General features: G+C 37.5%; 46 protein-coding genes and 1 pseudogene (1 of these 47 cut by a window edge). 30 read left to right on the forward strand and 17 right to left on the reverse strand.

Annotation, left to right across the window (positions count from 1 at the left end; translation table 11 throughout):
• A protein-coding gene (locus DET49_RS05150) for a sterol desaturase family protein (RefSeq protein WP_133547024.1) crosses the window boundary here: on the forward strand, nucleotides 1-449 show its 3' portion. The gene continues 217 nt to the left of window position 1, outside the view; 449 of the gene's 666 nt are visible here — the last part of the coding sequence; its start codon lies off the left edge, out of view; its stop codon occupies nucleotides 447-449.
• A gap of 7 nt (nucleotides 450-456) precedes the next feature.
• Here DET49_RS05150 and DET49_RS05155 read toward each other — a convergent pair whose 3' ends face one another.
• The 4 genes from DET49_RS05155 to DET49_RS05170 all read right to left on the reverse strand — a co-directional run bounded on the left by DET49_RS05155 (nucleotide 457) and on the right by DET49_RS05170 (nucleotide 5,045).
• The gene (locus DET49_RS05155; RefSeq protein ID WP_133547025.1) at nucleotides 457-1,491 is read right to left on the reverse strand and encodes an App1 family protein; all 1,035 of its coding nucleotides are present in this window, start codon (nucleotides 1,489-1,491) and stop codon (nucleotides 457-459) included.
• A gap of 64 nt (nucleotides 1,492-1,555) precedes the next feature.
• Entirely contained in the window at nucleotides 1,556-4,015 is a 2,460-nt protein-coding gene (gene ligD / locus DET49_RS05160; protein WP_133547026.1) for a DNA ligase D, read from the reverse strand.
• A 3-nt stretch (nucleotides 4,016-4,018) separates the two neighbouring features.
• Nucleotides 4,019-4,795, reverse strand: coding sequence for a Ku protein (locus DET49_RS05165; protein ID WP_133547027.1), 777 nt, complete (start codon nucleotides 4,793-4,795; stop codon nucleotides 4,019-4,021).
• 1 nt (nucleotide 4,796) lies between these two features.
• Nucleotides 4,797-5,045, reverse strand: coding sequence for a Rho termination factor N-terminal domain-containing protein (locus DET49_RS05170; protein ID WP_133547028.1), 249 nt, complete (start codon nucleotides 5,043-5,045; stop codon nucleotides 4,797-4,799).
• Between the two features lie 208 nt (nucleotides 5,046-5,253).
• Between DET49_RS05170 and DET49_RS05175 the strand changes: the two genes are divergently transcribed.
• The gene (locus tag DET49_RS05175; RefSeq protein WP_133547029.1) at nucleotides 5,254-5,736 is read left to right on the forward strand and encodes a ferritin-like domain-containing protein; all 483 of its coding nucleotides are present in this window, start codon (nucleotides 5,254-5,256) and stop codon (nucleotides 5,734-5,736) included.
• A 64-nt stretch (nucleotides 5,737-5,800) separates the two neighbouring features.
• Here the strand turns inward: DET49_RS05175 and DET49_RS05180 are convergent, their stop codons facing one another.
• The 4 genes from DET49_RS05180 to DET49_RS05195 form a co-directional block, all read right to left on the reverse strand.
• The gene (locus DET49_RS05180) at nucleotides 5,801-8,242 is read right to left on the reverse strand and encodes a sodium-translocating pyrophosphatase (protein ID WP_133547030.1); all 2,442 of its coding nucleotides are present in this window, start codon (nucleotides 8,240-8,242) and stop codon (nucleotides 5,801-5,803) included.
• A 114-nt stretch (nucleotides 8,243-8,356) separates the two neighbouring features.
• Nucleotides 8,357-8,875, reverse strand: a complete 519-nt coding sequence (locus DET49_RS05185) for an inorganic diphosphatase (RefSeq protein WP_133547031.1) — start codon at nucleotides 8,873-8,875, stop codon at nucleotides 8,357-8,359.
• 64 nt (nucleotides 8,876-8,939) lie between these two features.
• Nucleotides 8,940-11,438: a DUF5686 family protein gene (locus tag DET49_RS05190; RefSeq protein WP_133547032.1), complete on the reverse strand. Its 2,499-nt coding sequence runs from the start codon at nucleotides 11,436-11,438 to the stop codon at nucleotides 8,940-8,942.
• 64 nt (nucleotides 11,439-11,502) lie between these two features.
• Nucleotides 11,503-12,483: a pyruvate dehydrogenase complex E1 component subunit beta gene (locus DET49_RS05195; RefSeq protein ID WP_133547033.1), complete on the reverse strand. Its 981-nt coding sequence runs from the start codon at nucleotides 12,481-12,483 to the stop codon at nucleotides 11,503-11,505.
• A 309-nt stretch (nucleotides 12,484-12,792) separates the two neighbouring features.
• On the opposite strand from DET49_RS05195, the gene DET49_RS05200 reads away from it, so the two are divergent.
• From DET49_RS05200 to DET49_RS05240, 9 genes are all read left to right on the forward strand, one after another.
• Nucleotides 12,793-13,539: an electron transfer flavoprotein subunit beta/FixA family protein gene (locus DET49_RS05200; protein ID WP_133547034.1), complete on the forward strand. Its 747-nt coding sequence runs from the start codon at nucleotides 12,793-12,795 to the stop codon at nucleotides 13,537-13,539.
• Nucleotides 13,540-13,637: 98 nt separating this feature from the next.
• Entirely contained in the window at nucleotides 13,638-14,600 is a 963-nt protein-coding gene (locus DET49_RS05205; protein WP_133547035.1) for an electron transfer flavoprotein subunit alpha/FixB family protein, read from the forward strand.
• Nucleotides 14,601-14,684: 84 nt separating this feature from the next.
• Nucleotides 14,685-15,311, forward strand: coding sequence for a bifunctional nuclease family protein (locus DET49_RS05210; RefSeq protein WP_133547036.1), 627 nt, complete (start codon nucleotides 14,685-14,687; stop codon nucleotides 15,309-15,311).
• Between the two features lie 10 nt (nucleotides 15,312-15,321).
• Nucleotides 15,322-17,022: a NupC/NupG family nucleoside CNT transporter gene (locus tag DET49_RS05215; protein WP_133547076.1), complete on the forward strand. Its 1,701-nt coding sequence runs from the start codon at nucleotides 15,322-15,324 to the stop codon at nucleotides 17,020-17,022.
• A gap of 84 nt (nucleotides 17,023-17,106) precedes the next feature.
• Complete coding sequence (locus DET49_RS05220) at nucleotides 17,107-17,931, forward strand: thymidylate synthase (protein WP_133547037.1); 825 nt, start codon at nucleotides 17,107-17,109, stop codon at nucleotides 17,929-17,931.
• Nucleotides 17,932-17,963: 32 nt separating this feature from the next.
• Nucleotides 17,964-18,341, forward strand: a complete 378-nt coding sequence (locus tag DET49_RS05225; RefSeq protein WP_133547038.1) for a TonB family protein — start codon at nucleotides 17,964-17,966, stop codon at nucleotides 18,339-18,341.
• A 27-nt stretch (nucleotides 18,342-18,368) separates the two neighbouring features.
• A complete protein-coding gene (locus tag DET49_RS05230; RefSeq protein ID WP_133547039.1) occupies nucleotides 18,369-18,779 on the forward strand; it encodes an energy transducer TonB in 411 nt (136 codons plus the stop codon).
• Nucleotides 18,780-18,880: 101 nt separating this feature from the next.
• The gene (egtB, locus tag DET49_RS05235) at nucleotides 18,881-20,044 is read left to right on the forward strand and encodes an ergothioneine biosynthesis protein EgtB (RefSeq protein ID WP_133547077.1); all 1,164 of its coding nucleotides are present in this window, start codon (nucleotides 18,881-18,883) and stop codon (nucleotides 20,042-20,044) included.
• A gap of 13 nt (nucleotides 20,045-20,057) precedes the next feature.
• Nucleotides 20,058-21,026: an L-histidine N(alpha)-methyltransferase gene (locus DET49_RS05240; RefSeq protein WP_133547040.1), complete on the forward strand. Its 969-nt coding sequence runs from the start codon at nucleotides 20,058-20,060 to the stop codon at nucleotides 21,024-21,026.
• On the opposite strand, the gene DET49_RS05245 is transcribed toward DET49_RS05240, so the two are convergent.
• Nucleotides 21,023-22,108 carry an aminotransferase class V-fold PLP-dependent enzyme gene (locus DET49_RS05245; protein ID WP_133547041.1) on the reverse strand — a complete coding sequence of 362 codons (1,086 nt, stop codon included), beginning with the start codon at nucleotides 22,106-22,108 and terminating at the stop codon, nucleotides 21,023-21,025. The genes DET49_RS05240 and DET49_RS05245 overlap by 4 nt on opposite strands.
• Nucleotides 22,109-22,171: 63 nt before the next feature.
• Between DET49_RS05245 and DET49_RS05250 the strand changes: the two genes are divergently transcribed.
• From DET49_RS05250 to fabD, 5 genes are all read left to right on the forward strand, one after another.
• On the forward strand, nucleotides 22,172-22,669 hold the full coding sequence (locus DET49_RS05250) for a 2TM domain-containing protein (protein WP_133547042.1): 498 nt from the start codon (nucleotides 22,172-22,174) through the stop codon (nucleotides 22,667-22,669).
• A gap of 3 nt (nucleotides 22,670-22,672) precedes the next feature.
• Nucleotides 22,673-23,155, forward strand: a complete 483-nt coding sequence (locus DET49_RS05255; protein ID WP_133547043.1) for a dihydrofolate reductase — start codon at nucleotides 22,673-22,675, stop codon at nucleotides 23,153-23,155.
• Nucleotides 23,121-23,993, forward strand: coding sequence for a fructosamine kinase family protein (locus DET49_RS05260; protein ID WP_243729531.1), 873 nt, complete (start codon nucleotides 23,121-23,123; stop codon nucleotides 23,991-23,993). The genes DET49_RS05255 and DET49_RS05260 overlap by 35 nt, the downstream gene beginning before the upstream one ends.
• Before the next feature lie 103 nt (nucleotides 23,994-24,096).
• Entirely contained in the window at nucleotides 24,097-24,597 is a 501-nt protein-coding gene (locus DET49_RS05265) for a pyridoxamine 5'-phosphate oxidase family protein (protein ID WP_133547045.1), read from the forward strand.
• 93 nt (nucleotides 24,598-24,690) lie between these two features.
• Nucleotides 24,691-25,572 carry an ACP S-malonyltransferase gene (gene fabD, locus DET49_RS05270; RefSeq protein ID WP_133547046.1) on the forward strand — a complete coding sequence of 294 codons (882 nt, stop codon included), beginning with the start codon at nucleotides 24,691-24,693 and terminating at the stop codon, nucleotides 25,570-25,572.
• A 286-nt stretch (nucleotides 25,573-25,858) separates the two neighbouring features.
• On the opposite strand, the gene DET49_RS05275 is transcribed toward fabD, so the two are convergent.
• Nucleotides 25,859-26,992: a DegT/DnrJ/EryC1/StrS family aminotransferase gene (locus tag DET49_RS05275; protein WP_133547047.1), complete on the reverse strand. Its 1,134-nt coding sequence runs from the start codon at nucleotides 26,990-26,992 to the stop codon at nucleotides 25,859-25,861.
• A 95-nt stretch (nucleotides 26,993-27,087) separates the two neighbouring features.
• On the opposite strand from DET49_RS05275, the gene DET49_RS05280 reads away from it, so the two are divergent.
• From DET49_RS05280 to DET49_RS18400, 4 genes are all read left to right on the forward strand, one after another.
• On the forward strand, nucleotides 27,088-28,353 hold the full coding sequence (locus tag DET49_RS05280) for a 3-deoxy-D-manno-octulosonic acid transferase (RefSeq protein WP_133547048.1): 1,266 nt from the start codon (nucleotides 27,088-27,090) through the stop codon (nucleotides 28,351-28,353).
• Nucleotides 28,354-28,415: 62 nt separating this feature from the next.
• Entirely contained in the window at nucleotides 28,416-28,640 is a 225-nt protein-coding gene (locus tag DET49_RS05285; RefSeq protein ID WP_133547049.1) for a hypothetical protein, read from the forward strand.
• A gap of 129 nt (nucleotides 28,641-28,769) precedes the next feature.
• Nucleotides 28,770-28,952 (forward strand): hypothetical protein, encoded by a 183-nt coding sequence (locus DET49_RS05290; RefSeq protein ID WP_133547050.1) that lies wholly within the window; start codon nucleotides 28,770-28,772, stop codon nucleotides 28,950-28,952.
• A 17-nt stretch (nucleotides 28,953-28,969) separates the two neighbouring features.
• On the forward strand, nucleotides 28,970-29,125 hold the full coding sequence (locus DET49_RS18400) for a hypothetical protein (RefSeq protein WP_166636541.1): 156 nt from the start codon (nucleotides 28,970-28,972) through the stop codon (nucleotides 29,123-29,125).
• 67 nt (nucleotides 29,126-29,192) lie between these two features.
• Here DET49_RS18400 and DET49_RS05295 read toward each other — a convergent pair whose 3' ends face one another.
• From DET49_RS05295 to DET49_RS05310, 4 genes are all read right to left on the reverse strand, one after another.
• Entirely contained in the window at nucleotides 29,193-29,966 is a 774-nt protein-coding gene (locus DET49_RS05295; protein WP_133547051.1) for an XRE family transcriptional regulator, read from the reverse strand.
• 79 nt (nucleotides 29,967-30,045) lie between these two features.
• Nucleotides 30,046-30,423 (reverse strand): PleD family two-component system response regulator, encoded by a 378-nt coding sequence (locus DET49_RS05300; protein ID WP_133547052.1) that lies wholly within the window; start codon nucleotides 30,421-30,423, stop codon nucleotides 30,046-30,048.
• 5 nt (nucleotides 30,424-30,428) lie between these two features.
• Entirely contained in the window at nucleotides 30,429-33,086 is a 2,658-nt protein-coding gene (locus tag DET49_RS05305; RefSeq protein WP_133547053.1) for a PAS domain-containing sensor histidine kinase, read from the reverse strand.
• Between the two features lie 185 nt (nucleotides 33,087-33,271).
• Complete coding sequence (locus tag DET49_RS05310; protein WP_133547054.1) at nucleotides 33,272-34,018, reverse strand: SDR family NAD(P)-dependent oxidoreductase; 747 nt, start codon at nucleotides 34,016-34,018, stop codon at nucleotides 33,272-33,274.
• A gap of 111 nt (nucleotides 34,019-34,129) precedes the next feature.
• Between DET49_RS05310 and DET49_RS05315 the strand changes: the two genes are divergently transcribed.
• Entirely contained in the window at nucleotides 34,130-34,807 is a 678-nt protein-coding gene (locus DET49_RS05315) for a M15 family metallopeptidase (protein ID WP_133547055.1), read from the forward strand.
• 98 nt (nucleotides 34,808-34,905) lie between these two features.
• Here the strand turns inward: DET49_RS05315 and DET49_RS05320 are convergent, their stop codons facing one another.
• Nucleotides 34,906-37,359, reverse strand: coding sequence for a zinc-dependent metalloprotease (locus DET49_RS05320; protein ID WP_133547056.1), 2,454 nt, complete (start codon nucleotides 37,357-37,359; stop codon nucleotides 34,906-34,908).
• A gap of 198 nt (nucleotides 37,360-37,557) precedes the next feature.
• Nucleotides 37,558-38,319: a sterol desaturase family protein gene (locus DET49_RS05325; protein WP_133547057.1), complete on the reverse strand. Its 762-nt coding sequence runs from the start codon at nucleotides 38,317-38,319 to the stop codon at nucleotides 37,558-37,560.
• A 150-nt stretch (nucleotides 38,320-38,469) separates the two neighbouring features.
• On the opposite strand from DET49_RS05325, the gene DET49_RS05330 reads away from it, so the two are divergent.
• The 5 genes from DET49_RS05330 (at nucleotide 38,470) to DET49_RS05350 (ending at nucleotide 43,710) form a co-directional block, all read left to right on the forward strand.
• A complete protein-coding gene (locus DET49_RS05330; protein WP_166636542.1) occupies nucleotides 38,470-40,251 on the forward strand; it encodes a mechanosensitive ion channel family protein in 1,782 nt (593 codons plus the stop codon).
• Between the two features lie 163 nt (nucleotides 40,252-40,414).
• Nucleotides 40,415-41,392 carry a YihY/virulence factor BrkB family protein gene (locus tag DET49_RS05335; RefSeq protein WP_133547059.1) on the forward strand — a complete coding sequence of 326 codons (978 nt, stop codon included), beginning with the start codon at nucleotides 40,415-40,417 and terminating at the stop codon, nucleotides 41,390-41,392.
• A 139-nt stretch (nucleotides 41,393-41,531) separates the two neighbouring features.
• Nucleotides 41,532-41,930 carry a BfmA/BtgA family mobilization protein gene (locus DET49_RS05340; protein ID WP_133547060.1) on the forward strand — a complete coding sequence of 133 codons (399 nt, stop codon included), beginning with the start codon at nucleotides 41,532-41,534 and terminating at the stop codon, nucleotides 41,928-41,930.
• 248 nt (nucleotides 41,931-42,178) lie between these two features.
• Nucleotides 42,179-42,442, forward strand: a complete 264-nt coding sequence (locus tag DET49_RS05345) for a helix-turn-helix domain-containing protein (protein WP_133547061.1) — start codon at nucleotides 42,179-42,181, stop codon at nucleotides 42,440-42,442.
• Nucleotides 42,443-42,447: 5 nt separating this feature from the next.
• Nucleotides 42,448-43,710 (forward strand): type II toxin-antitoxin system HipA family toxin, encoded by a 1,263-nt coding sequence (locus tag DET49_RS05350; protein WP_133547062.1) that lies wholly within the window; start codon nucleotides 42,448-42,450, stop codon nucleotides 43,708-43,710.
• Between the two features lie 147 nt (nucleotides 43,711-43,857).
• Here DET49_RS05350 and DET49_RS05355 read toward each other — a convergent pair whose 3' ends face one another.
• On the reverse strand, nucleotides 43,858-44,265 hold the full coding sequence (locus DET49_RS05355) for a hypothetical protein (RefSeq protein ID WP_243729532.1): 408 nt from the start codon (nucleotides 44,263-44,265) through the stop codon (nucleotides 43,858-43,860).
• Nucleotides 44,266-44,852: 587 nt separating this feature from the next.
• Here DET49_RS05355 and DET49_RS05360 point away from each other — a divergent pair.
• The 4 genes and pseudogenes from DET49_RS05360 to DET49_RS18405 all read left to right on the forward strand — a co-directional run bounded on the left by DET49_RS05360 (nucleotide 44,853) and on the right by DET49_RS18405 (nucleotide 48,552).
• A complete protein-coding gene (locus tag DET49_RS05360) occupies nucleotides 44,853-46,187 on the forward strand; it encodes a phage integrase SAM-like domain-containing protein (RefSeq protein WP_166636543.1) in 1,335 nt (444 codons plus the stop codon).
• 624 nt (nucleotides 46,188-46,811) lie between these two features.
• Nucleotides 46,812-47,567: a tyrosine-type recombinase/integrase gene (locus DET49_RS05370; RefSeq protein ID WP_133547064.1), complete on the forward strand. Its 756-nt coding sequence runs from the start codon at nucleotides 46,812-46,814 to the stop codon at nucleotides 47,565-47,567.
• 47 nt (nucleotides 47,568-47,614) lie between these two features.
• Nucleotides 47,615-48,157 (forward strand): annotated as a pseudogene (locus DET49_RS05375) (transposase zinc-binding domain-containing protein); the annotation flags it as partial.
• 245 nt (nucleotides 48,158-48,402) lie between these two features.
• Nucleotides 48,403-48,552 carry a hypothetical protein gene (locus DET49_RS18405; protein ID WP_166636544.1) on the forward strand — a complete coding sequence of 50 codons (150 nt, stop codon included), beginning with the start codon at nucleotides 48,403-48,405 and terminating at the stop codon, nucleotides 48,550-48,552.
• Nucleotides 48,553-48,635 lie beyond the last annotated feature (83 nt).

Consider the following 48,635-nt stretch of genomic DNA (forward strand, 5'->3'; position numbering starts at 1 on the left):
TCGTGGAATATATAATGCACCGCTATTTATATCATCTTCCGGCAACTAGCGAGCGAAAGAAAAAGATTTCTTATACGATGCACGGGGTACACCACGATTATCCGAAGGATAAATCGCGATTAGCCATGCCACCGGTTTTAAGTTTGATTATAGCTACTGTACTTTTTATTATTTACAGGGCTGTTTTAGGGGATTATGTGTTTGGATTTTTAGCCGGGTTTTTAATCGGTTATGCTGCTTATTTGGCGGTACATTATTCGGTGCATGCCTTTAAAGTTCCCGATAATTTTTTAAAAATCTTATGGCATCATCACAGCATTCACCATTATCGTGAGTCTGACAGGGCCTTTGGCGTTTCTTCTCCATTGTGGGATCATATTTTTAGGACAATGCCAAGAAAAGCGGCTTCTAGTCGTAAAACGGCCGTGGGGCAAAGTATTGATGATTAAAAATATTTTAAATAAACCCATGCTTTTTCGCATGTAAAACGGCTTCCCGGGATGTTTCTACCATTAATAAGGGTGTGGTTTCAAAATCGTCTATAATACTAAGAACTCGATTCATCTGCTTTTTGTGTTTTACACTTCTTAGATAAATTGCGAGAATCCTATCGGGGAACTGCGCAGCAATTTCGGTATAAATCGATGCATCGTGTTCCCCACTGTCACCAATAAGAATAAAATTCAAATTAGGATAAGTCTGAAGTATATTGGTGATCTCCTTTTGTTTATGGGGTTTTTCAGGTTTCAAGCTACCATCAAACGGGGTTCTGAAATTCCGCAATAAAATGGGACCTTTTGGAAAAGCGTTGTGGTCCAGAAATAGTTTAAGATATTCATATAGATTCCAGGGGCTGTTGCTTAAATAGAAAATAGGATTATTGAGTTTAGCATTTCTGCCTTTGTGTAATTTTTGGTAAAATTCTGCCGCACCTTTTAGGGGTATTCTATTATATGCATTGGTTAGCAATGAATTCTTAAGCAACCGAAGCTTTAAAAATGAAGTTACACCGGTATGCAAAATAGTATCGTCTATATCGCTAATGACACCATATTCTGCCTGATTATGCGGAATTAAAAAATCGCCTTTAAAAGGATCTTCCAGCAATTCCGTTTTCTTTCCCAGCGGTCCTTTATAGTACACATCGTAATTTAGCCAACCTTCTTCATCGGCGTATTCAGCCAGGTCTTCTTCAATAATATCATCAAATAAAAAGTAACCTTCGTCATCAGTCTTTGTGCTAGCCTGTACCTTTCCTGGAAGGCTTAAATCTATTTGCGCTTCTGGTATTTCAAAAGTATCAAATTGTTTATAGGTGGTTTTAATAGTTTTAAAAATATTAGCGTCCTGGGTGATTTTTAATGGTTCGTTATCTAGCACCCTGCCCATAATGTAAAGGTGGGAATGAGTACCATAACTTCTATAAGGAGTAATTAAAACCCGGTCTATAAGTTTATACCGGCCGGCTAGCTTTCGTAGTCTTTTCTTCATTAATTTTCCGCTTTGGCTCAAGGTAAAAATTCCCCATAAGCCTTACCCTGCTTTTAAATAAACTTTAGGAAGATTCAAGATGCTGCATAGCCTGTTCCATATCAATCCCTTTTTCCAGCACCGGGGAAAACAAATCTCCTTTTTTCTGAATTCGCTGCGGCATATCTTTAATGGTAAAATCCAGGATGTTAAGTCCGCTTTTTACTTCTTTCCATTCCAGGGGAGCAGAAACTGGAGCGCCAGGTTTGGGACGGGCGCAATAAGCTGAAGCCAAAGTTTGACCTCTTCTGTTTTGTAAATAATCCAGGTATATTTTATCTTTTCTTTTCTTCTTTGCCCGGTCCATACTGGTTATTGCAGGAACTTTTTCTGCAATATAATAGCACAATAATTTTGTGAAATCCCGAGCTTCCTCATAAGAATAATTAGCTCCTAAAGGAATATAAATATGCAACCCGCTGGAGCCGGAAGTTTTGCAATAAGATTTAATTTTTGCCGAGTCCATTACTTCTTTTGCTGCCAGGGCAACTTCGATAACTTCTTCAAAAGTATTTTTATCGGAAGGATCTAAATCTATTACTGTATAATCTGGAAAATCGAGCTTTTTAAGCCGAGAATTCCAGGGATTGATTTCTATACAACCTAAATTCGCCATATATAAAAGCGTGGCCTCATTCTGGCATACCAGATATTCGATATCTTTTTTTGAAGACTCTGAATAAATATCTGTGGTCTCTACCCAATCGGGTAAATTTCCCTCATTATCCTTTTGATAGAATCCCTGCTTATTAATGCCATTAGGATGCCTGTGCAAGTTCTGCGGACGATCTTTTAAATGAGGCAACATCATTTCTGAGACCTGGATGTAATAATCTATCAAATCGTATTTTCTAAAGCCAGAATCGGGCCAGTATACTTTTTCCAGGTTTGTTAAGGGTACATCTTTACCATCAATTTGAAGGCTCTCTCCCGATATCCTTTTAGCACTTGATTTTTTAGGCTTTTTTTCTTCTGAAACCTTTTTTGCAGTAAACTCATCAGCTGAAATTTCTTCCGGTTCTTTATCTTTCCGTAAAGCTTTAAAAACGGGATGTCGAAGTTTGCCAGTTTTCGTGATCTCTGAATATTTAACCTCAGCAATCAAATCAGGTCTTATCCAAACCGGTTCCCTGCCTTTTAAATTTATTTTTTCTGAAAAAGGAGAGGTTTTTCGTTCCCTTCTTTTAAACTTTCTCAGTAATTCCTTTTGTTCTTCATTAGAAAAACCGGTACCGCAGTTTCCTATATATTTTAGATCTTCGCCTTTGTAAGCACCCATAATCAAAGAACCAAAAACAGCTCCTTGAGAAGTGGTGTACCCACATATGATTACTTCCCGGCTGTTTTCACCTTTTAACTTAAGCCATTTATCGGTCCTGTAACCTGGAGTATAAGTAGCATCGGCTTTTTTAGCAATAATACCTTCCATCCCCATTTCTATTGCTTTGTTATAGAACGCGCTACCCATGCCTTCAATATGATCGCAATACTGCACCAACTCCAAGTCCTCTAAAACTTCGGGAATCAAGCTTTTTCGTTCTAAAAGTGGCAAATCCAACATCGCATGTCCATTAAGATAGAGCATATCAAACACATAATATCGAAGTGATCCTGGGGTATCTTCATTATAATTTTGTAAAGCCTGAAACTGAGGCATCCCATCTTTGTTTAAAACCACAATCTCTCCATCCAATACCACATCATTTTCAAGCCTCTTTAAATCGTTGACCAGGTTGGGAAACTTGGAATTAAATGAAATTCCATTACGGGAATAAATATCTACTTTACCATCCTCTATGTTGGCTAAAGCCCGATATCCATCCCATTTTAATTCGTAAATCCAATCAGGATCATTAAAAATTTTGTTTCCGGTGGTGGCCAGCATTGGTTTTATAAATTCCGATGGTTTTATTTTTCTGATTTTCCCACCTGCTTTTTCTTTTGTTGTAGTATCATCAGGTTTATTTGCAAAAACTTCGGCGTCATAATCTAAATCGGTTGCATAGTCATCTTTCTTCTTTATCAACAACCACTGGTTTTGCTTCTCTCCCCTATTGGTTTTTACCAGCGCGAATTCACCTTTAATTTTGCTTCCGGTTACTACGATTTTTATGTTTCCATCTTGCCATTGTTTCTCAAGTTTTTCTTTTGTACCTGAAGCAGCTTTAAATGTCCCTTTATCCCAAATTTGCATTTCCCCGGCCCCATAATTTCCCTTTGGAATTGTACCTTCAAAATGTAAATATTTAACCGGATGGTCTTCTGTTTCAATGGCGAGTCTCTTATCTGCAGGATTCATGGAGGGGCCCTTGGGAACAGCCCAACTCTTAAGAACACCATCCATTTCCAGGCGTAAATCATAATGCAAGCGGGTCGCCTGGTGCCGCTGAACTACAAAACGACCCCGGTTATCGGTAGAGAAATCGGCACCCGGTTCAGGAGTGTTTTTAAAGTTTCGTTTTTTCTTGTAATCCTCTAAACCCATTGCCTACGATGCTTTGGACTTTTTCTTTTTGTCAAGACTTGCCTTTAATTTCGCCATAAGGTCTTTTGCCTGGGTAGGTTCGTCCTTAAACTTTTGGGGCTTAGGTTTCTTGCCCGTACTTTTAGACTCGATAATTTTCATTAACTGATCATTGTATACATCCTTGAATTTATCTGGTTCAAATTCCGTAGTGTACTGCTCAATTAGCGAAATTGCCATATCAACTTCTTTTTTAGCCACTTTGGTTGTTGGTAACTTCAGGTCTTTAACTTCCCTTATTTCATTAGCGAATCTAATCACGTGAAGGACCAGGGCTTTGTCATAAACCCCAACCAGGCTTAGATGTTCCTTTTGTCGCATGACAAAAGTAGCCACCCCTAGTTTTCCAGTTTTTTTAAGAGCGTCGCGAAGCAAGTTATAGGATTTACTCCCTTCTTTCTGAGGTTCCAAAAAATAAGGTTTTTTATAAAGAACCTCGGCAACATCATCTTCAGCCACAAACTCCTCAATATCTATCGTTTTACTTTTTTTAAGATTGGCATTTTCGAAATCTTCCTTTTCCAATACGATATAATCTTCGTTTTTTTTATAACCTTTCACGATATCTTTCCATTCTACCTCCTTTCCGGTATCTTCATTGACACGTTTATATCGTATACGGGCATTGTCGTTTCTGTCCAGCATATCAAGGTCGAGTTTTCTGTCCTCAGATGCCGAATATAATTTTACCGGTATTGAAACCAGTCCGAAGCTTATCGAGCCATTCCAGATAGACCTCATTCTAGTGATTTCTAAGAGCTTTAATTAACTCGTCCTTGGTCATGTCACTTCTACCTTCAATCCCGACCTCCTGGGCTTTCTTGTAGAGTTCTTCCTTAGTACGTTCTTCATATTTATCAGCCTTCCCTCCTTTTTCTCCGGAGTCGGAATCGTTTGCTATCCTCGCGGCTTTAGACTTGCTCATCCCTTTTTCGCGAAGTTCTTCATACTGTTCATCATTCTTAATTGATGGTCCGTGATCTTTAGCCATAATATGAGATTTTGATTAATATAAAATTTCCAATTAAAATTAAAGGAATTATAACGGAAGCTTAGTTGTAGCTATGTTAAAATTAGATTGTCCGTTCCATATCAAAACTTTAAGGAATAAACAACAAAGCTTTACCACTCATTTAACTTGTTTTAAAGCACTTAGCTTATACTTTTATCAAACAATTTTAACCATTAAGTATTTAATTATGAAAAAATTAGAAGATTTATTCGAACACCAGTTAAAGGATCTTTACAGCGCCGAAAGTCAACTTATAAAAGCTTTACCAAAGATGGCTAAGGCTGCCAATGACAGCAAATTAAAAAAAGCATTTGAGGACCATTTAGAAGAAACCAAGGAACAAAAAAAACGCCTGGAAGATATTAGTAAAGATCTAGGTTTTAAACCAACCGGCGAAGAATGCAAAGCGATGAAAGGCCTTATTGAAGAAGCCGAAGCTTTCCTAAAAGAAGATGCTGATGACAAGGTAAGGGATGCAGGAATTATTGCAGACGCACAGCGTGTTGAACATTACGAAATCTCTGCTTATGGCACTTTAGTACGATATGCCAAAGAACTGGGACATAAAGATGTAGCGACCAAGTTACAAAAAACACTGGACGAAGAATACACAGCCGACCAGGACCTCAATAAACTCGCTGAAAAACGAGTAAATAAAAAAGCCAAATAAAATTTATAAAAAAAGCCCGGTTTACAAGAGATTGCCGGGCTTTTTAATTTAAACTGAAAATTTATCAGGCTTTATCTTTTAAGTTCTGCACCTGATTTTCTACTTCAGCCTTTGTGCCGGTAAAGGTTTTTTGCTGAATTTTCGTTTCACCATTTGTTGTATTAGTAGTAATTATCTTTACTCTTGCAATGGTTTTATTCCCCCGTGAAGTCATATTCACCTGAATTTCTTCTGAAAGATCTACAGTGGCCACCTCAGCATTTATGTGTTGTTCTAATTCAGTGGAAGCTTCATCGTTTGGGACGCTGGTGTCGGTATGGCCTCCTAAAATTGGCGCTATTACCAGGCCAATTAAACAGGTTAGTTTAATTAATATATTCATCGAAGGCCCTGAGGTATCTTTAAATGGATCTCCTACCGTATCTCCGGTTACAGCCGCCTTATGAGCCTCTGAACCTTTATAGGTCATTTCCCCGTTAATCATTACCCCGGCTTCAAAAGACTTTTTAGCATTGTCCCAGGCACCGCCAGCATTATTCTGAAAGATTGCCCAAAGTACACCGCTTACCGTAACACCGGCCATATATCCCCCAAGCATTTCAGCAATTAAAACATTTTCATAACCAAAAAGCATTGGAAGAAGTGTGATAGCAATAGGAAAACCAATAGTCAAAACCCCGGGAAGCAACATTTCTTTTAAGGCTGCTTCGGTGGAAATTGCAACGCATTTATCATATTCCGGTTTTGCGGTTCCTTCCATAATGCCGGGAATACTTCTAAATTGCCGTCTTACTTCCTCAACCATTTTCATCGCTGCCTTTCCTACAGATTTCATAGCCAAAGCTGAAAAGACCACAGGGACCATGCCACCGATAAAGAGCATTGCCAGAACTGGAGCTTTAAAAATATTAATACCATCAATTCCGGTAAAAGTCACATAAGCTGCAAAAAGGGCAAGAGAGGTAAGGGCTGCAGAGGCGATTGCAAAACCTTTTCCGGTAGCTGCAGTAGTATTTCCAACGGAATCAAGTATATCTGTACGTTCCCTAACCTCAGCCGGAAGTTCACTCATTTCTGCGATTCCACCGGCATTATCGGCAATCGGTCCAAAAGCATCAATTGCCAACTGCATGGCAGTAGTAGCCATCATCGCTGAAGCTGCTAAAGCAACCCCATAGAATCCAGCAAAAGCATAAGAAGCCCAAATTGCCAGGGCAAATAATAAAACCGAAAGAAAGGTAGAAATCATCCCAGTAGCAAGACCGGCTATAATATTTGTACCAGCACCTGTACTGGAGTTCTGAACAATGGAAAGTACCGGTTTTTTCCCAAGCCCTGTATAATATTCGGTTACGGCAGAAATTACGCCTCCAACCACGATTCCAACCAAACAGGCATAAAACACTCTGATTGATGCGATATCTACAAACTCAAAACCTTCAGCTCCACCTATAAAAAAACCCATAGTTAGAGTTTCCTTGGGCAGCATCCAGATAACCAGAAAATAACTAGCTACGGCAACCAGTGCAATGGCTGTCCAGTTACCTATATTTAATGCTTTTTGAACTTCGGCCTCTTTAGCCGAGTTACTACTTATCTTAACTAATAGTGTACCGATTATGGAAATGATAATCCCAGCACCGGCAATAGCCATAGGCAATAAAATAGGGCCAATTCCTCCAAACCCGGAATCAACGATATTTCCACCCATATCTTCAATAATATAATTTCCTAAAACCATAGCTGCAAGGACGGTGGCAACATAACTTCCGAAGAGATCGGCTCCCATTCCGGCCACATCCCCTACATTGTCCCCCACATTATCGGCGATGGTCGCTGGATTACGCGGATCATCTTCTGGAATCCCAGCTTCTACTTTTCCCACTAAATCAGCGCCCACATCGGCGGCTTTGGTATAAATCCCTCCTCCTACACGAGCGAAAAGGGCAATCGATTCTGCACCTAATGAAAATCCGGCAAGGGTTTCCAGAACTACGGTCATTTGTGCGGTATTAGTCCACTGCCCGCCCATAAAGTAATGATAGAATAGGATAAAAAAAGCGGTTAATCCGAGCACAGCTAATCCGGCCACACCAAGCCCCATAACGGTCCCACCACCAAAGGAAACTTTTAATGCCTGTGGCAAACTAGTTCTTGCCGCCTGGGTGGTACGCACATTGGTTTGGGTAGCGATCTTCATTCCCATATTTCCTGCTAATGCAGAGAAAAAGGCTCCAAAAATAAAGGCAACGATAATAAGATAGTGGGTGGTCGGTACCACGTAGGCAATAGCTGCAAGGGCTATACTGGCTCCAACCACAAAAAAGCTAAGTAATTTATATTCTGCATTTAAAAAGGCGAGAGCCCCTTCATAAATGTGCGACGCAATATCTTTCATCTTACCGTCTCCGGCGTCCTGTTTCATGACCCAGGATCTTTTAAGCCACATATAAATAAGCCCTATAATAGCCAATATTGCAGGCATATAAATCATCATTTCTTCCATATTACTTGTTAAGTTTTAGTTAATATGGCTAATGTAGTGAAATCAATGATAATTAAAAAAGCAATAACTTTTTAAGGTTATTGCTCTTAATTTATCAAAAATACGTAGATAAAATTATGGTTGTATCCCAAAGCGATCCTTATCGCCATCATAATTATCAAAGCGTTCTATACAATCTTTGATAATTTTACGGGCTTCCTTAGCATCACCCCAACCACCAACGTCTACTTTTTTCTTTTCCAAATCTTTATAAACCTTAAAGAAATGTTCAATTTCTTTAATCATATGGCCATTTAATTCCTTTAGATCATTTAACCTATTCCAGATAGGATCAGAAACAGGCACACAAATAATTTTCTCATCGGGACCCTTTTCATCGGCCATGTGAAAGACTCCAATTGGCTTCACTTCCATTACCACCCCAGGAAAAGTTGGTTCGCTCACCAATACTAAAACATCGAGCGGATCACTGTCCAAGGCGAGCGTATTTGGAATAAAGCCGTAATCAGCTGGATACATCATTGAAGAAAAGATCATCCTGTCGTAACGGACCTTCTTCAATTCAAAATCATATTCATATTTGTTTCTACTCCCTTTTGGGATCTCTATTAATACATCAAAACTTTCTGACATTCTTCTTTTTTTTTCACATTTTAAGGGCGACAAATATAGTGAAAATCAAGATTAAATAGGCTCATTAAAAGTGAAAACCAAAGGAAGCAGTTATTGCGAAAGTTCTGGCGTTTGGAATATGCAGGTAATTACCTCTAAAATGCGCCGTTATACTCAGAAATTTAAGGATGTTTCCTACACCCACACTATATTCATAGTAAGGCTCCCTGTCTGGAGCCCGTAGTAAAATTCCTGACGCATTCATTATTTTATTTTTTTCAGAAATTCCCCCCCACACCGTTCTAAAACCTACTAACTCTCTTAAATTTAATTCACGCAGAAGTGGAATCCTGGCAAATAATCTTCCGTTGAAATTATGGTTAAAATGCGCTGAAATATAAGTATCGGTTACAAATTCATAGAAATTAAGCACAGGAAAGGAATTTTTCATAGCAAAGAAAGTTTGGTTTCCAGGCACAACATTTAAAAGTCCTAAAGGAACCTGACCAAAGGTTTTTCCCATCTCCAAACTGGCATTGGCCCTACCGAAACCTCCAATTTGTAATGGCTGGTTATAAAAAAACTGCAATTTTTTATAATTAAAATCACTGTTTAAAATATTTTTAAGACCTAAAGTATAATTTAAAAAGAAAGTCGGAAATTCATCCTCGTTCACAATATTTCGTTCTACCCCGAAGCCTGAGATCTCTCTCCCTGGTGTAAATGTAAAAATGCTGGAAATTTCGGTTTGTTTTATTTCTGAAGCAGTTTCAGTTTGAGATTCATCGGTATAATAATCTAAACTAAATGTGGGGGAGGCAGAACTTAGTTCGCGGTAAGAAGCGCCAATGCGAACATTAAAATTATACCATGGGTTAACTTCAACATTAAAAGTATTTAAATCAATATGACTCAATTTGTTATTATCACCAACGCTTACCAACCCAGAGGAGGCCAAACTACGACCCAAAACATCAGTAGTATTCGTGGTTAAACTAGCACCGAGCTGATCAATATCGCGCCTTTTTCCACCAGAAATTATTAAACGGGACCGAGCATCTAATAACCATTTTCCCGAAATACCATATTTAAATTTATGATCCTTAAATCCATAAGCTAAATAGCCCTCAATTCGCCAGGGATCGTGCTGCCCAAAATAGGTTCTACCGCCCACACGGGCTCTAAAACCTTCTACCTGATTATAATCAAATATTGTATAAACCGGACCAAAATCCCAGCCATCAAATTCTACATATCCAGATTCGGCGATAGTGGCGATATCATATACTCTTCGAAAAGCTGGTACTCTTGTTAGACTATCTAACATGACATAAATATCTTCCTCGCTCTTATTTAGCCTTTCCAGCCGATTTTCTTCCCAAAAAACCTTGTCCCGTTTATAAACCTCTGCGTTAAATCTATAAGCTCTTTTATCATAAAATCCATCAGGTTTTTCCTTATTGAATTTGTACTGATCAAAAACCTGGGTGCGCTTGGCATAAATTCCTTTTGCGTTTTCATCCTTAGTAAGGGAAAAATTTGCCTGGAAATAATCTTTGGAAATCAAAAAAATAGAATCGTTAAGGACATCGAATTCCTGTTCAATATACAGTTCATTTACCCAGTTAATATTAGCATCACGGGAAGCTTTCAAGTTAATTTTTTTTATGGCCCAGGTGGTGTCGTTCACCCAAAAATCACCCTTAAAAGTGAGTTCATTTTCACGTCTTGGATAATAAATTATATTATAACTCCATTTATTATCTATATAAGCGCTATCACTCAAAACGTAATTATAATTATCAACACCTGTGGTAGAGAGCGGACTCACGAAACTTTTGTCAAAAACCTTGATATAGTTGTCATAGACGTTGTATCGATCATAAACGTCTTTTATGGCCGCTATTAAATTTTGGTTCTGTTCAAAGCCGGAATTCTTATTACCCAGAAGGTCTACGCGCTTTTCCCCATCAACATTATCTCCATAAACCATGGAAACGGATTCGTTAATAAATACCGGCAAGTAACTTTTTCCTGAAATTCTATTGGTATCCGCATAATCGAAGATAAATTCCATCCCGTTAAAAACGGGGTTTTTCACCACGGAGCTATCTATTCCATCCAAATCAAATTCTAACTTTTCATATATTTTATACTGATATTGTCTAAAGGCAGAAATACCATTATTTCGTTTGTTTTTCCAAATTTTCCTTAGAATCGCTAAGGCCGGATTATTCCTTTTAGAAGTTTTACCCCGAACTATCCTTACGGCGTCCAAGGCAGAAGTTTCTTCCCGCAATTCAATTTCCAGGGATAGATTATTTTTTTTTGGAAGCGGAATAATTTCGGTTTTGTAACCGATAAAAGAAATTTTGAGTTCCTTATAATCCTTTTCACTTTCCAAATAAAAATCCCCGTTTTCACTAGAAGTTGTCCCTTCCTGGGAATTATTAAAAATGACAGTCACAAAAGGTAGTACCTGACCATTTTGGTCTTTTACTATACCGCTCACTTTGGTTTGTGATATTCCAATAACACTAACCATCAGAAAAAAAACCGTGAATAAAGTTGATTTATTAATCATAGACCAAAAAAAAACTTCACCGAAAAAGCATCCGATGAAGTTTCAAATTTATAAAGGTTTTCCTTTAGTCAATATACATAACCTGCTTTACTGCTTTTATTACATCGTCGCTGTTTGGCAACCATTCTTTAAGCAATACAGGAGAATAGGGCGCCGGAGTATCGGCAGTGTTTATTTTCACTATAGGTGCATCTAAATAATCAAAGGCTTTAGACTGTACCTGGTAAGTAATTTCTGTAGAAATATTTCCAAAAGGCCAGGATTCTTCAAGAATCACCAATCGGTTGGTTTTCTTAACAGACTCAATAATGGTCTCGTGATCCATCGGACGAATTGTTCTAAGATCTATGATCTCACAAGAAATATCTTCTTCAGCCAATTTATCTGCAGCCTTATAAGCTTCCTTTATAATTTTTCCGAAAGAAACAATAGTCACATCACTCCCTTCTCTTTTTATATCGGCTTTCCCAATTTCAATTACGTACTCATCTTCAGGTACTTCGCCTTTATCACCATACATTTGCTCACTTTCCATAAAGATCACGGGATCGTCATCACGAATTGCAGCTTTAAGCAAGCCTTTTGCATCGTAAGGATTGGAAGGAACAATAACTTTTAAGCCAGGACAATTTGCAAACCAGCTTTCAAAAGCTTGTGAGTGAGTAGCACCCAATTGTCCGGCAGAAGCAGTTGGTCCTCTAAAAACGATAGGGATATTAAATTGGCCACCACTCATTTGACGCATTTTGGCTGCGTTGTTTATAATCTGGTCAATTCCAACTAAAGAGAAGTTAAAGGTCATAAATTCAATGATTGGCCTGTTGCCATTCATCGCTGACCCTACACCAATTCCTGAAAACCCAAGTTCTGAAATCGGGGTATCTATTACACGATCAGGGCCAAATTCGTCCAACATGCCTTTAGAGGCTTTGTAAGCGCCATTATATTCTGCTACTTCTTCGCCCATTAAATAAATAGACTCGTCCTTTCGCATCTCTTCGCTCATCGCTTGCTGAACGGCTTCCCTAAATTGAATTGTCTTCATTATATGCTATACTATTTATATATCTTTAAAGAACAAAAATAGTAATTCAGTGAAGTTTTCCCCACTAATAATCCACAAAAATTTGAAAGTCCAATATATTGTCAAAAGAAAGCGCGTGACCAATTAATAAATAAGCAATTTCAGAGCTGATTTTTATTTTAAAATTAAAGTATTTATGAATTATTAAACAATTCAATAAATTTTAAGGAATTCAAAAACATAAAATTTACTATGCACGCATAGCTTTTTCTGAATTAAATTATGTAACTTCGTAAATGAAATCGTTATAAATTTAAAAAACTCGCTATAATGAAAATATTAGTATGTATTAGTCATGTACCTGATACTACCTCAAAAATCAATTTTACCGACGGCGATTCGAAATTCGATACCAATGGAGTGAATTTTGTAATTAACCCTAATGATGAATTTGGACTTACTCGTGCTATGTGGTTTAAAGAAAAACAAGGCGCAAGTGTAGATGTTGTAAATGTAGGTGGCCCTGAAACAGAACCAACATTACGAAAAGCACTGGCTATAGGAGCTGATAATGCTATAAGAGTTGACACTATTGCAACCGATGGTTTCCAGGTAGCTAAACAACTCGCTAAAGTTGCCAAAGAAGGGGATTATGACCTTATAATTGCTGGACGAGAATCTATAGATTACAACGGAGGAATGGTCCCTGGAATGCTTGCTGCAATTCTCGATGCTAATTTTGTAAATAATTGTATCAGTTTAGAAATAGATGGGGAGAAAGCCAAAGCTATTCGTGAAATAGACGGTGGTAAGGAAACTTTAACCGCTTCGCTCCCACTAGTAATTGGAGGGCAAAAAGGATTGGTGGAAGAAAGCGATCTTAAGATCCCTAATATGCGTGGAATTATGCAAGCACGGAAAAAGCCTTTAAATGTAGTTGCTGCAGAAGAAGTTACCCCTCAAACACAAGCTGTGAAATTTGAAAAACCAGCACCTAAGGGAGATGTAAAACTAGTGGATTCGGATAATCTTGATGAATTGATAGACTTGCTTCACAACGAAGCCAAAGCGATATAAATTAAATAAAAAGATTTCTGTTTTTATGTAAGTAAATATGGAAAGAAACACCTAATAAATTTCCGACTTGACGGAAATGACACTTAAAAATTAAAAATATGTCAGTTTTAGTATATACAGAAACCGAAGATGGCAAGTTTAAAAAAGCTGCATTTGAAGTTGCTTCCTATGCAAAGGAAGTTGCCGGTAGTGATGAAGTAGTGGCGGTAAGTTTTAATGCAACCGACACCTCTGAACTCGGACAATATGGTGTTAGCAAAGTGCTAAACATCCAAAATGATAAATTGAGTAAATTCAATGCTAAGGCTTATGCCGATGCCTTAAAACAGGCAGTAGAAAAAGAAGGAAGCAAAATGGTGGTGGTCAGCCAAAGTGCCAATAGCAAATATTTGGCTCCGCTTTTAGCTGTTCACTTAAATGCCGGTTACGCCTCTAATGTGATGGCAACTCCTGAAAGCACCGATCCTTTTACGGTTAAAAGAAGCGCTTTTACTAATAAAGCATTTAATTTCACCAAAATCACTACCGATATCAAAATAGTTGGTTTATCACAAAATGCTTTCGGTTTAAAGGAGACTCAGGGAGAAGCTACCCCTGAAGATTTTTCTCCGGAATTACAAGAAGATGATTTTTCAGTCAATGTTGAATCAGTTGATAAAGCAAAGGACAAGGTAACAATCGCAGATGCTGAAATCGTAGTCTCCGGTGGACGCGGACTAAAAGGGCCAGAGAACTGGGGTATGATTGAAGAAATGGCCGATATCCTTGGTGCTGCTACGGCTTGCTCAAAACCTGTAAGTGATATGGGCTGGAGACCGCATAGTGAACATGTTGGTCAAACAGGAAAACCAGTTGCTTCAAATCTCTATATCGCTGTGGGAATTTCAGGTGCTATTCAGCACTTAGCGGGAATTAACGCTGCCAAGACCAAAGTAGTCATTAACAATGACCCTGAAGCGCCTTTCTTTAAAGCTGCAGATTACGGTGTAGTTGGCGATGCTTTTGAGATCGTACCTAAGCTAAACGAAAAACTAAAGGAATTTAAAGAGAAAAACGCATAATTTTTATAACTTGCACCCCTTAAAAGGGCTGTCTAAATATGGTTAAAAGTCCTGATTTAGACAGCCTTTTTTAATTGATGATATATGAGTTTAGTGCGCCTTAATATAAAAGGAATTTCTTATAGCCAAACCCAAAACGGAGCCTACGCTTTAATTTTAAGCGAGGTTGATGGAGAACGAAAACTTCCCATTGTTATTGGTGCTTTTGAAGCGCAATCTATTGCGATTGCATTGGAAAAAGAGATCAAACCGCCACGCCCGTTAACACACGATCTTTTTAAAAATTTTGCCGATCGGTTTGAAATAACCGTAAAACAGGTGATTATTCATAAATTAGTAGACGGTGTTTTTTATTCAAGTCTTATTTGCGAACGCGATAAGATTGAAGAAATAATAGACGCGCGTACAAGCGATGCCATTGCTCTGGCTTTAAGGTTTGATGCTCCTATTTTTACATATAAAAATATTCTTGACAAAGCGGGGATTTTCCTAAAAGGGGATGAAGCTCAGCAACAGGAAGCGACCAAAGAACAGGAGGAAGAAATAATTTCGGAGGAATTATTACCAGATGACATCAACATAAAATCTGACGACACCAATTACAAAAAATTATCTTTAGACGAACTAAAAACTTTGCTCTCCCAGGCTGTTAACAATGAAGATTATGAGAAAGCGGCACGTATACGGGACGAAATTTCCAAACGTAAATAATGCCGCATATATGAATAAAACCTGGTTTTGCCTGATTTTAGTTCTATTTAGTGTTACCAGCACTTTTTCTCAAGACATTTCCAAAACCTGGACCTTAACCCATAAGGAAAAGGATACTGTGCAAGAAAGTTTTTCTAAGGCTAACACCCTTCATTTAGATGAAGGCTTATTTAGCATTAGTCAAGCAGAAGACACTCTGGCAAAAGGTAATTATATCTTTCAAAACAAACTACTGGTATTATTCTATAATTCTCCTGCAGACAGCATTGTAAATTATAGGGTTTCCACCCTTACAGATTCCAGTATGCTTCTCAATCGAGCTAACCGGGAATTTTCTTTTAAGGCAAACAGTTTTAATAACACCAAAGAGGTTATCCCTGCTCCAATAGCCAAAGAAATGATTCCCAGTGCGGGAATTTCTCCAAGTAGTATTGGTCGTGGTTTATTGGGAATGGTCACTTTACTTATCATTGCATTTCTATTCAGTAGTAATAGGAAAGCGATTAACTGGAAAACAATTGGAATAGGCCTTGGAGCACAATTAATCCTAGCCATCGGTGTTTTAAAAATCACCATTATTCAGAATATATTCGAATTTGTAGGTAAAATTTTCGTACTAATTCTTGATTTTACAGCCGCAGGAAGTGAGTTTTTACTCGGTGGCATGATGGATGTAGAAAGCTTTGGCTTCATTTTTCTTTTTCAGGTTTTACCAACAATTATTTTCTTTTCTGCCCTTACCTCGGTATTATTTTACCTGGGTGTTATTCAAATTATAGTAAAAGGTATGGCCTGGATCCTTACAAAATTAATGGGAATTTCAGGAGCAGAAAGTTTAAGTGTTGCCGGTAACATTTTTCTTGGGCAAACCGAAGCCCCGCTTATGATTAAAGCCTACCTGGAACGGATGACACGTTCGGAAATCCTTCTGGTTATGATCGGTGGTATGGCCACAGTGGCCGGTGGAGTTTTAGCTGCATATATTGGCTTTCTGGGCGGAGACGATCCCGCGCTTAGGCTTGAGTTCGCAAAACATCTTTTGGCCGCCTCAGTAATGGCTGCTCCGGGTGCAATTGTAGTGTCTAAGATATTATATCCACAGCAAAATGAAATCAACACCAATTTAGATGTTTCTTCTGATAAAATCGGCTCGAATATTCTCGATGCAATTGCCAATGGAACAACAGAAGGTTTAAAATTAGCCGCCAACGTAGCGGCTATGCTTCTGGTATTTATCGCATTTATTGCAATGATTAATCATATTTTAAACTGGACTGGCTCCTGGACCGGAATAAATGCATTTTTGGCAGCAAATACACCCTATTCAGGTTTCTCTCTTGAGGCTATTCTAGGTAGTATTTTCGCGCCATTAATGTGGCTTATTGGGGTTGCCAAAGAGGATATGATGTTAATGGGACAACTGTTGGGAATTAAACTTGCGGCAAGTGAATTTGTCGGTTATGTCCAATTAGCTGAGCTTAAAAATACTGCAAACGCACTTAGTCTTAGTTATGAAAAATCGGTGATAATGGCGACTTATATGCTTTGTGGATTTGCAAATTTCGCTTCAATAGGCATACAGATCGGCGGAATAGGATCCCTGGCCCCCGGACAAAGAAAAACTTTATCGGAATTTGGAATGAAGGCCCTTATCGGAGGAACCATTGCTTCCCTGCTTTCGGCTACGATTGCAGGGATGATAATTGGCTAATTTTAGAACGTTAAATTTCTATCCAAATTTTATTTAAGACACTTGTTTGCTATTTTAGCTGAAATAATTCCCTTCTATTAAACTATGAAACAATATCACGAGCTCTTACAGCATATTTTGGACCATGGAACCGATAAAGGGGATCGCACTGGTACTGGAACCAGAAGTATTTTTGGTCATCAGTTGCGATTCGATTTAAGCGAGGGGTTTCCAATGGTGACAACTAAAAAACTTCACCTCAAATCTATTATTTATGAATTGCTGTGGTTTTTAAAAGGCGATACCAATATTAGATATCTACAGGAAAACGGGGTAAGAATCTGGAATGAATGGGCAGATGAGAATGGTGACCTGGGACCTGTTTATGGTCAGCAATGGCGCAATTGGAATAACGAAGATATAGACCAGATCAAGGAAATAGTTGAAACCCTGAAAAAAAATCCAAATAGCAGAAGAATGTTAGTTTCAGCCTGGAATCCTTCGGTAATGCCGGATTCAAAAAAATCTTTTTCAGACAATGTTGCTAATGGAAAAGCTGCACTCCCCCCCTGTCACGCATTTTTTCAATTTTATGTGGCCGAGGGTAAACTTTCCCTTCAGCTTTATCAAAGAAGTGCAGATGTTTTTCTCGGCGTTCCTTTTAATATAGCTTCATACGCCTTGTTAACTATGATGATGGCCCAGGTTTGCGGTTATCAGGCAGGAGATTTCATCCACACCTTTGGGGATGTTCATATTTATAACAACCATATGGATCAGGTGAAATTGCAACTTTCCCGAAAACCAAGAGCTTTACCAAAAATGAAGATCAATCCTGAGATCAAAAATATTTTTGATTTCGACTATAAAGATTTTAACTTAGAAGATTATAATCCGCATCCAGGTATCAAAGCAAAGGTTGCGGTATAACTCAAATAATTTAATTAAAAACTTAAATTTTTATGAAGAAGTTACTTTTTATCGCATGTTTTGTAATTGGTGGTATAACAGCGGCGCAAGCTCAACAAACTTCTCCGGTTTGGCCAGGTTGTGAAGATGCCGAAGATGTAAAAGCCTGTTTTAATCAAAAACTTTCGCAACATGTAAGAGAGAATTATGAATATCCACAAACCGAAGATGGAGATTATGTTCGTGGTGAAGTGGAAATCTCTTTTACAGTTAACAAGAAAGGGGAAGTGATTGTGCAGTCTGTGAAGGGACCAGAACCAAAAGTAAACGCTGCTGCCAAAGAAATGATTGAAAAAATTCCTGATATGGAACCAGGAACTTTAGAAGGAAAGCCAGACGATCGTAATTTTACGGTTCCTTTTAAATTCTAATATAAAACTGGCCCCAAATCCTACACTATGAAAAAACTGATGTTTTGCTTCTTTCTACTTTCCTGTACTTTTACATTTGCCCAAGATGATGTGGAAGTCCAAGGAAATACGGTTACCGTGAGAGAAAAAGCACCTATATGGCCGGGCTGTGAAAGCAGTGGAAACCAAAAAAACTGTTTCGATCAAAAATTAATGGAACATGTTAAAAACAATTATAAATATCCACGAAATAAAGACGGAGAATTTGTAAGAGGAAAAGTGGTAGTAAAAATGCATATTGATGAAGAAGGGAAGACTGTGATAACCTCTGTAAAAGGAGATCAAAAACTGGTGATTGCCGCAGTAGAAAATATGTTGAATAAAATTCCTGAAATGAAACCGGGAACCCTGGCAGGCAAACCGGTAAAAATAAGTTACACCCTCCCCCTTAATTTGTAAGAGGTAAATTATACTTTAACTTGCCATTAACTACCGTTGGTTTCAGACCGAACGAAAAAATTGTAAATTTGAGTGGTACCCAAAAAAGTACCACTCTTTTTATGCTATCACAAGAACAATTACTCGAACTTTTTAATGAAACCCGGGCACATACAGAACTGATTTGCTCTTTTCTGGAAACTGAAGATTATGTGGTTCAACCCATAGAAGATGTTTCGCCACCAAAATGGCACCTCGGCCATACCACATGGTTCTTTGAAGAGTTCGTTCTAAAAACCAACCTAAAAAACTACCAGCTTTTCGATAACAATGCTGCTTATGTATTCAATAGCTATTATGAAAGTGTTGGCGATAAAGTAATTCGTACCAATCGCGGAAATTTATCCCGTCCCACAGTAGCCTGGATTTATGAATACCGAAATAATGTTTCTAAAAGGATGCAGCAATTTTTAAAAGAAAGTAAAATTTCAAAAGAACTTTGCAGTATTATAGAAATTGGTTGTCATCACGAAAAGCAACACCAAGAACTCTTATTAACCGACATTAAATATATTTTAGGAAACAACCCATTGTTCCCTGCATATAATGATCAATTTAAAGAAAATCCCATCCAGGATTTTAAGCAAGAATGGGTATCTATTTCCGAAGGAGTATACGAAGTGGGCCATCAATCAGATGATTTCTGTTATGATAACGAACAGGGTTTTCACAAGGTTTATTTAAATGACTTCCAGGTATCAAATAAATTGATAACTAATGCTGAATTTTTGGAGTTTATCGAGGACGGAGGTTATAAAGATGTTCTTCTTTGGCACGCTGAAGGTTGGGATTGGGTTAACAATAATAATATTAAAGCGCCATTTTACTGGCATAAGATAAATGGTGAATGGCACCAATATACTTTAAACGGACTCAAAAAATTAGTACCTCAAGCTCCGCTTAGCCATATATCTTATTATGAGGCTTTTGCATTTGCCCAATGGAAAGGTGTAAGGTTACCCACAGAATTTGAATGGGAAACCGCCCAGAAATATTTTAAATGGGGTAGCCGTTGGGAATGGACAGAGAGCGGCTATTCACCATACCCAAATTACTCTAAACCTGAAGGCGCACTCGGAGAATATAATGGCAAATTCATGGTAAACCAAAAAGTACTTCGGGGAGCTTCAGTAGCTACTTCACAAAACCATTCCAGAGCAACTTATCGCAACTTTTTTCATCCACATTTACGCTGGCAGTTCACTGGTTTGAGACTGGCTAAATAACCTATAAATTTAAATGAAAACCACACCAACTATATTTCAAACGGCCTTTGAACAAGACGTTTATAAAGGTCTTACCAGCTTTCCAAAATATTTGCTTTCCAAATATATCTACGATCAGAAAGGCGACAAACTGTTTCAGCAAATTATGGCGATGCCAGAATATTACCTCACCGATTGTGAGCTAAATATCCTTGAAAATCATAAAGCAGCCATTGCTGAAATTATTAATAAGACTGGTGGATTTGATCTCATTGAACTCGGCGCCGGTGACGGAAAAAAAACAAAGATCCTATTACAGTATTTAGTTGATAACAATTACGATTTTAAATATTTCCCGATAGATATAAGTCAACACGTTTTGGAAGAACTTGAACATTCTTTAAAGACGGAAATACCTGAAGTAAATGTAAAAATCCAGCAGGGAACCTATTTTAAAACCCTGGAAAATCTTACCGATTATAACGATCGCAGAAAAGTAATTTTAGTGCTGGGTTCTAATATTGGTAACCTTTTGCACGAAAATGCAATTGAATTTCTTAGAAATTTAAAGGAGGCTATGACCCCCCAAGACATGCTATTTATGGGTTTTGACCAGAAAAAGGATCCTAAAAAGATTTTGGATGCCTACAATGATAATACAGGAATTACTGAAGCTTTCAACAAAAATTTATTGGTTAGAATCAACAGGGAATTAGGTGCAGATTTTAACCTGGATAGTTTTAAACATTGGGAAACATATGACCCGGAAAGCGGAACTGCCAAAAGCTATTTAGTGAGTAAATCTAAACAAAAAGTGGTGATCAACAAACTCGATCTAGAAGTGAATTTTGACGCCTGGGAAAGCATTCATACTGAAATCTCCCAAAAATATGATGATGCAATAGTAGAATGGCTGGCCGTAGAAGCTGGGCTGGAAATCCAGACTAGTTTTCAGGATAAAGAAAATGATTATAAAAATTATATTTTCCGCAGGAAAAACTAACTCCCAAATTTCTTGATTTTTTTCAAAAGAAAATTCAGCTCTTGTTCGGTATTAAAGTAATGAAAACTTATACGTATTCCTGCTCCACGTTGAGAGGTGATTATTTGATTTCTTCTTAGATATTCGAACAATTTGTCGTCTCCTTTAATATTAAAAATTGAAGAGTGTTCTGCACGATTTACTACACTATCTTCAAGTAAATTCATTTTTTCAAATTCGATCCTGGCCTTTGTGCTTAGAGATTGTATTCTCTGTTGAATTTCAGTTAATTCTATTTTCTTAATCAGTTTTAAAGCCTCAGCCAGGCTTCCATAATTTAAGGTGTCCTTATGGCCAGGTTCGAATTTTCCAATAAAATTGTTTTCGTAAGCTTTATATTTTCCTTGCAACGAACTAAAGCTTAAAGCCTTTGGAACTATTCTTTGGTTTACTTTTTTATCGAATAGCATAAATGCGTTTCCATAACCGGCGTTTAACCATTTATAAGTACTGCAGATAAGCACATCCAACCCGCTCTTCTGAAAACTGAAATATTGAGTTCCGCAAAATTGAGTTCCATCGGCAATAAATAAGGTATCTGGGTATTCTTGTTTTAGTTTTTTAATAAAATTTAGATCAATTTTGATTCCGTTGATATATTGCACAATGCTAAATGCGAAGAAATCGGGTTGATACTCAGCAAATGCCCGAGCAATATTCTCCTCTAAATTTTCATCAATTTCGGCATATTCTATTTCAAAATTCCTGGAAGTCACTGCCCAGTTTAGCGAGGGGTAATCATCCCTAAGCAATAGCGCTTTTTGTGGTTTATCAAGACTCTCAAGCAGAGTATCGAACCCGTAAGAAAAATTTGGCACTAAAGCAACCTGCTCAGGCGAGGCGCCAAAACATTCCCCCACAAGTTCCCTTGCAGAGGTTAAAATTTCGGCCTGTTTCTCTCTGAAAATGCTTCCCCCAAGTAAAAAATCAAGGTCGTGATTTTGCCTGAACTCCCAAACCCTTTCAGGCAATAGGCCTGATGCCGCGGTATTTAAATAGGTGTATTGCTCTAAAACCGGAAAGCCTTTTCTTAAATTCTCCATAATCCCCTGCGAATTGTTAACAAAAACTGTAAATTTGGAATAGACACTAAATTACTTCTAATTATGTTTTCTAAAAAGAAAAACACTTCCAAACTCGATGCAGAACAGCGTGAACTCTATGAACACGCTCGTAAACGCACCCTTCAGAAAAAAAGATTATTTCAGCATTTCATCATTTTTCTGATCGGAGCCGTTTTTCTCATTGTTTTAAATGTGGTGATTGGCTATAAAGAGAATTTTATGCCCTTAGGTTATAACTGGTTTGTATGGGCCATCCTAGTCTGGGCTTTTATATTTTTAGCGCACGTTTTTAATGTTTTTGTCACCAATAAATTCCTGGGAAAAGAATGGCAGAATGAGCAAATGTCAAAACTAGTCCAAAAACAAAAGGAAAAAATTGCCCAAATGCAGGCACAGGTAGAAAAGGATTTTCCAGCAAATCCGCCTCAAAAAAAGACAGCCTTAAAATCGGAAAATACACCTGAATTAAAAGGTGGAAGTGAGCGATTTCAACCCGGAACCAGCGATCCAGAAAATCGTGACAAACCATACAATACTTAATTTATGATTACAATGATCGCCGCTGCAGCGGAAAATAATGCCCTGGGAAAAGATCAGGATTTGGTGTGGCATTTACCGGATGATTTCAAGCGTTTTAAAAAACTTACCAGCGGACACCATATCATTATGGGAAGAAAAACTTTTGAAACCTTTCCCAAACCTCTCCCAAACCGGACACATATCGTCATTACCAGAAAAGACAATTATCTACATAAAGACGCAACCGTGGTTTCATCTTTGGAAAAGGCGTTACAATTTGCCAGGAAAGATGAACAGCCTTTTATAATTGGTGGCGGAGAAATTTACGAATTAGGTATGGATGTTGCCGATAAAATAGAGCTTACTCGAGTACATAGTACTTTTGAAGCCGACACTTTTTTTCCGGATATAGATGAAAAAAAATGGAAATTAGTGGCAGAGGAATTTCATCCCATAGACGCCGAGCACGCTTATGCATTCACTTATCTTACCTATGTCAGAAAATGAATTATTACATACAATTGCAGAAGAACACCAACTTAAAAATCCAAAATTCAGTCGGCTTAAAGGTGGAGATATTAATAATGTTTTTCTTATCAATTCTGAAACTAAAAAACAGGTTGCAAAAATAAATGATGCTAATAAATTCCCTGGAATGTTTGAAGCAGAAAAAGCAGGTTTGGAGGCACTCCAAAATCCAAATATAATTGATGTTCCCAGCGTTTTGGGAATTGGGAAAATTGAAAATAACGCGTATTTGCTCTTAGAATTTCGCGAAAGTGGAAAAAAGAAAATAGATTTCTGGAAAACCTTTGGAACCAAAATGGCTGCGTTGCACAAAACCACAGCGAAAGAATTCGGCTTTTATCAGGATAACTACATCGGCAGCCTTCCACAGCGAAATAACAAGAAAACTTCACCGGCCGATTTCTATATTTCTCAGCGTATTGAACCGCAATTAAAACTGGCAAAAGATAAAGGCTATGAACTCCCTGTTCAATACTCTTTTTTCAAAAATATCGCATCAATAATCCCTAGTGAGGCCCCAGCCCTCATTCACGGTGATCTTTGGGGTGGCAACTATTTGGTAAATATTGAGGGAAATCCTTGTCTTATAGATCCAGCCACCGCTTTTGCTCCGCGAGAGATGGATCTTGCGATGATGAAACTCTTTGGGGGGTTCGACTCAGAATTTTTTGAGGTCTATGACCAGGAATATCCTTTGGAACCGGGATTTGAAAATCGAATTCCCATATGGCAACTATATTATTTATTGGTTCATCTCAATCTTTTTGGGTTGGGATATAAACCCCAGGTTACCAGTATTATTAAGCAATTCAACTAATTTCACACTTCTTAACAGGCAGCAATATTCTTTTAGGAGTTTATTAGCGCAGATAGCCTTAGATACTCATTAAATTGAACTTACCAATTTAAACTAAAACGAAATGAGTACTGAAAATTTAAATAAGGAAGAGGCTTTGTCTAAAATGAAGTCCATGGTGAAAAGTATTAAAACAGCTATGCTGGTCACAGATTTTGGAAACAAACCTTTAAGCGCTGTTCCAATGACAACCAAAGAGGTTGATAAGGAAGGAAATATATGGTTTTTTAGTCGATTAGATAGCGACCACAACGGAGATATTGCAAAAGACAATGATGTGCAGTTGTTATACAGCGATACCTCGGAGATGGAGTTTATCAGCATCTACGGGAAAGCTACCATTGAAACCAATCAAAATATTCTAAAGGAATTTTACGGCAAATTGGACGATGCCTGGTTTAATGGTGTGGACGATCCCAACCTCACCGCTATTAAAGTGGTTCCAAAAGAAGCTTATTTCTGGGACAACAAACAAAATAAATTTGTAAGTTTTTTAAAAATAGGAGCGGCAGCCTTAACCGGTGAGAAAAAAGATATTGGAGAAAAAGGGAAATTGAATATTTAAAAACTTATTTGTGATGGAAAGATCTCGTAACAACTCAATTGTTATGAGGTTTTTTTTATTATTTCTATTTTAGCCGAATCTAAAAAGAATATTATGAACGCATATATCTTTCCCGGTCAGGGAGCACAATTTTCAGGAATGGGTTTAGACCTTTTTGAGAAATCTACTCAAGCACAGGAGTTATTTAATAAAGCCAATTCAATTTTAGGTTTTTCCATAACTGATATTATGTTTGAAGGTTCTGCCCAAGATCTTAAGGAAACTAAAGTTACCCAGCCGGCTGTATTTTTACATTCGGTAATTCTCAGTAAAATTTTAGGCGAAGACTTTAAACCTGATATGGTTGCGGGCCATTCCCTGGGAGAACTTTCTGCTCTTGTAGCCAATAATACCCTTTCATTTGAAGACGGATTGAAATTAGTTTATAAACGTGCTATGGCTATGCAGCACGCCTGTGAATTAGAACCTTCTACAATGGCTGCCGTTCTAGGCTTAGAAGATGAAATAGTGGAAGCAATTTGTGCTGAAACAAGCGGAATAGTAGTAGCTGCGAATTATAATTGCCCTGGACAATTGGTGATCTCAGGAGACTTAAAAGCAGTAGAGAATGCTTGTGAAACTTTAAAGGAGCGAGGCGCTAAAAGGGCAATGATCCTACCAGTGGGAGGTGCCTTTCATTCTCCTCTAATGGAACCCGCCAGGAAAGAACTTGCAACGGCTATAGAAAATACAAACTTTAGCACTCCGACCTGCCCAATTTATCAGAATGTAAGCACTTTTGCGGTAACTGACCCGGAAGTGATTAAGAAAAATCTCGTTTTTCAATTGACCGCTCCTGTGAAATGGACCCAGAGCATTCAGAAAATGATTAAAGATGGAGCTACAAATTTTATCGAAGTTGGGCCAGGTAAAGTTTTGCAGGGTTTAGTTAAGAAGATAGACCGAAAAGTGGAAACCTCTTCAGCTACATTATAAAATTCTATGGCCTTTTAAAACCCCCATACAACAATCCCGAATTTTGAATATTCGGGATTGTTCATTATAGCATTGTAATATAATTGATACCCTTACCTACTGTATAATTTAGCCCCACCTCTTTCCATTTTACGGATTAGTAACGCTCTTATAAAAAAGAAACATCAGCTGGAAAATACTGATCACCCAACTTCCTGAAATAAAGATTCTAAGGATGGGTATTACCGATGATGGAGAAGTAATTAAATTACAAACCCGAAAAGATTTTCAGTTAAATATCTTATTACTATCCCTTCAAAAATTCAATAATAGTCTTTGAAATAAAATCAATTTGCTCATCTTCCAATTCGGTATGCATCGGAAGTGAAAGTACTTCCTGAACCAGTTGATTTGTTATTGGAAAATCGGCTTCGTTATACCTTGAATCAGCATATGCTTTTTGTTTATGCAAGGGAATAGGATAGTAAATTCCAAAAGGAATGCCTTGTTCCTGAAGGTGTTTGGCCAGGGCATCTCGTTTTCCATTTTGAATTTTAAGAGTATACTGGTGGTAAACGTGGGTATCAGCATCCCCCATTCTTAAAGGGGTAATCACACCTTCTTCTCCTTGAAATGCCTTAGAATATGTATCAGCAGACTTTCTTCTGGTTTTATTGTAAAAATCAAGCTTTGGCAGTTTCGCTCTTAAAACCGCCGCCTGTAAACTATCTAACCGCGAATTGACACCGACCACATCATGATGATAACGTTCATACATTCCATGGTTCACGATTCCTCGCATGGTATGTGCTAAATCATCATCGTTGGTGAAAATTGCACCGCCATCGCCATAACACCCTAAGTTCTTAGACGGAAAAAATGAAGTTGCTCCAATATGACCAAGCGTTCCGGTTTTATAGGTCTTCCCATTTTTTGAATGATAATTTCCACCTATGGCCTGAGCATTATCCTCTATTACAAAAAGATGATGTTCCTCTGCAATTTCCATAATCACATCCATATTGGCCGCCTGACCAAAGAGATGAACCGGAACAATCGCTTTTGTTTTTGGGGTGATTGCTTTTTTTATAGCTTCCGGATCAATATTAAAACTATCCGCCTCTACATCTACCAGTACAGGTGTAAGCTGAAGGAGTGCTATCACTTCAACGGTAGCCGCGAAAGTGAAGTCTGCAGTAATAACTTCATCTCCCGGTTTCAGCCCAAGCCCCATCATGGCTATTTGTAGAGCATCAGTGCCGTTTGCACAGGGAATTACATTTTTAACATCCAGATATTCTTCCAACTCCTTCTGAAACTGCTGAACTTCAGGACCGTTTATAAATGCTGCATTTTCTATTACCTGTTGAAAAGAAGTATTGACCTGTTCTTTTATTCCTTCATACTGACCCTTAAGGTCAACCATTTGTATCTTTTTCATGTATTTTTTTTGGAGTCACGAAAATACGAAATAAGCTTCCTATTGCCAATCAATTTTAATTAAAGGCCTATTTTTGCAGTAGAAACAAAAGTATTTTGAATTCACTTTACAATTTAGTTACTAAAATTGCTGAAAAAACATTACCCCTGGCTGGCAGGTTTAGTCCAAAACTGCAGTTATTTACTCAGGGGAGGAAATCAGTTTTCAGCATTTTAGAAAGGGAAATCGAACCGACATCGAATTATTTGTGGATTCATGCAGCTTCCCTTGGAGAATTCGAGCAAGCCATGCCAATAATTGAAGAGCTAAAAATAAGATTTCCAAAGTATAAGGTATTGATAAGCTTCTTCTCTCCTTCGGGTTACGAAAATAAAAAAAATCATCCACTGGCTGATGTAATTACTTACCTCCCGTTGGATACCCCACAAAATGCCCAACGATTTTTAGAGCTTACAAGACCAAAAGTAGCTTTGTTTATAAAATATGAGATTTGGCCTAATTATCTTAAGGAATTAAAAAAACGAAACATTAGAACTTTCCTGGTCTCAGGAGTTTTTAGAAAGAATCAAATCTATTTTAAACCTTACGGTGGATTTATGCGGAAGGCTCTAGGAAATTTCGAGCATTTATTTGTTCAGAATGAAACTTCGTTAAAATTACTTAATAATATAGGTTTTAAAAACATAAGCCTTAGTGGTGATACGCGCTTCGACCGTGTTTCTAAGCAAATTCGGTATAATAATCAGCTAAAATTTGCTGAAGATTTTATAAATAATACAACTTGTTTAGTTGCCGGCAGTACTTGGTTGGAGGATGAAACTCTTTTGCTTCCTTTTATTAATGATCCTTCAAAAAAAATAAAAATCATCCTCGCCCCTCATGAAATAAAAGAAAACAAAATAAAGGCACTTCAGCAAAAGATTAAAAAAAAATCTGTGCGATTTACAGAGAATACAAACAAAGAATTATCAAGCTATGATGTTCTGATATTAGACACTATTGGGTTACTTGGTAAGATCTATAGCTATGCTGACATCGCCTATGTTGGTGGCGCGGCAGGAAGTTCCGGACTTCACAACATCCTGGAACCTGCTACTTTTGGAATCCCTATAATTATTGGTAAGAATTACAAAAAATTCCCGGAAGCTATCCGTCTAAGACAGCTAGCTGGATTATTCTCTGTGGAGAATGCTGAGGGCTTTTCTGAGATTTCAAATAAGCTTATTCGAGATAAGGATTTCAGGCAAAAGACGGGAATGATTGCAGGGCACTTTGTTAATAGTAACGTGGGCGCAACCAACCGCATAATAAGTTACTTAAAGGAAACATCGGTGAAAGATGATTTAGCTAAAATTTCCTAAAAAATAAATTAGGAACCGGAATATGTTGTAATTTCGAACAATAAATCAATAAATTAAAGATTATGAAACGAGTACTTATTACCGGAGTAATTTTACTGTTTACTGCAATGAGCTTTACCTCTTGTCGCGAAACAACAGAAAAAGTCACCGTAGTTAAGGAAGTTGAAAAAGAAGAACCGGTTGTTGAAGAGGAAAAAGGAATCCTTGAAAGAGCTGGGGAAAAAGTTGATAACAAAGTAAATGAAGAGATTGACGAAGAAATAGATAAGATTGACGAAAACAATTAAATAATCTTATTGATTTTTATAAAATAAAAAATATATCACTTTATTTTATGAAAATTTTAGCAATATAAATGTTAAAGTTCACGCATACATCTCTAATTTTGTTTTAACAAACTAGAAAATCACTTAATTATGAAGAGATCAATTTTAATGCTCGCAATGTTTTTTACCCTAAGCACGGCATTTGTTTCTTGTAGAGAAGTTAACGAAGAGGAGGAAGTGGAAATAGATGAACAGGAAATGGAAGGTGAAATGGAAGAAATGGAGCATGAAGAAGGGGACATGGAAGCAGTTGAGCCGGCCGAAGAATATTAATACCTAAACTTAGAATCATGAAAAAATTAATTTTAATGCTTGCGCTTACATTTAGTACCGCTGCGGTTTTTACATCTTGTAGAGAAGAAAAATCGGGAGTGGAAGAAGCTGCCGATGATGTTGAAGATGCAGCTGAAGACGTAGGCGACGAAGTTGAAGATGCTGTAGAATAAACAGGAACTTCCCGTAATTAACCAACCAGAAAATCCTTTTTGAATTAAATCAAAAAGGATTTTTTAATTAAGCCTGTTTTTTGAACGACTTTAATTCCCGTTTCAAATCCTCCATCGATTGCTTTAGCTCTCTAAAGAGTCCGCTTTCCGAAGGATTATCCAGGTTAAAGGTAAGCTTTGAGTTTACCTGCCAAAGCTCCTGAATTTCGTTGATATTCACTTCTATTGGAAAGTATTCTTCATTTAGAGAAATTAATAGCACTTTAGAGACATCAGGGAGTTTCTGCAATTTTTTAACCAGAACTGAGTCTTGCAGAACCACAACATAAACTTTGTTATTATTAGCCTGATCAAGATCTGGTACAGCTTTGGCTAAAACCCATTCATTAGGGTAATAATTGGGTAACATACTGTCACCCTCTATTTGAAACCCGCGATAGGTAGCATTCCTGAATTCAGGGAGGGGTATATCGAAGGCCGGCAGTTGCTGGTACCATTCCACATCCTGCACATTATGCGGATACCCTGCAGCCGCCCTTTGATTCACCATTACCATATTCTCGTTATCTGAAGAATCTACGGTAATCACCTTCGGGCTTACATCACCTTTGCTTAGTTGTAAATATTTTTGTCCGCTTTGCCCAAAAAGCCATAAAGGATTAATACCAAACTGCCTTAAAAGCTCAGCAACTACCTTTCCAGAAAGTTTGGTACGACCTCGCTCGATATCCGCAGTAGAGTTCTTTATTCCCAAAAGTTCAGCAAAATCAGATTGCGTGAAGTTATTTTCTTCCCTGACTTCTTTAAAATGTTTAATTTCAATAGACGATAACTGCCCCATACTTTGTCGCATTTAGGAATTAATCCAATTACATTCAAATATATTGGATTAATTCCATACAAACAATAAAAAATTGCAACTATTGTTTTTCTCTGTTAAGAATATCTTCTATTTTATTGGTAAGATCTTCAACCTCAAAGGGCTTCGCTATAAAATCGTTAGCTCCCGCTTTTTTACATTTTGGACCGGCATCATGCAATGCGGACATCATAAGCACTGGGGTTTCAGCAATTTCTGGGTTCGCCCTGATTCCCGCACACACATCAGTTCCATCAACACCTGAAATAAGCATATCCAATAATACTATATCTATATTTTCCTGTTGAATTAATTCCTCTGCCAAGAGTGGCTTTTCGGTGACCTTTACCTTGTAACCGTAAAATTCCAATAATGTTTTTAACATTTCACCAATTCCCGAATCATCATCTACCACTAGAATTTTTGTCGTTTTCTCCATATTTTTTAATTAGAAGTAATTTGCTCAGCATTAAGAATAAATGAAAATTCTGAACCTTCGTCCAACTTACTTTTCAATTGTATTTCTCCGTTATGTCTTTCTATAATTTCATTGGCCAAATATAACCCTATTCCAAAACCTGAATAAGTTTCTTCACTTTTTACTCCAACCCTGTAAAAGCGATTAAAGATTTTTTTGTGATTTTCTTCTCTAATTCCAATTCCAAAATCCTTTACGCTTACTTTTATTTTATCCTCTGTTTCCTGGGAAATCCGCACAATAATATCCTGGCTGCCAGGCGAATATTTAATGGCATTAATCACAAAGTTGATAATTACCTGCCCAATTCTGTCCCTATCGGCCCGGACTTTACATTGCACATCACTTTCCAAAGCTATATTATGTTGTGTATTGGTATAATTTATATCCTGAATAGTCTCCGAAACAAGTTCATTTAAATTAAATTCTTCTTCCCTGAGTTCCAGTTGGTTTTCCCTAATCCGGGAAAGATCAAGTATTTCTGAAATTAAGCGTGTTAATCTTGAAACCTGATGATTTATCCTTTCTAATGAAGGTTGTAAGGGAAGCTGTGAAGATGCTATTTCCTGGTGCTTTTTAAGCAGGTTTAGTAAAAGCTGCACATAACCTTTGATGGATGTTACAGGAGTTTTTAACTCGTGGCTTACCATTTTCAGGAACTCCTCTTTACGCTTTTCTTCCTCTTTTATCTTGTCGATTTCCGTACTCGAGGCAATCCACATTTTCACCGTTCCATCGTCTTCTTTAACAGCCTCACACCTACTTAAATGCCAGATATATTTCCCCTCTTTATCCTTTAAACGCAATTGCATCTCAATATTGCAACCGGTCTTTAAACAATTTTCCCAAGCAGCCAAAAAAGTTTGCTTTTCTTCAGGATGAATATATTCCACCCACCCAATCTCTTTAAGATGTTTACTGTCTTGACCGGTAAAATCCAGCCAGTTCTTATTGAAATAGATATCATTACCATCTCCATCGGTTTTTGATACCATACCAGGCATTAAATCCGCCATCTGCCGGAAGTGAAATTCGCTTTCCTTCAATAAGAGTTTAGAATTCACCGAATCGGTAACATCAATGGCCATATTTAATATTCCATAAATTTCTCCATTTTTGTCCCGCAATGGTTTATAAGTAAAATTATAGAAGCCGGTTTGCAACTTCCCGTCTTTTCTAAGATCGACTCTGTCTTCTTTCCCCCAATAGGTTTCCCCGGTTTTTAGTACATTTCTTAGGATTTGTGCAAATGGTTGCCCTTCTAACTCGGGTAAGGCTTTTTCCAATGGTTTTCCTAAAACCGATTGGTCTTTTCCCCAAAGTGCTATCATTGAATCGTTAGCCAATTCAATAGTTAAGTCGCTACCAGTATAAATTGCAGTTGCCACTGTTGCCTCCTTGACAATTCCTTGCATGCGATGTTCTTTTTCCCGCACCAGGTTTTCTTTAACTTTTTCCTCATGCACATCTATTACAGTCCCTATCATACCTTCATAGTTACCCTTGGCATCAAACTTAGGGCTAGCTTTATCTAAAACCCATCGATATTCTCCTTTTCTGTTGCGCAACCTAAAACTTATAGTGTAGGCTTTCTTTTGATCATGCCCTTCCAAAAAAGCATATTCAGCTTGTTTTCTGTCCTCTGGATGTGTTGCGTCTAACCAACCCATCCCCTCTGCTTCCTCGTTATTTTGACCTGTATAACTATACCAGTTTTTATTTAGAAATACACTTTGGCCTTCGGTATCTGTAATCCAGATGATCGCAGGAACAGTATCAATAACCTCCTTTAACCGATCTTCGCTTTGTTCAACCTTCTTACGGGCCCGCACCTGCTCAGTCACATCTATGGCATGAACAAAAACACCATCAATTTCACCTTTTTGATTTCTGGTCGGTTCATATACAAAATTCAAATAAGAATTTTTGAATTTCCCTTTGCCTATATTCAGTTGAATAAGAATTTCGTTACCAACATACGCTTCACCGGTAGAATATACATTATCTAAAAGTTCAATAAAACCTTGATTTCCGATCTCCGGCAGGGCTTCTTTTACACTTTTCCCAATAATATTTCTATTCCCAACTAGCTTAATATAATTTTCGTTAGCTACTTCAAAAATATGCTCTGGGCCTCGAAGGATACAAATGTAGGCAGGTGCATTGGAAAGTATATTCTCAACAATTCTATTAAAAACTTTCTCCTGACGTGACAATTCTCCAATTTTCTTTAATTTTTTGAAACTAAAAAGAAATAGTCGGTTATCAGAAGGTGTTAAAAGTATTGAAGCATTCACAGTAAAACCTTTTGTTCCATTCTCAGGAAGTTCGATCTGAACGGTTCTTTCGGTAATAGGGTTTTCATCAACCTTTAATTCCTCCAATACACTTTTGAACTCAGGGGTGTCAAATTGATTTTGATTAAAATTGAAAATAGAAACATCTTGCATGTTTCCAGTTTTAACCTTAAACTTTTTCTTGAAATTGGCGTTATAAGATAAAACGTTCTTATGTTCGTCTAATACCAGTAATGGTTCACGAACAGTTTTAATCAAGCCCTGTGCGTAATTTTTAAGAATATCAAATTCCTCTTCGGAAAGTCTAGAGGTGTCAGATTCTACCATGGATATAAACTTAGTTTTCTGGTTTGTGTGCTAAAATAGAAGCACTAAAATACTATTTTCCAACACCAATTTCCATTTCATTTTCATAGGAAAATCATAAAGTTGTGATGGCCTTTAAATAATAAAACCGATAAAATTGATTTTATCGGTTTTAAAAAGATTAGTCGCAAAAAAATTGAAATGTCCTATTGCGCTAAATATCCCCCATCAATTGGGTAATAAGAACCCGTAACAAAGGTTGCCCTATCGCTGGCCAGCCATAATAAAAGTTCAGCCACTTCCTGAGGCTCTCCTAAACGGCCGATTGGATGGACATTTACCAATTGAGATAACAAATCTTTATCCAAATCTTTTAACAAAGGCGTTTTTATAAACGCAGGCCCAACCGAGTTCACCCTTATCCCCTTAGCCGAATATTCCAGTGCAGCAGATTTAGATAATCCTACCACCCCGTGTTTTGCAGCCACATAGGCTGCTGAGTTCGCAAAACCCACACTTCCCAAGATAGAAGCCACATTTATTATTGATCCATTGCCATTATTTAGCATTGCAGGAATTTGATAACGCATCCCATAAAAAACTCCAGAAAGGTTCACGGCAATAACCTTATCCCAGTCCGCAACAGGATATTCCCCTACCGGATGCTGGGAACCACCTATTCCTGCATTATTGATGGCAATATCCAATTTCCCAAATCGTTTCAGCGTTTCAGCAACACTTCTTTCAGAATCTTCTGATTTTGACGTATCGGCTTTAAAAAATACCACCTCGCCTCCTTTCTGCTCTATTTTCCTGGTTAGTTCCTCTCCTTTTTCAGTATCGATATCGGTTAAAAATAACCGTGCCCCTTCCCCAGCAAAAAGTAAAGCTGTACTTTCTCCTATTCCCGATGCAGCACCTGTAATAAGTGCTACTTTCCCTTTTAATTCCATAGCGTAAAAATTTTAATTAAACACTTCAAAATTAAGGCATTGCAACCTTTAGAAATATGATGAAAGTCAGGGAATAATATTTTAATTAACTTGGCTTAAAATACCGTAAGAATGAAAAGCTTAACCTACATCTTTATTTTTATACTTGGCTTTAATTCTGGCTTTGCTCAGGAAAAAGAGTTACCGAAAGGATTTGTATATATCAAAAAGCGAATTCCGGATATTAAAATTGATATCCGCTATGCCGGGAGCAATAATTTTATCGGGAAACCGGTGAACGCTTACCATAAACCGGTGGCTATTGTAACAGCACAGGCCGCCACAGCACTTGAAAAAGCCCAGAAAGATCTGATGATAGAAGGTTTTTGTTTAAAAGTTTTCGACGCTTATCGACCACAAACGGCTGTCAACCACTTTATCGAATGGGCTAAAAAGCCGGAGGATACCCTCACCAAGGGAAAATTTTACCCAGATATTGCGAAGAAAAATCTATTTCAGTTGGGTTATATCGCCACCAAATCCGGACATTCCAGGGGCAGTACTATAGACCTTACCGTTATTGACGCTGAAACCGGGAAAGAATTAGATATGGGAAGTGGTTACGATTTTTTTGGTGATATTTCTAACCATAGCAGTGATAAAATTACTAAAGAACAAAAAGCTAACCGTTCTTTACTCAAACGAATAATGATTAAAAACGGTTTTAGGCCCTATCCCGAGGAATGGTGGCATTACACCTTAAGAAACGAGCCTTATCCACAAACTTATTTTGATTTTCCGGTTCAATAGTATAGTTTAAAAAGCTCAATTGTTTGTTTTGTGCCCTTTATTTTTAAGAAAAACAAACCTCCGAAAAATATAAAAATTCTTCAGAGGTTTTATAAGAATTAAGACTCCGTATCTAGCGCATCATCTATCCTGGCAATTAAATCCTCCCAGTGATATTGGGTTAAAGTATGGTTCGTTCCTGACTTTCGGCGACTTATTTCTCGCTTTAAACTTTGCATTTCACCCCGCATAAGAGGCAAAATATCTGATTTTAACAATTCTTGGTTATCTGAAGTATTTAAATTGGTAAGGTACTTTGAAGCAATGTCAACATAAGAGCGTTGCAGGTTACGTCTGTAAACATTAACCCTATCTCGGTTATAAAGTTCGCTAAAAATACCCTTTCTTAAATCTTCTAATAAATTTACGGCTGCATAGGCATCCTCTCCGTTTACCTCTTCATTAGCAATCACTCTTTTCAAACGAGCTTCATCCAACAAATTGTTTAGTGCCCGGGTTTGCAAATTCTGTACACGCTCTACTGCACCTGCAGCTTCTATACGTTTTAATATATTTTGGTTTAGCAACCAATCAGGAGTGATAAAAGCTTCTTTCAACAAAAATTCCACGGCTTCTTTCTGCTTTTCCTCGGGAACATTTTTGTAGACTACTCCATCCTGATTTGAGGTTTTTCGCGTTTCGTACACTCCCCCAATATTTGCTACTACGTGAGAAATATAACCGCGCCACATATAAGTTAGTTCTCGGTACACTTCTTCAAGATCATCGTACCCGTAACCATCTCTGGAAGTCCACTCTATTAAATTCGGAACTACCTTTTTAAGATTTGCCAATCCGTATTCACTGGCTTTAACCTGATCGGCTCCAAGGCTTTCCCGTTGAGATTGCGGATCTACACCACCATATCCATTTCCAAATTCATACCAGGGATTTCCTGCTTTTGCTAAGATCCATTCGTCTAATTTTTCTTTTTCTGCCTCAGCAGATTCGGCTTCAGGAAGATAGCGATAACCCCAATTGATTGCATATTTATCGTAAGGACCCATCATTCTAATATATCTCACTCCTTCATCTTCGGGTTGCGCTACATAATTTACTCGAGCGTAATCCATAATAGAAGGAGTTAAACCATATTTCTGGGTAAACTTGGCAGACCTCAACGAATCAGTAGGATATGCAGAACTGGCTTTCATATTGTGGGGCAAACCTAAAGCGTGCCCAACCTCATGTGCGATTACCATACGCATCATTTCTCCAATCTTAGATTCAGGAGTGTTTAAAGTTCTCGCGGCTTCCGTTTGAGCACCAGCTTCAATCATATAGCGATTTCGATAAGAGCGTAAATGATTGTGGTACCAGATAATATCACTTTCTATAATTTCACCAGTTCGCGGATCCGTAACCGAAGGTCCAACCGCATTTCTAGTAGTACTCGCCACATAGCGAACTACCGAGTAGCGAACATCTTCAGGACTAAATTCGGGATCTTCTTCTTTTGTCGGTGGATCTTTGGCAATAATCGCATTTTTAAAGCCTGCCTCTTCGAATGCCATATTCCAGTCTTCAATTCCCTGCTTAAAATAAGGTCTCCATTTCTCGGGTGTGGCGGGATCCAAATAATAAACAATTGGTTCTTCAGGCTCTACAAGCTCTCCACGTCTATAGGCTTCAATATCTTTAGGAACTAGTTTCCAACGGCGAATTAATTCATAATTATCAGCCTTTAATTCCTCTGAATTATAATCATATTTATCTATAGTAAACCACCCTACACGCTCATCTGCTATCCTGGGCTGCATTTTATCCTCGGGAAGCAAAATCATAGATTGATTCATCATCATCGAAATCGTTCCAGCCTGATCTCGTGTTGGTGGTTCTTCTGCCTGATATGTCATCACATGTTTCACCTCTACATTTTCAGGGTATGCATTTGCAGATTCAATATATGATCTACTCGGGTCAAGTTTTTTCACTTTATAACGCTTACGCAGCGAAGATGAAACACCATTAATAGCCTGGACTTCTTCCTCAAACAAATCACTAACTTCAATAACAACACTACTAGAGTCAGCATTGTATGTTTTTATCTCTGAACTGAATAGAATTGGAAAAAAATTATTAGCACGCACCGATTTGTGAATGGGGGTATTCTCGTCGCTCATGTTTTCAAAACTAATAACCTTTAGGTCTATATTATCTTTGCGTTTGGTCCATCGTACAACCTGCTCATTTACTTTAGAACCTGCATTTACATAACCTCCTCCGTAATTATCGGGTACAGCAGCGATACGACTAACCAACAACATATCCTTGCCCAGCACTTCTACCGGGATTTCAAAATACAGTTTACCCTCTACGAAATGGGTAGTAAAAAGCCCTTCATCAGATTTGGCTTGCGGGGTAATAATTTCCTTATATAATTTTAAACCATTTGCAGATTTTTCTGAAGTATCTTCAGCCGATTTATCTTTAGTGCTGAATACAGATTTTTCACTTCCGCAGCCCACCGCAAGTATTGCTGCCAGAACCAGAACAGGTATTTTTTTTCTCATAAATTGTTATTTTGGTCTCAAGATAAGGAAACCATCTAATATGATGGAATTGCTGCAAGTGGAGTATTGGAAATTGTACTCCAGAAGTCTAGTTTCGTTTGCCAGAAGAAAAATAATTTAGATCTTAAAGTAGTGACCAAAAATTTTCAGATCTATCTTCAAAGGCATGAAATAATTATTTGTGCTCTGGCCAGCTCTTTATTCCGAAGAAATCTCAGTACGGCTTTCTGTATTCATCAACCTATCCCAGAAGGTAAAATATAATCCGAAATTAGTTTTGAATTCTGCGTGGTGAAGATGATGATGAGTAGCACCAATAAATAATTTCCCGAAACGGCTTTTTATAAAAGCTTTAGGGTAAACTTCAATATCTAAATGATTTATCACGCTGCTCAGGGTCATAAAAATGAGGTAAATCCCAATTACTACTGGATGAACGGGTAAAACCAGTAAAATGGCAGGAACAATTAAAGCTTCAAGTAAAGATTCCCAGGGATGAAATGAGAAAGCTGTCCACGGACTGGGCACCAGGCTATCATGGTGTACTTTGTGTATTTTCCTGAAAACTTTAGGATGATGCATCCAGCGATGTACCCAGTAATAATAGGTTTCGTGCAACAGTGAAAGCAAAATAAAACTTGCTGGAATATACCAGTAACCGAATTTATCAGGCTCAAGATAAATTGCGGTAAAACCTTTTTGCCAGAGGAAATATGTCAGCGCTCCAAAAAAACCAAAAATAACTGAAGACCACATGCTCCAGTAAATTTCTTTTTTTAACTGCCCTTTTCTAAAACCTCGCTTGCTCAATCGTTTACTGCTGAATTCCTCACTTTTAAGCTTATAGAAATACCAGTAAAAAATACCTGCAGAAACCATATACCTAAGAAAAACTGCAGCAAAAAAAATTACCACACACAAAAGGAAAAGTCCGGGATTATTTATTTCAAAAAAAACCATATACTCGAAATTAGCGAATAAGGCGGTTAATTGGATATCAACTTTTCAGAAAGTATTCTTAAATCTTAGAGTACGATGGTTATAATAAGTTTCAAGCTCACAATTCTTACAATTCATTATCTTCGGGCTAACCAATTCAACAAGGCAATTATGAAGAAAATATTTGATCCCGCATATTTAAAAACCTTAGTTCTAATTAGTTCTCTTCTTATAAACAGTTTTCCAGCCGAAGCTCAGTTTCCCTTAAGCAATAAGCAAAATAATCAAACCGAACCCAAAGAAATACCCGAAGATAAGTTAAATAGAAGAACCCCGCGGGGCACGGTAACTGGATTTATTGATGCTATGTCAGAACAAAATTATAATCGCGCTTTCAGGTATCTGAATTTTCCTCCAGATATCACGTCCCCAGAAAAAAAAGAAGAGATTTTACAGGTCCTACAGCGGTTATTTGATCAAAAAGGAAGCATCCAACCATATTATCTTATCAGTGACGAACCAAATGGGAAAATAGATGATGGTTTAGGAGAAAATCTGGAAAGAATCGGGAGTGTAGATGCCGATGATAAGCTAATCGAAATTTATCTCAAACAACACGATGATGAAATAGGATATCCAATTTGGCTTTTTTCTTCGGAAACAATTAGCTCCATAAGTTCTCTTAGTTTGGAAAATGCCGCCCTCATCAACCAAATAACACCTAATTTTTTCAAAAGATACCTTTGGGGTGGTGTCCCGGCTGCCCAATGGATAGTTGCTTTAGTACTAATAGCTTTAAGCTATTTTATTTCCCTTTTGATTATTTCAATTGTTGTTTTCCTCTTAAAAAAATTATGGAAAAGGACCAGGGAAGAACCAATTTCTGGAATAATCGGAACTATAAAACTTCCTTTAATACTTTACACCGCCGTTTGGATATTTGTTGCACTATCCAGAAATCTCGAGCTCTCAATTATTTTACGCCAAAAATTCAGTGCCATTACTATTTCAGTGGGAATTGCCGCCATTCTAATCCTATTATGGAGATTGTCCGATTTCATAGGAAAGTTTAGTCAGGAAAAAATGGTTCTAAGGGGCAACCCCGCTGGCGTTTCCATAGTTTTATTTTTACAGCGTGCTGCCAAAATCGCCATAGTAATTTTTGGGATTATAGCAATTTTAGGAGCGGTTGGAATTGATGTTACCACTGGTCTTGCTGCACTGGGAATTGGTGGTATAGCTTTGGCTTTAGGCGCTCAAAAGACCATAGAAAACTTTGTGGGAAGCGTTACTTTAATCGCTGACAGACCCATACGGGTAGGAGATTTTTGCAGGGTTGGTGAAATTACCGGACATATAGAAAAAATAGGCATTCGCTCTACCCAAATTCGTACATTAGATCGTACAGTGGTTAGCATTCCCAACGGCGCATTTTCATCAGACACCATTGAAAATTATGCTCATAGGGATAAATTCCGGTTTGTTAGTGTTTTAAATTTCAGGTATGAAACCTCACCAGATCAACTGCGCTTTTTACTGACGGAACTAAGAAAAGTGCTCTACGCCCATCCAAAAGTATATGAAGACCCTGCCAGAGTTCGTTTTATTGGTTTTGGAGCCCATTCGCTGGATTTAGAAATTTTCGTCTATCTAGATGCAAAGAATTACGATGAATTTCTAGAAATAAGGGAGGACCTTATGTTAAGAATGATGGATGTGGTTGATCGGAGTGGAACCGATTTCGCATTCCCATCTCAGACTATATACTTCGGAAAAGATCAAGGACTTTCAAAAGAGAAATCAGTTAAAGCGGAAGCAGAAGTTGAAATTCAAAAGGAAAAGCGCGAAATGCCACTACCACAGTTTACCAGGGAACAAATTGATGCCCTTAGGAATAAATCTAGCTATCCTCCTGAAGGTTCGAGTACAGGAATAGAAAAAAACAAAACATAGCATAATAAAATTTATCACGATATTTCAATATTATAATGGTGGATAATAGATGCCTTTGAAGAAATTTGAATAGTTCTATTTTTTCAAGTTATGATTTTTTGGCTGTAATCTAATTTGATTATCAGCATCTTAAATTTCTTTATAAATTCAGAACTAGAAACAGATGAATCAACCGAAAAAAGCAAGCAAATACCGTGGGGAAGAAGCCAAATGGCCTCATCAAATCCCAATTTCTGGCTGGATAGATATTGGAAAACGAGTATTTAAAGAAATGAAATTAGATCACGTACAAATAATTTCAGCGGGAGTTGCGTTCTATTTTTTTCTAGCTATTTTCCCCACATTTGTTGCAGCTATTTCAATCTACAGTTTGGTATTAGAACCATCCCAGATTGAAAACCAAATATCACATTTAAATTCCATTTTACCCGAACAGGCTTTTATAATGATCACAGATTTCCTGGAACCTATACTCCAACGACCTAAAAAAGAAATTGGATGGGGTGTATTTATAAGTATTATCATCAGTATTTGGAGTGCGAATAAGGGAACAAGCGCATTATTTCAAGGCGTAAATATTGCTTACGACGAAATTGATGGTCGAAGTATTATAAAGAAAAACCTACTTAGCCTTCTTTTCACCCTGGGAGGTTTATTTCTTGGCCTTATTAGTTTACTGATTGTCATTTTCTTTCCGTTGCTAGTAAAAAATTTAGGCCTAAATCCTGAATTAGAAGCCATTTTAAAATGGTTTCGCTGGGTGTTTCTGGGATTCATTTTAATTCTTAATTTAACTATGATTTATAAAATTGCTCCTTTTAGAACTAACCCAAGGTTTAGCTGGGTAAGCTGGGGCGCAGTAATTGGCTCCTTATTCTGGTTAGCCGGTTCTATGCTATTTTCCTGGTACGTATCTAATTTCGGAAGCTATGACGATCTTTATGGAAGTTTTGCAGCGGTAGCTATTTTGATGTTATGGTTATTTCTTACCGCTTTTATTGTTCTAATGGGTGCCGAAATAAACTCAGAAATGGAACATCAGACTAGATATGACACTACCACAGGAGCACAAAAACCTATGGGGGAACGAAATGCTTACCATGCCGACCATTGCGCTGTTGAACATAATAAAGATAATTAGCTAAGCAATAAACACTTAGTATAAAACGAAGCTAATATTTTCTCCTTTAAATTCTTCTGCTCCTCCCAAATCATAGCGGGCAGCCATAAGATCATCATAGCAGCGTATTTTATTCTTAAGAATAAAGAGGCCTATAAAGATGGACTTTTTTGAAACCACAAAGATTCATCCCAGAAGTCCAATTTTTAGGCACTATATCGGGCTTTATAATTATGTAATTGGCCGATTAGATTTTATAATTGCCCTGCTCAGGGAGCACGAAGAAAAATATCATAAGCCTACCTATAATATGCTTGCAGGAATTTTTGATAAAGCCGAAAGAATGGAGGCTAAAACAAAACCACTGGAGGAAACAAACATTAGAAGATTGACCAGGGTGGAATGGGAGCTGGAAGATGGGAAAGTTTCGCAAGAGGAATACGATTCGCTTAAAAATGCACGGCAAAAAGATCGAAAGGAATTTTCAGAAATGATCTCTAAAATTATCAAAGGAATAACGAAAGTAGAACCACATTTGGGAAGCCGTACTATAAAATAAATATTAATTTTACCGAACTAGATATTCTCAAAAGACGATATGAGAGATAGACATCTAAACTAATTGTCACAACGCACCTATGCTGTTTTTAATTTACGCTTAACTTCCCGTACGCTATAAAAACAGCATAGAATCCGGCGAAAGTTATGGTAGATATGGGCACGAAATAAATTTTAATTACAGTTTAAGTTTATTTTAATCCACAAAAACCCACTTTTTAGCTATATTTGTTTATTATAACATACATTATGCTCGAACTCGTCACTATAAAGCAAACTAAGGAAGAACTAGGTAAATGGTGTAAACTTCAAAGAGGTCGTTTTGAATTAAGCCAGCAAGAATTGGCTGATCACCTGGGATTATCCCGGTATACCATTCAGAAATTTGAAAGCGGGAAAAATTCAACCATCGATACTGTTTTAAAAATTGCTCACCATTTTGATGATTTGGAGAAGTTTTATAGTGGTGTAAAAGCCTATAATGATCAAAATACTAATCACTCCTTATACTAAAGATTATGGCTAAAAATACTATCCTAAATGTAAAGCTATTTGATAAGGAGGTTGGAAAGTTAGGTTACGATTTGGATCAGCGTAAAAGTTTCTTTCAGTATAATCCTGAATTTTTAGAAACCAATGAATTGCAAAACATTTTTCCATATATTATTAAACGAATAAAACCAGTTCAGGTATTCTCCGAATATGAAGGAAATACTTTTAAAGGACTCCCCCCAGCCATAGCAGATTCTCTTCCAGATATGTTTGGAAATATCATTTTTAAGGAATGGTTTGAAGCTAATAATAAAGATAAAATTAAACTCACCCCACTGAAGCAGTTAACCTATGTAGCTAATCGTGGGATGGGTGCCTTGGAATATGAACCGTCACAAAATATTCCAAAAACTTCAGCAATTGACCTTGAAGAAATAATTGAGGTATTAAAAAAAGTAATTGATCAGAAAGAACAGACTTCAGAAAAGAATTTGGATAACCTGGCTCTACTCAATATTTTTAAAATGGGAACTTCTGCCGGTGGAGCCAGGCCGAAACTTTTAATTTCTGAAAACATTGAAACACGAGAGGTTATTCCAGGGGATATTGTTTTTTCAAAAGATTACAAGCATTACCTGGTAAAGCTTTCATTAAATGAAGGTGGTTATAATAAAGAAGTTATAGAATATGCGTACTACAAGATGGCTACCGCTGCTGGAATAACAATGATGTCTTCTAAACTGATTAACAATAGACATTTTACCACGCTTAGATATGACAGGCAAAATGGAACAAAACAACATGTTTTAACTACAAGCGGCCTGACCGGATGGGACTTTCAAAAACCAGAAAACTCATCTTATGAAAATCTTTTCAAGTTAGCATTAGATCTAAAAATACCTTATAATGAGATTCAGGAACTTTATAAGCGAATGGCTTTTAATTTGGTTTTTGCTAATATTGATGATCACTTAAAAAATCATTCTTTTATTTATGATAAGAATTCTGATAAATGGAATCTGGCTCCAGCTTATGATCTCACTTACCCCTTAAACGTAGATTTCAATTATCATAAAATCAGCCGTGCGTTGTCTATTAATAATAAACGTGATAATATCCAGCTAAAGGATCTACTTGACTTAGCAGAAGAATTTTCTGTAAAAAATCCAAAAGGAATAATCGAGAAAGTCCAGGAACAGATTTCTACTTGGCCGGCAATAACAAAGGACCTTAATATCCCAGAATACGTAGTAAAAAAAATCTCCAAAGACTTCAAAATCTTCATTTAACTACGGGTTTCCCTGTGGATCCTGATTAAAAATACAATTCCATAGCGATATTTATAGTTCCAATTATATACGTTTTTTAAGCTCAATTATAGCTATTTCCCGCTCTCTGGCTTTTCCTACTCGAAGTGCGTCTACCAGGGCCAATAATTAGTGAAGTACATTATCTTTTAAAGCAGCTTCGGGAACAGAGGAATATAATGGCATTATACTATGCCCTCTCAACATTCCTTTACCGGACGACCAAACATAATTCTCACTACTTTCTATCTGTTCTTTTAAAGGAGAGGCTGAGTGAGAAGTTGGAATACCACGTACTACCGGTCCTGGTTTTTGTGGAAAAACATATTTCAATCCGAATTGCAAAAAATCAGTGAAAGCCAGTTTCATTACTTTTTTATCTTTAGGATCTAATAGACCTGAATATTTAGAACGGGCTACCGATTCACTCACTTCAGATTGACTCATCCCTAAAGCCTCGGCTACATATTTTTGTTTCCAGGTTACATCATCAAGACTAATAAGCTTTAGCAGCAATAGTATATCTTGAGGTTTCATATGAATATTTAATCCTTTCATAACGCATATTGCATATCGCGATATACGTTATGAAGATTAAAAACTAATAATATCATCATTTTAAAATTGCTTTTATCGATTGAGATCCTCGAAAAAATAACAAGTATTTTAAAATTTAGCATTTATAAAATAGCTGAACGAGAAATCATAATATTTGATGTTATTTCTAAATATTTGTTGTTATAAGATGTTATTTGTGAGTTTTTGTGAATAGTAGATATTAGAGCAATTTATGTTCGACTGGTTCAATAATAAGATCGGAAAAATCTTACAGTAGAAAGTTAAAAATAGTTAATCTAATATTTTTTTAAACTTTGCGTACAAATCTGATATTTAAAAACAAAAAACCCTCAAAATCAAAAGATTAAGAGGGTCTTTGGTACTCGGGACGGGACTTGATATTCAATTCAAAATTATTTTTGTTTTATTATATATTACTATATATCAGTGCTTTAATAAATTTTAATGGTAATTGAATTCATTTAAAAACATATTATGTCGGGAACATGTCGGGAAAGTGTCGGGAAAGATTTATTTTTACTTTAAAGACTTTCAGCATGGCTACAGTGAAACTTTTTATTAGAGGAAAACAAGATCCTAGAACAATTTACCTGCGCTTTATTCACGGTAGAAAACATGATTATACCAAAAACTCTGGTAAAATTGTAAATCTCTCCAATTGTATTTTAGCAGGTAACGGTAAAAAGAGCTTAATATTAGAAGGTGTTAAAAGAAATTCACCCGAAATGAAGAATCTTAACCGAAATTTACGGGATATTAAAAATTACATAATAGACATGTATGATGAAGCCACTCCTGGGGAAGTTAGCGGCGATTGGCTTCAAAAACAAATCGATATTTTTAATGGAAACTTTATTCCAGAAGAGGACCAAGGGAAACAGGGAAACTCACTAACAGAAGCCATACAAACCGTTATTGACACTGCCAATATTAGAGAAAATTCTAAGGGTGGTTTAGGCCTTTCCAAGAGCCGCGTGAATTCATATAAAAATTTACTGAAAATCATTAAGGTGTATCAGGGAAAAAAGTCTCTTAAAGTTCAAGATGTGGATATCAAATTTGGCAAATCTTTTTTAAACTGGATGTTAAACAAACAAAACTACTCTGAAGGCTATTCAAAAAAGAAAATTGACGACCTTAAAACTGTTTGTACTGATGCTGAAATCAATGGAATTCAAGTTAGTCATCAACTCAGAAAAATAAAGGGAGGAAAAGCGAAAACAGAGCATATAATCTACCTAACTCCCCAAGAGCTGGAAAAAATTGAAAAAACAAAATTACAAAATCAATCCCTTATAAATACTCGAAAATGGCTATTATTAGGTTGTAATATTGGACAAAGAGGAGGTGATTTATTAAATCTCACAGAAGAAAACTTTATCGTTCGAAATGGATTAGAACTTATAGAGTTAAAACAACAAAAAACAGGGAAGCAGGTTTCCATTCCGGTTTTACCCAAAACAAAAAATATACTTAAAGAAGGTTTTCCTTACAAAATATCCATTCAAAAATTTAATGATCAGATTAAACTCCTTTGTGAAGAAGCGAAAGTAAATCAACTTATTGAGGCAAAAAAAATTGAAATGGTTGATGAAGAGGGAAATGTTATTCCTAAAGATAAAAACGGCAAAAGAAAAAAGAAAGGAGTTAAAAGAAAAATTTCTGGTACTTTTCCGAAATATGAACTTATTACTTCTCACGTTTGCAGGAGATCTTTCGCTACAAATACCTATGGAAAATTGCCAACCCCTTTAATTATGCAGATAACAGCCCACAGTACCGAAAAAATGTTCCTTGGCTACATCGGAAAATCTTCAATGGATTATGCTCAACAAATTGCGGATTTCTACGCAAAAGAAGAAGTGAAAAAATCTATTTGATAATTTGCCGCCACCCCGACTAATCGTACTTTAAATGGATATGAAACACTGTTAATCTATTTTTTTCTCGACACTTCATCAGAGGTTCATTTGCATTCGTCTCCATTATCCATACCTGACTAGCTCTCGGCATAGCCTTTTCCAAAACGCTCGATACCTTGGCTCTTTACCAAAGCACCTTATGTTGGTTTGGTGCTCTCCCCTGCAGGACAGCACCGGTGGGTTGGTTCCACCATCTTGTAGACAGTTGCGTAACGACTTTCAGCCGGTCGTTACTCTCGGCACACATATGGCTCGTAGCGGATTTTATGCACGTACTTGTCAATAGACCTTTATTTTATTGATTATCTTTATGTTAAATACCAAAACCGCTGTTTTTTATAGGATACGTTGTTGAACTAAACCTAAAGGTAGCTTCAAGAGATCGCTAAATCACTATTCACTACCTTTAAGTATCTCTAATTATAATATTGAAAGTTATGAAAAAAAAGTAGTACCCTCATTGACAGGGCTTGTAATTCTGTACCCGAGTTTGGCGAACTCTACCGCAAGTTAAAACGTTCCGTAGAACTCGCCGGTAAAAGTCAAAGTACCCTTACCAACTACTCCCGCTGCCTCGCGCACATGTCCATCCATTTTAAATGTAGTCCCCTTGATCTCGATGAAGAACAGGTTTTGGATTACCTGCACCTTCTAAAGTCCCAGCACAAAACACCATCCGACAGTTTCTTCAAGCATACGGTCTATGGTCTTCGCTATGCCTATCGTATCTCTGGTATGAAAGCAATGCGGGTTATGTTGCCTTCCATAGAACGTCCCCACAAACTCCCGGTGGTATTAAGCCGTAGTGAAGTAAAACAACTGCTTAAAACACCCAAACTTCTCAAACACCGGTTGGTACTGGCAATGCTTTATGGTTGTGGCCTTCGCTGCTTTGAACTTCGCAGCCTTCAGCTCAAAGACCTCGATTTTGATCGTAAAATGCTTCACATCCGCCAGGGAAAAGGAAGAAAAGACCGTTATGTTCCATTATCCCAGATGCAGATCCGTGGCTTAAAAAAATATATCGCTGCAGATAATCCTACCACCTGGTGTTTTAATGGCTACGACAGGAAAGGAAACCCAGCCCAGTTATCGGCAATGGGGGTGCAATGGATCGTTCGGGAAGCCCGTAAACACAGCGGGATCCAGAAAAATATCACTACCCACAGCCTGCGGCACAGTTATGCCACCCACCTTTTGGAGATGGGATTGGATATTATCAGTGTCAAAGATTTACTGGGACACGCAGATATCCAAACCACCCTCACCTACCTACACGTGGCACAACTCGGTAGGCAGAAGCCCTTCAGTCCGTTGGATCGGCTATACAAGGAGTAGCCGTGAAACCTGCTGCCTATGAGGTGGCCCAGGTTCTGGAAAGGAACATGGAATCTTTATCCAAATATTGTTACAACAGCTGGCAGACAAGAACCCTGCACGCCTTGCGCAAATGCCGCACTGCTGCCCTGGGTGGCCATATTGACCGCTGTAACAATCCTTCCTGCCATAGGCTTCACCTTAGTTACAATAGTTGCCGGAACCGCCATTGTCCCAAGTGCCAGGGGCATAAAAAAGAACAGTGGATCCAGGCGCGGGAAGAAGAACTTCTTAATGTTCCCTACTTCCACGTGGTCTTTACCCTGCCATCAGCCCTCAACCGCCTATGCCTGTATGAGCCTAAAAATATATATGCCCTACTGTTTAAAATAACCTGGCAGGTGATCCAGGATTTTGCATCCAACCATAAATTCTTGGGTGCCAAACCTGGAATGATTGCCATCCTGCACACCTGGGGGCAAAACCTTTCTTTGCACCCACACCTGCATTGCATTGTTCCCGGCGGTGGTATTACCCAAAGTGGCAAATGGAGATCTGCAAAAAGCAATGGAAAATACCTGTTCCCGGTTAAGGCTATGAGCAAGAACTTTTTTTATGATTTTAGATACTGATTAGTTACCTTTGCCTTAGGGATGTCCAAGGTATAAGGGAGTGGTCCGCTTTTTGAGCTCAATTTAGAAATTGCGCGTGGTCCCGAAGCTAAAGTTTACCTAGGGAAGAGATCGGTATGTTTGTTATTTTATTAAATTTACATAGCTGTGCTCCGCGCCGGCCCTAAAGAGGCATTTTTGGGGCAATCAAAATATGACCGTTAATAAACTATAGAGATTTACGTATGAAAAGAAGACATTTCGTTAAAAGGACCGCTTTGGGATCTTTAGCAGGTATGTTGGGTGCCGAGATTGTTTTCGGTGCCAATATGCCGGATAATTATGATCTGCTGGGCCTGCAAGACCCAGATCCCTTTAAACTGTGTATATATTAATATAGAACTACCCCACATTTCAATTTAAAAGTATACCACTTATTACCAACTTGAACGTCCAACCAGAGACGTTCGAAAAATGA

Source organism: Salegentibacter sp. 24 (assembly GCF_004362395.1).
Lineage (GTDB): Bacteria > Bacteroidota > Bacteroidia > Flavobacteriales > Flavobacteriaceae > Salegentibacter.

Bases quoted from the DNA above. Each gene is read 5' to 3' on its own strand.
- DET49_RS05155 (WP_133547025.1), bottom strand. From the start codon at position 1,491: ATGAAGAAAAGACTACGAAAGCTAGCCGGCCGGTATAAACTTATAGAC.
- ligD (WP_133547026.1), bottom strand. From the start codon at position 4,015: ATGGGTTTAGAGGATTACAAGAAAAAACGAAACTTTAAAAACACTCCT.
- DET49_RS05165 (WP_133547027.1), bottom strand. From the start codon at position 4,795: ATGAGGTCTATCTGGAATGGCTCGATAAGCTTCGGACTGGTTTCAATA.
- DET49_RS05170 (WP_133547028.1), bottom strand. From the start codon at position 5,045: ATGGCTAAAGATCACGGACCATCAATTAAGAATGATGAACAGTATGAA.
- DET49_RS05175 (WP_133547029.1), top strand. From the start codon at position 5,254: ATGAAAAAATTAGAAGATTTATTCGAACACCAGTTAAAGGATCTTTAC.
- DET49_RS05180 (WP_133547030.1), bottom strand. From the start codon at position 8,242: ATGGAAGAAATGATGATTTATATGCCTGCAATATTGGCTATTATAGGG.
- DET49_RS05185 (WP_133547031.1), bottom strand. From the start codon at position 8,875: ATGTCAGAAAGTTTTGATGTATTAATAGAGATCCCAAAAGGGAGTAGA.
- DET49_RS05190 (WP_133547032.1), bottom strand. From the start codon at position 11,438: ATGATTAATAAATCAACTTTATTCACGGTTTTTTTTCTGATGGTTAGT.
- DET49_RS05195 (WP_133547033.1), bottom strand. From the start codon at position 12,483: ATGAAGACAATTCAATTTAGGGAAGCCGTTCAGCAAGCGATGAGCGAA.
- DET49_RS05200 (WP_133547034.1), top strand. From the start codon at position 12,793: ATGAAAATATTAGTATGTATTAGTCATGTACCTGATACTACCTCAAAA.
- DET49_RS05205 (WP_133547035.1), top strand. From the start codon at position 13,638: ATGTCAGTTTTAGTATATACAGAAACCGAAGATGGCAAGTTTAAAAAA.
- DET49_RS05210 (WP_133547036.1), top strand. From the start codon at position 14,685: ATGAGTTTAGTGCGCCTTAATATAAAAGGAATTTCTTATAGCCAAACC.
- DET49_RS05215 (WP_133547076.1), top strand. From the start codon at position 15,322: ATGAATAAAACCTGGTTTTGCCTGATTTTAGTTCTATTTAGTGTTACC.
- DET49_RS05220 (WP_133547037.1), top strand. From the start codon at position 17,107: ATGAAACAATATCACGAGCTCTTACAGCATATTTTGGACCATGGAACC.
- DET49_RS05225 (WP_133547038.1), top strand. From the start codon at position 17,964: ATGAAGAAGTTACTTTTTATCGCATGTTTTGTAATTGGTGGTATAACA.
- DET49_RS05230 (WP_133547039.1), top strand. From the start codon at position 18,369: ATGAAAAAACTGATGTTTTGCTTCTTTCTACTTTCCTGTACTTTTACA.
- egtB (WP_133547077.1), top strand. From the start codon at position 18,881: ATGCTATCACAAGAACAATTACTCGAACTTTTTAATGAAACCCGGGCA.
- DET49_RS05240 (WP_133547040.1), top strand. From the start codon at position 20,058: ATGAAAACCACACCAACTATATTTCAAACGGCCTTTGAACAAGACGTT.
- DET49_RS05245 (WP_133547041.1), bottom strand. From the start codon at position 22,108: ATGGAGAATTTAAGAAAAGGCTTTCCGGTTTTAGAGCAATACACCTAT.
- DET49_RS05250 (WP_133547042.1), top strand. From the start codon at position 22,172: ATGTTTTCTAAAAAGAAAAACACTTCCAAACTCGATGCAGAACAGCGT.
- DET49_RS05255 (WP_133547043.1), top strand. From the start codon at position 22,673: ATGATTACAATGATCGCCGCTGCAGCGGAAAATAATGCCCTGGGAAAA.
- DET49_RS05260 (WP_243729531.1), top strand. From the start codon at position 23,121: ATGCATTCACTTATCTTACCTATGTCAGAAAATGAATTATTACATACA.
- DET49_RS05265 (WP_133547045.1), top strand. From the start codon at position 24,097: ATGAGTACTGAAAATTTAAATAAGGAAGAGGCTTTGTCTAAAATGAAG.
- fabD (WP_133547046.1), top strand. From the start codon at position 24,691: ATGAACGCATATATCTTTCCCGGTCAGGGAGCACAATTTTCAGGAATG.
- DET49_RS05275 (WP_133547047.1), bottom strand. From the start codon at position 26,992: ATGAAAAAGATACAAATGGTTGACCTTAAGGGTCAGTATGAAGGAATA.
- DET49_RS05285 (WP_133547049.1), top strand. From the start codon at position 28,416: ATGAAACGAGTACTTATTACCGGAGTAATTTTACTGTTTACTGCAATG.
- DET49_RS05290 (WP_133547050.1), top strand. From the start codon at position 28,770: ATGAAGAGATCAATTTTAATGCTCGCAATGTTTTTTACCCTAAGCACG.
- DET49_RS18400 (WP_166636541.1), top strand. From the start codon at position 28,970: ATGAAAAAATTAATTTTAATGCTTGCGCTTACATTTAGTACCGCTGCG.
- DET49_RS05295 (WP_133547051.1), bottom strand. From the start codon at position 29,966: ATGGGGCAGTTATCGTCTATTGAAATTAAACATTTTAAAGAAGTCAGG.
- DET49_RS05300 (WP_133547052.1), bottom strand. From the start codon at position 30,423: ATGGAGAAAACGACAAAAATTCTAGTGGTAGATGATGATTCGGGAATT.
- DET49_RS05305 (WP_133547053.1), bottom strand. From the start codon at position 33,086: ATGGTAGAATCTGACACCTCTAGACTTTCCGAAGAGGAATTTGATATT.
- DET49_RS05310 (WP_133547054.1), bottom strand. From the start codon at position 34,018: ATGGAATTAAAAGGGAAAGTAGCACTTATTACAGGTGCTGCATCGGGA.
- DET49_RS05315 (WP_133547055.1), top strand. From the start codon at position 34,130: ATGAAAAGCTTAACCTACATCTTTATTTTTATACTTGGCTTTAATTCT.
- DET49_RS05320 (WP_133547056.1), bottom strand. From the start codon at position 37,359: ATGAGAAAAAAAATACCTGTTCTGGTTCTGGCAGCAATACTTGCGGTG.
- DET49_RS05325 (WP_133547057.1), bottom strand. From the start codon at position 38,319: ATGGTTTTTTTTGAAATAAATAATCCCGGACTTTTCCTTTTGTGTGTG.
- DET49_RS05330 (WP_166636542.1), top strand. From the start codon at position 38,470: ATGAAGAAAATATTTGATCCCGCATATTTAAAAACCTTAGTTCTAATT.
- DET49_RS05335 (WP_133547059.1), top strand. From the start codon at position 40,415: ATGAATCAACCGAAAAAAGCAAGCAAATACCGTGGGGAAGAAGCCAAA.
- DET49_RS05340 (WP_133547060.1), top strand. From the start codon at position 41,532: ATGGACTTTTTTGAAACCACAAAGATTCATCCCAGAAGTCCAATTTTT.
- DET49_RS05345 (WP_133547061.1), top strand. From the start codon at position 42,179: ATGCTCGAACTCGTCACTATAAAGCAAACTAAGGAAGAACTAGGTAAA.
- DET49_RS05350 (WP_133547062.1), top strand. From the start codon at position 42,448: ATGGCTAAAAATACTATCCTAAATGTAAAGCTATTTGATAAGGAGGTT.
- DET49_RS05355 (WP_243729532.1), bottom strand. From the start codon at position 44,265: ATGAAACCTCAAGATATACTATTGCTGCTAAAGCTTATTAGTCTTGAT.
- DET49_RS05370 (WP_133547064.1), top strand. From the start codon at position 46,812: ATGTCCATCCATTTTAAATGTAGTCCCCTTGATCTCGATGAAGAACAG.
- DET49_RS18405 (WP_166636544.1), top strand. From the start codon at position 48,403: ATGAAAAGAAGACATTTCGTTAAAAGGACCGCTTTGGGATCTTTAGCA.